This is a genomic window from Streptomyces sp. NBC_00667, from assembly GCF_036226825.1.
GTDB lineage: Bacteria > Actinomycetota > Actinomycetes > Streptomycetales > Streptomycetaceae > Streptomyces.
In genome coordinates this window covers 399,650-442,038 of sequence record NZ_CP109023.1, presented here as the reverse complement: position 1 = coordinate 442,038, position 42,389 = coordinate 399,650, and the positions used below count along the sequence as shown (strand labels likewise).

The 42,389-nt window shown below is 69.5% G+C and carries 41 protein-coding genes and 5 pseudogenes (1 of these 46 cut by a window edge); 21 read left to right on the top strand and 25 right to left on the bottom strand.

Annotated elements, in window-relative coordinates; translation table 11 throughout:
• Positions 1-417: 417 nt before the first annotated feature.
• Together OHA81_RS34490 and OHA81_RS34485 are read right to left on the bottom strand one after the other, a co-directional pair.
• Positions 418-621 carry a hypothetical protein gene (locus OHA81_RS34490; RefSeq protein WP_329203365.1) on the bottom strand — a complete coding sequence of 68 codons (204 nt, stop codon included), beginning with the start codon at positions 619-621 and terminating at the stop codon, positions 418-420.
• 225 nt (positions 622-846) lie between these two features.
• A pseudogene (locus tag OHA81_RS34485) lies at positions 847-994 on the bottom strand (DUF3117 domain-containing protein); the annotation flags it as partial.
• A 244-nt stretch (positions 995-1,238) separates the two neighbouring features.
• On the opposite strand from OHA81_RS34485, the gene OHA81_RS34480 reads away from it, so the two are divergent.
• Complete coding sequence (locus OHA81_RS34480) at positions 1,239-2,033, top strand: hypothetical protein (protein WP_329203363.1); 795 nt, start codon at positions 1,239-1,241, stop codon at positions 2,031-2,033.
• 353 nt (positions 2,034-2,386) lie between these two features.
• On the opposite strand, the gene OHA81_RS34475 is transcribed toward OHA81_RS34480, so the two are convergent.
• The gene (locus OHA81_RS34475) at positions 2,387-2,743 is read right to left on the bottom strand and encodes a hypothetical protein (RefSeq protein WP_329203361.1); all 357 of its coding nucleotides are present in this window, start codon (positions 2,741-2,743) and stop codon (positions 2,387-2,389) included.
• A 75-nt stretch (positions 2,744-2,818) separates the two neighbouring features.
• Between OHA81_RS34475 and OHA81_RS34470 the strand changes: the two genes are divergently transcribed.
• The gene (locus OHA81_RS34470; protein WP_329203359.1) at positions 2,819-3,100 is read left to right on the top strand and encodes a hypothetical protein; all 282 of its coding nucleotides are present in this window, start codon (positions 2,819-2,821) and stop codon (positions 3,098-3,100) included.
• Positions 3,101-3,510: 410 nt separating this feature from the next.
• Here OHA81_RS34470 and OHA81_RS34465 read toward each other — a convergent pair whose 3' ends face one another.
• The 5 genes from OHA81_RS34465 to OHA81_RS34445 all read right to left on the bottom strand — a co-directional run bounded on the left by OHA81_RS34465 (position 3,511) and on the right by OHA81_RS34445 (position 7,124).
• Positions 3,511-4,902, bottom strand: a complete 1,392-nt coding sequence (locus OHA81_RS34465; protein ID WP_329203357.1) for an amidase — start codon at positions 4,900-4,902, stop codon at positions 3,511-3,513.
• Complete coding sequence (locus tag OHA81_RS34460; RefSeq protein WP_329203355.1) at positions 4,889-5,107, bottom strand: hypothetical protein; 219 nt, start codon at positions 5,105-5,107, stop codon at positions 4,889-4,891. Before OHA81_RS34460 ends, OHA81_RS34465 begins: the two co-directional genes overlap by 14 nt.
• 177 nt (positions 5,108-5,284) lie before the next feature.
• Positions 5,285-6,217: an MBL fold metallo-hydrolase gene (locus tag OHA81_RS34455; protein ID WP_329203353.1), complete on the bottom strand. Its 933-nt coding sequence runs from the start codon at positions 6,215-6,217 to the stop codon at positions 5,285-5,287.
• A gap of 129 nt (positions 6,218-6,346) precedes the next feature.
• On the bottom strand, positions 6,347-6,922 hold the full coding sequence (locus tag OHA81_RS34450; protein WP_329203351.1) for a TetR/AcrR family transcriptional regulator: 576 nt from the start codon (positions 6,920-6,922) through the stop codon (positions 6,347-6,349).
• Between the two features lie 34 nt (positions 6,923-6,956).
• Entirely contained in the window at positions 6,957-7,124 is a 168-nt protein-coding gene (locus OHA81_RS34445) for a hypothetical protein (protein ID WP_329203348.1), read from the bottom strand.
• 504 nt (positions 7,125-7,628) lie between these two features.
• Between OHA81_RS34445 and OHA81_RS34440 the strand changes: the two genes are divergently transcribed.
• Positions 7,629-8,000 (top strand): hypothetical protein, encoded by a 372-nt coding sequence (locus OHA81_RS34440; RefSeq protein WP_329203346.1) that lies wholly within the window; start codon positions 7,629-7,631, stop codon positions 7,998-8,000.
• Positions 8,001-8,394: 394 nt separating this feature from the next.
• On the top strand, positions 8,395-8,823 hold the full coding sequence (locus OHA81_RS34430; protein WP_329203345.1) for an SRPBCC family protein: 429 nt from the start codon (positions 8,395-8,397) through the stop codon (positions 8,821-8,823).
• A 1,548-nt stretch (positions 8,824-10,371) separates the two neighbouring features.
• Here the strand turns inward: OHA81_RS34430 and OHA81_RS34770 are convergent.
• Both OHA81_RS34770 and OHA81_RS34415 read right to left on the bottom strand, forming a co-directional pair.
• Positions 10,372-12,036 (bottom strand): SMI1/KNR4 family protein, encoded by a 1,665-nt coding sequence (locus OHA81_RS34770; protein WP_443056824.1) that lies wholly within the window; start codon positions 12,034-12,036, stop codon positions 10,372-10,374.
• A gap of 11 nt (positions 12,037-12,047) precedes the next feature.
• On the bottom strand, positions 12,048-12,197 hold the full coding sequence (locus tag OHA81_RS34415; RefSeq protein WP_329203343.1) for a hypothetical protein: 150 nt from the start codon (positions 12,195-12,197) through the stop codon (positions 12,048-12,050).
• Positions 12,198-12,681: 484 nt separating this feature from the next.
• Here OHA81_RS34415 and OHA81_RS34410 point away from each other — a divergent pair, with 484 nt between their 5' ends.
• Complete coding sequence (locus OHA81_RS34410; protein ID WP_329203341.1) at positions 12,682-13,362, top strand: DUF4232 domain-containing protein; 681 nt, start codon at positions 12,682-12,684, stop codon at positions 13,360-13,362.
• Positions 13,363-13,403: 41 nt separating this feature from the next.
• Here OHA81_RS34410 and OHA81_RS34405 read toward each other — a convergent pair whose 3' ends face one another.
• Positions 13,404-13,919: a pyridoxamine 5'-phosphate oxidase family protein gene (locus OHA81_RS34405; RefSeq protein ID WP_329203339.1), complete on the bottom strand. Its 516-nt coding sequence runs from the start codon at positions 13,917-13,919 to the stop codon at positions 13,404-13,406.
• A gap of 881 nt (positions 13,920-14,800) precedes the next feature.
• Between OHA81_RS34405 and OHA81_RS34400 the strand changes: the two genes are divergently transcribed.
• The 3 genes from OHA81_RS34400 (at position 14,801) to OHA81_RS34390 (ending at position 16,816) form a co-directional block, all read left to right on the top strand.
• Positions 14,801-14,962 carry a hypothetical protein gene (locus OHA81_RS34400; protein ID WP_037792689.1) on the top strand — a complete coding sequence of 54 codons (162 nt, stop codon included), beginning with the start codon at positions 14,801-14,803 and terminating at the stop codon, positions 14,960-14,962.
• A gap of 930 nt (positions 14,963-15,892) precedes the next feature.
• Positions 15,893-16,234, top strand: coding sequence for a VOC family protein (locus OHA81_RS34395; protein WP_329203337.1), 342 nt, complete (start codon positions 15,893-15,895; stop codon positions 16,232-16,234).
• A gap of 444 nt (positions 16,235-16,678) precedes the next feature.
• Complete coding sequence (locus OHA81_RS34390; protein ID WP_329203335.1) at positions 16,679-16,816, top strand: hypothetical protein; 138 nt, start codon at positions 16,679-16,681, stop codon at positions 16,814-16,816.
• A gap of 673 nt (positions 16,817-17,489) precedes the next feature.
• Here OHA81_RS34390 and OHA81_RS34385 read toward each other — a convergent pair.
• Positions 17,490-17,846 carry a hypothetical protein gene (locus OHA81_RS34385; protein ID WP_159047101.1) on the bottom strand — a complete coding sequence of 119 codons (357 nt, stop codon included), beginning with the start codon at positions 17,844-17,846 and terminating at the stop codon, positions 17,490-17,492.
• Between the two features lie 163 nt (positions 17,847-18,009).
• On the opposite strand from OHA81_RS34385, the gene OHA81_RS34380 reads away from it, so the two are divergent.
• Entirely contained in the window at positions 18,010-18,183 is a 174-nt protein-coding gene (locus OHA81_RS34380) for a CsbD family protein (RefSeq protein ID WP_329203331.1), read from the top strand.
• Positions 18,184-18,295: 112 nt separating this feature from the next.
• Here the strand turns inward: OHA81_RS34380 and OHA81_RS34375 are convergent, their stop codons facing one another.
• From OHA81_RS34375 to OHA81_RS34355, 5 genes are all read right to left on the bottom strand, one after another.
• Positions 18,296-18,823: a PP2C family protein-serine/threonine phosphatase gene (locus tag OHA81_RS34375; RefSeq protein WP_443056823.1), complete on the bottom strand. Its 528-nt coding sequence runs from the start codon at positions 18,821-18,823 to the stop codon at positions 18,296-18,298.
• Between the two features lie 111 nt (positions 18,824-18,934).
• Positions 18,935-19,825 carry a ribosome-inactivating family protein gene (locus OHA81_RS34370; protein WP_329203329.1) on the bottom strand — a complete coding sequence of 297 codons (891 nt, stop codon included), beginning with the start codon at positions 19,823-19,825 and terminating at the stop codon, positions 18,935-18,937.
• A gap of 56 nt (positions 19,826-19,881) precedes the next feature.
• Positions 19,882-20,751 carry a Crystal protein ET79 gene (locus OHA81_RS34365; RefSeq protein WP_329203327.1) on the bottom strand — a complete coding sequence of 290 codons (870 nt, stop codon included), beginning with the start codon at positions 20,749-20,751 and terminating at the stop codon, positions 19,882-19,884.
• Positions 20,752-20,831: 80 nt separating this feature from the next.
• On the bottom strand, positions 20,832-21,083 hold the full coding sequence (locus tag OHA81_RS34360) for a hypothetical protein (protein ID WP_136215290.1): 252 nt from the start codon (positions 21,081-21,083) through the stop codon (positions 20,832-20,834).
• Positions 21,084-21,250: 167 nt separating this feature from the next.
• A complete protein-coding gene (locus OHA81_RS34355; protein WP_329203323.1) occupies positions 21,251-21,448 on the bottom strand; it encodes a hypothetical protein in 198 nt (65 codons plus the stop codon).
• Positions 21,449-21,610: 162 nt separating this feature from the next.
• On the opposite strand from OHA81_RS34355, the gene OHA81_RS34350 reads away from it, so the two are divergent.
• Both OHA81_RS34350 and OHA81_RS34345 read left to right on the top strand, forming a co-directional pair.
• The gene (locus OHA81_RS34350; protein WP_329203320.1) at positions 21,611-23,011 is read left to right on the top strand and encodes a LuxR C-terminal-related transcriptional regulator; all 1,401 of its coding nucleotides are present in this window, start codon (positions 21,611-21,613) and stop codon (positions 23,009-23,011) included.
• 661 nt (positions 23,012-23,672) lie between these two features.
• Positions 23,673-23,861 (top strand): annotated as a pseudogene (locus tag OHA81_RS34345) (ATP-binding protein); the annotation flags it as partial.
• Positions 23,862-24,215: 354 nt separating this feature from the next.
• Here OHA81_RS34345 and OHA81_RS34340 read toward each other — a convergent pair.
• Positions 24,216-24,698, bottom strand: coding sequence for a hypothetical protein (locus tag OHA81_RS34340; protein ID WP_329203318.1), 483 nt, complete (start codon positions 24,696-24,698; stop codon positions 24,216-24,218).
• Complete coding sequence (locus tag OHA81_RS34335; protein WP_329203316.1) at positions 24,698-24,853, bottom strand: hypothetical protein; 156 nt, start codon at positions 24,851-24,853, stop codon at positions 24,698-24,700. The genes OHA81_RS34340 and OHA81_RS34335 overlap by 1 nt, the downstream gene beginning before the upstream one ends.
• A 992-nt stretch (positions 24,854-25,845) precedes the next feature.
• On the opposite strand from OHA81_RS34335, the gene OHA81_RS34330 reads away from it, so the two are divergent.
• Positions 25,846-28,866: an RHS repeat-associated core domain-containing protein gene (locus OHA81_RS34330; protein ID WP_329203314.1), complete on the top strand. Its 3,021-nt coding sequence runs from the start codon at positions 25,846-25,848 to the stop codon at positions 28,864-28,866.
• Positions 28,867-28,947: 81 nt separating this feature from the next.
• Positions 28,948-29,163, top strand: coding sequence for a hypothetical protein (locus OHA81_RS34325; protein WP_329203312.1), 216 nt, complete (start codon positions 28,948-28,950; stop codon positions 29,161-29,163).
• A 568-nt stretch (positions 29,164-29,731) separates the two neighbouring features.
• Here the strand turns inward: OHA81_RS34325 and OHA81_RS34320 are convergent.
• On the bottom strand, positions 29,732-32,125 hold the full coding sequence (locus OHA81_RS34320) for a UvrD-helicase domain-containing protein (protein WP_329203310.1): 2,394 nt from the start codon (positions 32,123-32,125) through the stop codon (positions 29,732-29,734).
• Between the two features lie 263 nt (positions 32,126-32,388).
• Entirely contained in the window at positions 32,389-32,763 is a 375-nt protein-coding gene (locus OHA81_RS34315) for a hypothetical protein (RefSeq protein WP_329203308.1), read from the bottom strand.
• Between the two features lie 212 nt (positions 32,764-32,975).
• Between OHA81_RS34315 and OHA81_RS34310 the strand changes: the two genes are divergently transcribed.
• From OHA81_RS34310 to OHA81_RS34300, 3 genes are all read left to right on the top strand, one after another.
• Positions 32,976-33,638: a hypothetical protein gene (locus OHA81_RS34310; protein ID WP_329203306.1), complete on the top strand. Its 663-nt coding sequence runs from the start codon at positions 32,976-32,978 to the stop codon at positions 33,636-33,638.
• Positions 33,639-33,889: 251 nt separating this feature from the next.
• On the top strand, positions 33,890-35,461 hold the full coding sequence (locus tag OHA81_RS34305; RefSeq protein WP_329203304.1) for an alpha/beta hydrolase: 1,572 nt from the start codon (positions 33,890-33,892) through the stop codon (positions 35,459-35,461).
• Positions 35,462-35,873: 412 nt separating this feature from the next.
• Complete coding sequence (locus OHA81_RS34300; protein WP_329203302.1) at positions 35,874-36,068, top strand: hypothetical protein; 195 nt, start codon at positions 35,874-35,876, stop codon at positions 36,066-36,068.
• Between the two features lie 385 nt (positions 36,069-36,453).
• On the opposite strand, the pseudogene OHA81_RS34295 reads toward OHA81_RS34300, so the two are convergent.
• Positions 36,454-37,113, bottom strand: a pseudogene (locus OHA81_RS34295) (NADPH-dependent F420 reductase); the annotation flags it as partial.
• Between the two features lie 142 nt (positions 37,114-37,255).
• Here OHA81_RS34295 and OHA81_RS34290 point away from each other — a divergent pair.
• Complete coding sequence (locus OHA81_RS34290; RefSeq protein ID WP_329203398.1) at positions 37,256-37,645, top strand: winged helix-turn-helix transcriptional regulator; 390 nt, start codon at positions 37,256-37,258, stop codon at positions 37,643-37,645.
• Positions 37,646-38,053: 408 nt separating this feature from the next.
• Positions 38,054-38,887 (top strand): hypothetical protein, encoded by an 834-nt coding sequence (locus OHA81_RS34285; protein WP_329203298.1) that lies wholly within the window; start codon positions 38,054-38,056, stop codon positions 38,885-38,887.
• 25 nt (positions 38,888-38,912) lie between these two features.
• Here the strand turns inward: OHA81_RS34285 and OHA81_RS34765 are convergent.
• Positions 38,913-39,219, bottom strand: a pseudogene (locus OHA81_RS34765) (IS110 family transposase); the annotation flags it as partial.
• An 18-nt stretch (positions 39,220-39,237) separates the two neighbouring features.
• Positions 39,238-39,894, bottom strand: coding sequence for a TetR/AcrR family transcriptional regulator (locus tag OHA81_RS34280; protein ID WP_329203296.1), 657 nt, complete (start codon positions 39,892-39,894; stop codon positions 39,238-39,240).
• A 92-nt stretch (positions 39,895-39,986) separates the two neighbouring features.
• On the opposite strand from OHA81_RS34280, the gene OHA81_RS34275 reads away from it, so the two are divergent.
• Together OHA81_RS34275 and OHA81_RS34270 are read left to right on the top strand one after the other, a co-directional pair.
• Positions 39,987-41,039 (top strand): aldo/keto reductase, encoded by a 1,053-nt coding sequence (locus OHA81_RS34275; RefSeq protein ID WP_329203294.1) that lies wholly within the window; start codon positions 39,987-39,989, stop codon positions 41,037-41,039.
• Positions 41,040-41,058: 19 nt separating this feature from the next.
• Positions 41,059-41,871 (top strand): annotated as a pseudogene (locus OHA81_RS34270) (hypothetical protein); the annotation flags it as partial.
• On the opposite strand, the gene OHA81_RS34265 reads toward OHA81_RS34270, so the two are convergent.
• Positions 41,868-42,242, bottom strand: coding sequence for a cupin domain-containing protein (locus OHA81_RS34265; RefSeq protein ID WP_329203292.1), 375 nt, complete (start codon positions 42,240-42,242; stop codon positions 41,868-41,870). The pseudogene OHA81_RS34270 and the gene OHA81_RS34265 sit on opposite strands and share 4 nt — an antisense overlap.
• 70 nt (positions 42,243-42,312) lie before the next feature.
• Here OHA81_RS34265 and OHA81_RS34260 point away from each other — a divergent pair, with 70 nt between their 5' ends.
• On the top strand, positions 42,313-42,389 hold the 5' end (the start) of the coding sequence (locus tag OHA81_RS34260; protein WP_329203290.1) for a MarR family winged helix-turn-helix transcriptional regulator. 364 nt of this gene lie beyond the right edge of the window; 77 of the gene's 441 nt are visible here — the first part of the coding sequence; it begins with the start codon at positions 42,313-42,315; its stop codon lies beyond the right edge, outside the window.

Genomic DNA, 42,389 nt, shown 5'->3' with positions numbered 1-42,389 from the left:
GTACCTGAGCGCTGCGCGCTCAGGAGAGACCGGCCTCGCTGCGCTCGGCCGAGGCCGCCTTTCGGCGCCTAGCCCCTCCACTTCGCTCCGGGGCAGTGAAACGCCTCGCTGCGCTCGGCGGGGCTCGGCGAAGCCGAGCCAGAGCCGGCCCTTCGGGCCGGAGTCCTGCGCTTCGCTCCGGACCGGTTCGGGGTTCCGCTGCGCTCCACCCCAAACAGCCTGCTCCGCAGGCCTGCGTGACCCCGTTTCACGGGGTCCGGACCTACGGCCCGTTAGGCGGGTCCGCTCCGCTCCCCCACCCCGATCCTTCCAGCTCCGCCTCCAGAACCAGCCCGCTCCGCAGGCGGCTGGCAGCAGCAGGTCGGGGAACGGGTTACTACACACGGCCGGCTGCCGGTCCTGGGGCGCCTCGGAGCCCTAGTCGTTGTGGGTGAGGAGTGCCATGACTGTTTCGAGGTCGACTGCCGGGTCTCCTGTCGCTTCGACGGCAGCTATGAGCTTGTCGAGTTGAGTCGGGGACATCCGAGGAGCCAGACCCTCCCGAAGTTGGATGATGTCGAAGTGAGCGTCCTCGTCGAATCCGTAAAGACCGGCAAGAAGTTCTTGAGGGGTGGGTTCCATCGTCCCGTCCTTCCTAGAATCCAACCTGACATGAACGAGCGACCCGCCCGCGTGCGCCTGCAGAACCGCCCGCTTCCGCGGGCGGCTGCTTCGCATATCAGGCTTCGTCTTCAGGACCAGCCCTGGGCGGGCCGGTCTCACCCGGTCAGTGGGGGATCGTGGTCGAGTATGGCGGTTCCTATTGTTTCCGACCACCACATGCACTGGAGCGGTGGGTGGTCGTTGTTACGGCTCCGCGGGTTGCTCGGGTACCGACGAATTATTGAGTGCGTCGGCGAGGGCTTCAGCCTCGTCCGGGGTCAGTTCGACCACGAGCCGACCGCCACCTTCGAGCCGTGGCCTCAAGCGGACCGTCGCCCGTCCGCGGCCTTACCCTGCCGCGCGGCGCGAGGAATGCAGCATCGCTGAAGGACGGTGCGCGCACCGCGTTACCCGCGTCCAGGAATCACCAGAGCGGCTGATCTCCACCATGGACCGGCCCAGGAACCATAGGTGCCGTACGGGCGTCTCTGCCGCCGCAAGTGGAGAGCACCGTCCGGCACCAACGACCTGGGGGGGCACCCGCGATGGCCCGAAAGACCCGAGGAACCTGGAAGACCTGGAGATCCTGGAGAACGGTGACCACCGCGCTCGCCATCCTGATCTGCCTGACCGCCGCCGGGGCGTCACCCGCCACCGCCGACCCGGGCAGACCGTTCGCACCCAACGTGGACCAGCACTGCGCCATGCAGAACAGCGGCAGCGGTCCCATGACAACCGCGATACCCGTCGACCGGATCACCCTCAACCTCGAGACCGTCGGCTACCCCCCGACCGACTCCACCATCACCGCCTCCTACACCATCAGCGGCAGCACCAGGACCGGCACCGCCAACGGCACGTTCGACACCGCCAGGAAGAACGCCACGTTCAACTTCTCGGTTTCCAACCCGCCGCCGGGCGCGACACTGACCGTCACCTACCAGGTGTGGGGGCACGGCGTCTACTACAGCAACTTCGTGACCGCTCCGCTGGCGCCCTGTACCCAGGACAACCTCACCTACGTAGATGCCTCGACATGGAACGACTACGTGACCGTGACCGGCGTCTCCCAGCGCTGCGAGACCGTCGACATCGGCGTCGGCGGCAGGCACGCCCACATCCGCGAGGACATCGTGACCGTGAACGTCACGCACGGTCCGTCCTACGGGCCCTCGCCGTACGCGGGCCGGTCGGTCTGGGCCGACTACTGGATCGTCGGCCAAAAGGCCTACACCTCCGGAGCGTCCGGCGTCTTCGACTCCGACGGCAAGGCCACACTGTCGTTCGTGATCCTCACTCCGACCACCGGCGCCGAACTCGACGTGCTGGCAAGCGGCCAAGCAGGCTCACGCACCTTCCCCGCCCACTCCTGGACCGCCATCGCCTGCTGACCAGGCTCCGACACCGACAGCAGCATCGTGCTTCACTTTTGAATGCGGATTGACTCTGGACCCAGACTCCCGGTGCGCTGGCTGCCGGCACCGCGCAGGTGTCGGCGATCAGTGAAACTGCGCAGTACTCCACCGACCTGCGCAGCTAGACCCAGTCCTAGGAACTACGCAGGTCAAACAGCTGCACGCCCCAGACTCTGCGCAGATTCAGTGAGCCAGCCAGTCGGCAACCCACTCAGCCGCACTGCACAACCCCAGGTCATAAGCCTGACGACTTCGCAGCTCTACTGACAGCCGACACTACGACGAGGGGAACGGCACATCGCCCGACCATCCTGCGCAATACACGAGTGTCACCGGTCCCACTGCCCCTTGATCGGACCCGTGGGGGGAATCGGCGGGGTGGGACGGGTCGGTGGGGTGGGCCGCTCCACGACCGTCGTCACCGCCGGCGCGGCGCCCGCTTTGGTGCAGGTCAGGATCGTGGTCACCTTCCTGCCGCCGGCGTTGGCATGCGTCTCGTCGGAGCCGCCCTGGGTGCACTTGCCGGTGTCCACCAGCGCCGGCTTCGGCTTGGACTTGTCCGATATGGCGGAGGAGACGGTGTGGGGAGCCGCGCTGGCCGATGAGGTGGTGACAGGCAGGACGAAGACGGTGGTGGCAGCCGCGAGTACGGGCAGCGTCCGGAGGAGTCGAGCGGTCGTGTTCATGGGTGGCACTCCTTGGAAGAGGGGATGAGGAGGTCGCGGACGGAGCCCGGTCACTTCAGGCTGGCCGGGTCGGCCGTGCACACCGTCTTGGTGGAGATCACCGGCGTCTGGCCCTTCACGCACGAGATCGTGGTGGTGGTCGAGCACTCACCGACCGACACCACCGACGAGGAGCTCTCGGTACTCGTACAGACCTGCGGCTTGGGCTTCGGCTTACCCTTCTCCTGCACGGCAGAGGTCGTAGTCGCCGCCGAGGCCGACGAGGTCATGGCGGGCAGAACGAAGGCTGCGGCAGCCGCAGCGAGCACGGGCAGCGTCCGGAGCAGTCGACAGGTCGGATTCACAGTTACTCCTTAGTAGAGGGGGGATGCGTTGTCCCGGCCCTGCGGGTCCCGCAGCACCGGAACCGGTACTGACTTGCAGGTGGTGACGGGGTGGCGCCTAAGAAAAGGGTGTCGCGGGGCCCGCCGGCACGACAGCCACGACGATTCGAGTCTTGACACGCCGGCCATCAAGTGCTCGCCACCCGGCGAGGAGGAAACCCCGCGGGATCATCGCACCGGGCCGCGTACCCCGAGCCGCACGTCCTCCACCACGAAAAAAGCCCGCCGACTCGAGGCCGACGCACGAACACGGGACCGGGCACCGCGGCACCGAAGCCGCCTCCCGCTGCTGGGAACACATAGGCGACCTGGAGGTGCCTACCAGCACAGACCGGGAAACACGCCGCCGAGCCCCCGGGTGCGGTGGCCGGGTAGCCGGGAAGGTCAGCCGGAGGTGGCGAGTGCCCGGGCGGGCTGTGTCTGCTCGTATGCGTGGCCGACCCGCAGGAGCGTGGGTTCTCCGAGGGGCCGGCCGAGCAGCTGCATGCCGATGGGCAGGCCCGCCTCGTCGTGGCCGACCGGAACGGTCAGGGCGGGCACTCCGGTGATGTTGGCGGGGGCGCAGAGGCGTACGTAGGCGTCGGAGACGCTCTCGGTGGTGCCGTCGGGCCAGGTGACGGTCTCCTCGTCAACCCGGACCGCGGGCAGGGGGACACTCGGGGCGGCGATCACGTCGACCTCCTCCAGCATCCGTGCCCACCGCGCGCGCATGAGCGTGCGGGAGCGCTGGGCGCGCAGGTAGTCACCGGCGCTCATCAGCTCGCTCGCCTCCAGGAGGATGCGGACGTCCTCCTGGTACCGCTCGGGGACCGCGCGCAGACTGCGCTCGTGGTAGGCGCCGGCTTCGGGCACCATCAGGCCCCACTGGGTGGCCTGGATGTAGCGGGTCATCGGGATGTCGACTTCGACGAGCCGCGCGCCCAGGGCTTCCAGTTGTGCGACGGCGTCCCGGACGGCGGTCTCCACCCGCGGGTGGACGTGGTCGAAGTAGTAGGTGCGCGGCAGGCCGATGCGTAGCCCGGTCAGGTCCGTCCCGGCACCGGGCCGGTAGTCCGCGGCGGACACGGACAGCGAGGCGGGGTCGCGCGGGTCGTGTCCGGCCAGCGCGGTCAGGACCAGGGCGGCGTCCTCGACGGTGCGGGTGATCGGGCCGACGTGGTCCAGCGACCAGGACAGGGAGGTGACGCCGTGACGGGGGACGAGCCCGTAGGTCGGCTTGAGGCCGACGACCCCGTTGAGCGCGGCGGGCACCCGGATGGACCCGCCGGTGTCGGTGCCCAGGGCGAAGGTGGCGGTGCCCGAGGCCACGGCGACCGCGGAACCGCCGCTGGAGCCGTCGGCGACCCGGCCGCGGTGGCGGGCGTTTCGGGTCTGCGGGGTGGTCAGGCCGAACGCGAATTCGTGGGTGTGGGTCTTGCCGAGCAGGATCGCACCGGCCGCGCCCAGCCGGGCGGCGACCGTGCTGTCCGCTGTTGCGCGGTGGCCGGCGCGGACCCGGGAGCTGGCGGTGGTGGCCATCCCCTCGACGTCGATCAGGTCTTTGAGCCCCATCGGGATGCCGTGCAGGGGTCCCCGGTGGCGGCCCTGCGCCACTTCGTGTGCGGCTTCGCCGGCCGCCCGGCGCGCCTGCTCCGCCGTGACCGTGACGTAGGCGCCGAGGTGGGGGTCCGCCTCCTCGATGCGGTCGAGGACGGAATCGACCAGTTCGACGGGGGACAGCCGCCGGGCGCGTATCGCGTCCGCGGCGGCGGCGAGGGGCAGTTCATACGGTTGCATCGCGCTTTTCTTCCTCGTGCTGTGCGGCGCGGTAGGCGGCGGCGGGCGGGACGTCCGCGAAGTCCAGCTCGTGCAGGACCTTGACGACGCTGTGGATGTGGTTGGCGACCGCGGCGACGGCTGCGTGGCGCTCGGCGGGGAGGACCAGGCCGGTTCGGGCGGCCCAGCGGGCGGCCTCGGGCGGGGTGAGTTCGTCAGCGGCCATGGGGTTCTGCCTTTCGGTGGAGGGGGGAGCGGTGGCGTGGCCGACGCCCGGAAGGCCGATGGGGCGGCGGCCGGCGGCTCGCGCCGGGTCGGGCGCGCACGGTTCGTCCGGCGCGCACGGTTCGTCCGGCGGACGGACCGTGCGGCGGACGGACCGTGCGGCGGACGGGCCGCGCGGTCAGGCCGCGCCGGCGGGGAGCTCGGCGCCGTGCTCGGCGAGGAGCCGGTAGCGGCCGTTCTCCCGGCGGACGGTGCCACCGGTGGGCTGCGGGAAGTGGGTACCCAGGAGCAGCGCGTCGGTGTCCGCCAGAGCGTCCAGGAGCCGGGCGCGGGTGCGGACGGCCTGGGCGGGGTCGATGTCGACGCAGCTGTTCACGTGGGGGTGGGACAGCTGGACGGGGTGGTGGATGCTGTCGCCGGTGATCAGCGCGCGGCGGTCGCTGCCGCGCAGTTCCACGGCGACTTGTCCCGGGGTGTGGCCCGGGGCGGGGAGGAGGAGGACGCCGGGGGCCACCTCGTGCCCTCGCGCGGGGACGTCCACGAGGTCGTACTGTGCGGCGTCGCGGACGGGGGTGACGGAGTCGCGGAACATCTGGCGTCGGGGCTCGTCCAGGTCGGCGGTGGCCCAGTGGTCCCACTCGGTGCGGCTCGCGAGGTAGCGGGCGTTGGGGAAGGTGGGTACCCAGTCCCCGCCGGTGAGGCGGGTGTTCCAGCCGACGTGATCGGTGTGCAGGTGGGTGGTGATCACCAGGTCCACGGACTCGGGCGGGAAGCCGGCTGCTGCAAGGCGCTGGGGGAAGTCGGTGCGAAGGCCGTTCCAGGCGGGGTTGGCCCGCGGCTTGTCGTTGCCGATGCCGGTGTCGACGACGATCCGCAGCCCGCCGGCCTCCACGGCGAAGCTGTGGCTCGCCAGCCGCGGCACGTCGGCGTCGGCGAAGTCGGGGCGCAGCCACGGTGCCTCGTCCAGAACCTCCCGGGTCGCGTCCGGCAGCAGCCAGGGCCCGGTCTGGCGGGGCAGTTCGACCTCGTCGACGCGTCGCACGACGAGATCGCCGAGGTTCCAACCCGTGCTGGCGCGGGAGTCGGCCGGACGGGGCGTGGCGGTGTCCACCGGCGGGTCCTTTCTGTGGGGCGGGCAGGGACACGTCTCACCTACGACCAACAAACGCAAATTTTTTTGCGTTTGTTGGTCGTAGGTGAGAGTAGGCCTCACGCCCCTCGAAAAGCAAACGTTTAGCTTTTAGCCGCCCGAGGCCGGCCTTGGGCCGAGCACCGCCGCCACGAGACGGTCGGTGTAGGCCGACGACAGGTCCGAGGGGCGGAACAGGATGCGGTACAGGAGGGGGGCGACGACGGCGTCCAGCAGGGTCTCCACCTCGGGCACGGCCTCCCCGCGCCCGGCCGCGCGCACCCCAATGGCCTTCAGCTGCTCGGCGGCGTAGTCGGAGCAGCGCAGCGCATTGCCCTGCTCGGGATCCCCCAGCAGGGCGTCGCGGACGTACGTGCGGCCCGCCATGGAAGACATCTCCTCCGCGAACTGCACCGCCCACGCCGCCAGGTCCGCCCGCAGGTCACCGTGGTCGGCCGGCGGGGCATCGGGGCGCAACCGTTCGACGGCCACGTCCGACAGCAGCTCCCGCAGGTCCCCCCAGCGCCGGTAGATGGTGGACGGCGTCACTCCCGCGCGGGCTGCGATCAGCGGCACGGTGAGCGCGTCCCGGCCCACCTCTGCCTCCAGATCACGGACGGCCTGGTGCACGGACTGCTGGACGCGGGCGCTGCGCCCGCCGGGGCGCGAGGTGGGTCGGGCACTCATACGCCCAGCTTAACGCGAAAGAATTGCGTCTGCGTCAACCACCCGCCCCCGTCGACCACGGGGCGACTCGGTCGACGAGTACGCCTACCGGCAGCGCGGCCAGGCAGCGGCAAGCGGTCTTCGCCCGGGCCGCGAGGGCCGCGAGGACGCTCACGGCGTAAACGATGCCGCACATCAACGGCACCAGGTCGTCAGCGGTCACATCCACGCGCACGACGGGGGCCTCGCGCGCCCGCCGAAAGATCCGCTTCCCCACGGTCGACAGGGCCTGCTTCAATCGCCACCATCACCGGAATCTCTCTGAAAGCCCAGCGGCGCAACACGTCCACAGCTTCCGGGCCCAGGTGCGCGCGCCCAACCCCGGCAAGCGCCCACTCCTCTACGACCGCGCGCAGACCCTCGTCTACCCCAGGCGGCCGCACCCCTGCCGCCGCTGCCCCAACCCGGCGACCTCCTGACCGACGCCGAGGCCCCCGGCCTGGACCGCGCTGAACCGCGCGGCCCGGCGGCGGACGCCGTACGGCCAGTGGTGTGACTGAGCGGCTCAGGTAGCGGGTTTCGCCAATTGAAGCGGTCAGCTGTCGCGCATCCCCAGTAGTACGGGGCACATCGGGAAGCGATGGTGCAACGGCGGCATCCCAAACCCCTGGCAGTCAGCCGCGCGCCGTGACATCGTCCGCAGGTGACCGACGCTGCTGGTGAGGCAATGACCTCAAGACGCCCGGACGACCGTGCTGCGTCCGCCCTGCGCTTCGCGATGGAACTCATCGCGTGGGTGGCCACACCCTGGGCCCTGGCCAGCCACTCATGGCTGCTTGCCGCCCTGTCCGTGGTGGCCCTGATCGGCCTTCCGACGTTGTTCTCCACCCCGGGGGACAAAGCCAACGTGATCATCGCTGTGCCGGGCTGGGCCACGATCCTGCTGGTGCTGCTCCAACTCGCCGCGGCCGTGGTCTCCTCGTGGCTGGCCTGGCCCACCTGGGCGGCGGTCCCCGTGACCCTGCTGGCCGCCGCCACCCTCGCGACGGAGCGTCGACGCTGGCGATGGCTGGTTTCCACGAACCGACTCGCCAACTGAAGCGCTCACCCGCTGCGTCCGTCGGCCAGTTGAGCCGCGGGGCGGCTATGAGCCGCCTGGCGGCACCGGGAGCGCGAGGGGCAGCCGGACCCGAAGCTAGGAGCGCCAGACGACTTGCAGCGTGGCTTCCTGGCGCAGATTCAGTGAGTCAGCCAGTCAACAACCCACTCAGCCAAACTGCGCACCCTCAGGCCAGGAGCGTGACACCGCCGCCATCGCTCGGATCAAAACCCCCATCGGAATCACGGAGATCACGGGCAAGGAACCCGCCACGATCGTGGTGAGCGTCGCGGCCGACCTGCTCCGGACCTTCGAACAGGAAGAACGTGCTGAGTGAACGTCACCACGCGACTGGCCGTACCGTGGGGGATCGGCTCCGAAGAAGGGAACGCGCGTGCGGTACAGGGTGACGGTGGATGTCGCGGCATCACCGGAGCGGGTGTGGGAGGTGCTGGCCGACATCGAGGGCTGGCCTCGCTGGACGGTGTCGAAGACGAGCGTACGGCTGTTGTCCGGCGGCCCGGTGGCGGTCGGGAGCGAGGCGGAGGTCCGGCAGCTCAAGCTGGCGACCGAGGTGTGGCAGGTCACCGAGATGGAGGCCGGGCGCAGCTTCGAGTGGCGCTCCCAGAATCCGGTGTTCACCACGATCAGTACGCACCAGATCGAGCCGCTCGGCGCGGGCCGGTCCCGCGTCGTGCTCGGCCTGCAGCAGAAGGGTTTCATGGCGCCGCTGCTCGCGCTGGCGTACGGCAAGCTGACTCGCCGGTACGTCGACATGGAGGCGGCCGGGCTGAAGCGGTACTGCGAGGCGATGGGCGGCTGAGCGCACGGGGCCGGAGCCCCGCACCGCCCGTCTCAGGCGCGCCACTTACGGAAGACGCGCCGTACTGAGGTGCCGCGCCTGAGCATGCCGCGGCACCGGAGCACGGTCCTGAACTGGATCGTGGCCGTCCCGGCCAGGCCCGCGGCGGAACCGGGCGGCGACATGACGACCAGCACGGAACAGATCACCGGCGAAACGGGCGCCCTGGATCTGATGCGCTGGTACCTCGCCGCTGACCCGGAAGCCGTCGTTGCCGCCGCGGCGGCGGGCGCCGTGAGCCCGACTGCGGGCCGCCTGCATGCACCAGCGGGCCTCGGGGCTGCTGACCGAAATGCTGGCCGCCATAGCCCTGCCCGCCGGCCTACGTCCAGTCACTGGCCGAGGATCTGGCCGCGACCGGCTGCAAGGTGGAGAACACGGTGCCCGGATGCGGCATCCAAGTCCGCGGCTTCCTCTCCCGCAGCCTGTACGTCAACAAGATGTTCAACTACATCGGGCTCGGAACGGGGGTACTGCCCCTGCTCCTGGGCGCGTTCGTCGCGGGCCCGCTGATCGGGCGCGAGCTGGGATCGGGGACCTACCGACTCCAGTGGACCCAATCGGTCAGTCCGGCCCGCTGGCTCGGCGCCAAGCTGGCGGTGCCGGTCGCCGGCGTACTCCTCGTCCTCCCCGCGTTCGTGCTCCTCGCCGCCTGGATCCGGCGGGAATCGGTGAGCACCTGGTATCCGCTTCAGTGGAACGACCTCGCCGTCTACCAGGTGATCGGGCCGGTGGCGGTGAGTTACGCCCTCCTCGGCATCGCGGTCGGCGCCATGGCCGGCCTGATGATCGGACGCACGGTACCCGCCATGGCAGCGGCCGTCACCGCGGTCGGGCTCATCTCGGCTGCCCTCGTCCTCGAACTCCTGCGGACCCCGCGCGGCGGCGAGAGCGGCCCGGCCCCGGTTCCCGCCGGCGACCGGAACCCCGACGGCCTGTCGTGGCTCGTCCGGCCCGGCGGGCTGCGGCCCTGGCAGACATCGGTCAGCGACTACCGGATGATCCTCGTCGAAGGCGTAGCCCCGGACGAGCTGCCCGCGCTGCTCGGCTCATCGCCCGGCACGGTGCTCTCCCCGCCCCTGCGGCAGTGGGATGTCACCCGGCACCACCGATCCGGCCAGCAGGTCTTCTCCAGCTACGACGACAAGGCGCTTCTCAGCGTCGGACGGGCCGGGTCGGGCTGGAGTTTCGCCTTCGAACAGGACCCTTCCGCAGGATTCGACACCGCGCGCTTCGTCTCTCCCGCGCCGGCCGCCTCGGCCGGCGGAGGGTGGGCGATCGTGATCTGGCACGAGTGGCGCCAGGGCATCGCGCTCTTCCACATGTCGGCCGCCAAGGGTGGCACCCTGCGCTACGCGTTCACCGTGCGCGCCGGGACGCTCGAAGCCACCGTCGGCGACGTACCTGCCGAACTGACCTCGGCCACCCTCGGGTTCGATGCCCCCGACGGGGACGGCCAGGCCGCGGCGGCAGCCCGCGTCCTGGACGCCATCGCCCGCCTCCACGGTGTCACCCTGCCTCGCCCTCACCGAGGGCCGGCTGCACACCTTCGAGTCGCTCTCCTGGAGCCGCCCTCCCGGCCCCGGAGAGGCGTACATGATGATCAGCAGCAGCTAACCCCGCTGGCCCCGGCCTCGGGACTGGTTGGACCAACAGAACAGTGGGTGGCGGCAGTGATGATTCCGTTTGTGGGTCTCGTAGATACAACCAGTTGCGAGAACTGCTCTGTACCGCTTGTGTGTACCGCCGGTACACACAAGCGGTACACGTCAAGCGCTGTCGGTCACGACGTCTCCATGTTGCAGCGGTCAGCGGTGCCGGCGGCGCAGGAGCGCGAAGGCCGAGACGATCGCGGCGGCGGCGAGGGTCAGCACGAGCGCGCTCTCGACCAGTTGCAGCGGCCAGAAGTGGGACTCGGGGTGATAGCGGGTCCCGATGAATTCGACCGGACCGGAAATGTCCCCCTCGCCCCCGCGCGCGGGCCCGTCGAGGGTGGGCCAGAACCAGGGGCGGATCAAGGCGCCGTTCCGCGGTCAGTACAGGGGCGAGCAGCGGGTCAGCGAGCAGGCCCACCGGCGCGATGTGGCCCGGGCCGAGCGGCTCCCACAACGGGATCGCGGCACGCAGAATGTGCCAGGCGGCATCGGTGTCGCCCCACCGGGCCTGCTCGCGGGCCTCGTGGACGGCCGCGCCGAACGCTCCGCCGGGCCGGTAGCGGTACGCCCCCTCGCGTACGGCGCGCTGGATGTCAGCTGCGGCCCGGGTGGTGTCGGGGAAGATGGCAGGGTCGGAGTAGTGCCAGTCCTCCGCGGGCCGGCCCCTGTTCAGCAGATCGGCGGCCGTCAAGGGGAGCTGTTCGCTGAGGAAGCGTGGGTTGTCGGGGTGCGGGGGCTGGACCCCGCACCCACGCGATCCCTCCAGCTGCGCTATCTGATTCAGGAGTTCGAGCGCGTACGGCCGGCCGTACTTCTGCGCTTCCTCCAGCAGGGCGGCCGCCTCTTCGTGCCGGCCGCGCAGTGCTGCGGTCCGGGCCCGGGATACGGCGGCGTCCTGGGCCCGGGTCGTCCCGTTGACGAATGCGGGGCCGTCCTCGCCGTCCCGGCCGGGCGCGTGCGCGTGGAACTCCTGGTGCATGGCGACCATGAACGCCGCGAACGACGGATACCGCTCAGGGTCCCCCTCGGCCCGCCAGGAAGCCCACACCCGCACCGCCCACTCGCCATCCGGTCCCACGTCCTGCGGGTCGAGTAGCACGAAGGTGATATCCGACTCGACGTCCAGTTGCAGCGCCCGGGACCACAGGCCCACCTGCGCCCGCACCTCCTCGGGGTTGTCCTCCTCGCCCCAAAATTCGTCGAAATCCTCGCCGAGGCCCATCGCGTCGTCGTGCCAGTGCGCCTCGCGGGTGCCGGCCAGTTTCCACACGAAGGCGCCGGCGTGCCGCCAGCCGTCGCTGACCCGCAGGAACTCGCGGTAGGAGGGCGGCATCGCGCGGCCGAGCCGGTTCTCCATCGCAGCGACGTCTGCCTCGGTGGCCGGATCGACGCCGAGCCATCTGCCCTGCCATGCTGCGACGTCGTCGGGGCTCAGCTCTTCAACGTCACCGTGCGCGTCCGCCCACTCCTCGCTCCACCGGGCCAGAAAGTTCCGCCAGTCGACATGTTTGATCTCCATGCCGGTGATCCTCACAGCGGGCACCGACAACGGGGTGTCGCGATGTCATCCGGCACCGCAGGACTCCACATAGCCGAGACCTTCACCAGGACGGCTTCGTCGAACTTGACGAGGATGCGGCGCTCGCCGCTGCGGTTGTTGAGGTACACGCGTTCCATCATGATTCCTCCTCGGTGGCTGGCTGTGGTGCGGTGGGGATCAGCAGCTGCTCGTGACGAGCGTGAGGGCGGCGGCGACCGTGTCGGCCAGGGGGCATCGTCGGTGGCAGCCCGGCCGTACTCATCCGCACCCGCCACAACGACGACATCGCCCGTCTGTCGACCTCGCCTGGTGGTGGGACTGGCCCGCAGAGCACCTCACCGCACGCTCCGGGCCGTCATGTCCGGCACCGTCGACGACCTCGAAGAGATCGCTCCCCGGACCTGAGCACCGGCCCTCACGAACAGCACACGAGGAGGGGGCGAACGTTGCCTGAGGCGGCACTGGCTCACGCCGCGGGCGCGGCGCGCCGAGGTGATCGTGGTGGACTCGGCAACACACCGTCATCAACCTGTGAAGGTTCTGCGGGACGCTGGTGCTCAGCTCGCATCCTCAGGCCCAGTCCAGCCGGCGCACTTCGCGCTTCTCATCGGGGGGAACCACACCATGAGCACCGTACGCAGAGCCGCTGCCGTCCTCGCCGCCGTATCCGCACTGGCCGCCCTGACTGCCTGTGGACCCTCCGAGGACACCGCGGGGGGCGGGGCCGGCGGGTCGTCCGCGAGCCCGGCGAAGTCCGCCACGCCGGCCGCACCGCCGACGCCGGCCAAGCCGACCGCGTCGGCCAAGCCGTCGACGACGTCGAAGCCGGCGAAGCCGGCGAAGCTGCCGAAGCTGCCGAAGCCGACGAAGCCCTCCACCGATCCCGGCTTCGACGTCTTCCCGTGCAGCACGTTCGACGTGAAGTTCACCGCGACCCTGGCGGAGCCCACGACGAGCAGCTACCTGCTGAAGATCACCAACAAGGGCACCAAGGCGTGCAGGGCACTGGGGCATCCGATCGTGGCCTTCGGGGACCTGGCCGGCCAGGCCACCGAGCGCGGCACGGCTCCCGGCGTCGAGGACGCGATCAGGCTCGACCCGGGGGAGTCGGCGTACGCTGGGCTGATGGGCGGCGCCAACGACGGCAAGGGCAAGACCGTCAACTCGATCGGGCTGACCATGAACACGGAGTCGGACCTGGAGCAGACCCCGCTGAAGGCGTCGACTCCCGGTCTGTACGTCTCGCCCGACAAGAACTCCGTGACGGCCTGGATGGACAACGCCGAGGACGCTCTCAGCCTCTAGCGCTGTGTCGCGCGTGCCCTGGACCCGCCCGGCGCCGAAGCTCAGGCGAAGCGCCAGCGGGTCTGGCTGTACGGGGCCTTGCCGAAGCCGAAGACCGTGCGCGGGGCGACCGCGAAGACCACCGCCTCCCCGGCACCGGGGTTGACGAAGACGCCGTCGCCGACGTCGAAGTGCCATTCCGCGCCGTACTTCGCCTCCCACGCCGCGGCGAGCGCACGCAACCGTCCGGCGTCGGTCACCCTCACCGCCTCGCCCTCGACGACCAGGTCGAGGCCCCCGTGGAGGGAGTTGCTTCCGGTGGTGAGCGCGACGTTCGGATTGCCGCGGAGGTTCTCGGCCTTGCGCTCGGACGGACCCGTGCAGAAGTGAAGCGCGCCGTCCGCCCAGACACCGATGAGCGGCGTGACGTGCGGGCGCGCGTCGGGACGTACCGTCGTGAGCCAGTACAGCTCGGCCGCGGTCAGCTCCGCCACGGCCGTCGGCCACGGGACGGCGGCCGCCTCCTCGTCGCTGTAGCGCTCGTCCAACCGGGTGTCGGGCACGGGTGAGGTGTTCATGGGCCTCCAGCCTCGCCCGCAGGTGCGGAGAGTGCACGGCCGACATGCCCGTGCCTTCGGACGTCACCCGATCGGTTTCGGGCGCCGGCCGGCGGCGGCCAGGCCGTGGCGGCGGGCCACATAGATCAGGTACCGGTTGCGCTCGGGGTTGGGACAGTCGAGGGGCAGCCCAGGACCGCCCTGCCCGTCGACACGTCAAGACCGAACTCGACGTTGGTGGTCATGCCCGGCATGGTGCGTCCATATGAGAGTGCGCCGCCTGCCCAAGGGGCCCACTCCTGGCGGGCCCCTTTCGCAGACCGGCCCGCCAAGCCGGGTGAGGCGCAGGCCTCCCGACCCGAAACGGGACCGCTCCGCCACCCGCACCTCCCCCGGCACCGCCAACGGCCCCGTGCCGGGGGAGGTCAGCCGGCGCAGCGACGCCCCGAACTCCCCCGCCGCAAATCCGCCAGTGCGTTGGCGTCCTCGTCGGTGGACCAGCCGGACAACCCGTCAGGCCGTCGGCCAGGGCCGGCCACCGGTCATCGAGGCGGAACCGGCGCATCACGCCCCCGGGGGTGGCCAGCACCTGTGAAGCGACCGTCGCCCCCGCGGGGACTCGATCTCGGCGTGGGCTGGCAGCCGGGCAACAACTCGACCGCCGGCATCGAGGCGTCCACCCCGTACGCCACAGGCGAAGGACGCGTCGTCGTTCCCGGGGCACACACCGAGCCCCCCGAGTGATACCACCCCGGTCACGGCCCGGCCGGTCCGGCACGGCACAGTGCGGTGCGATGCGATGCGGCGGTCTCTCGTGCCCGGATGTCGGGATAAGAAACGCATAAGATCGAACGCATGGGCGGGCAGGAGCAGGGCAAGCGAGGGCTCGGAGGTTGATAACTATGGTTCCCCTGCTTCTCGTTCTTCTGCTGGCTCTGATCCTCTTCGGCGCGGGATTCGCGGTGAAGATCCTCTGGTGGGTCGCCATCGCCGTCCTGGTGCTGTGGCTCATCGGCTTCGTCGCCCGACCCAAGGGCGGCAGCGGACGCTGGTACCGCTGGTAGCAGCACCAGCCGACGTCACTTTCACACCAGCGCAGCGGTACAACGGCGGCGGCCCGTCCCCAGAGCGGGGGCAGGCCGCCGCCGTTTTACCGTCGGGTCCGCAGGCACCCAGTGCGCGGTAAAAATCCCAGGTACGGGGTATGCGCGCGGCAACCGGGAGAGCCGCCGGGACGCAGCAGGGGGAACCTGCTCACCTCCAACCACCAGCGGCCCTCCCGGCCCCGCCCCCCGGCAAGACACGCCCGGCACCGGGCAAGGAGACCGCTGCGCGCCGCCCGCGCTCGCACCGCCCTAAGCGGTGCGCCGGTCGAGGCGCTGCCTGCGCGATCGGGAGGGGTGGCCGGCAGGACACCCGGCCCGTCTCCGGAACGAGGAAGGTCTCGTCTCCTTCCTCTGGAAGGAGACGAGACCTTGTGGAGCGCTGGGCAGGCCTTGCACCTGCATCCCCCCACGGGAAGTGGGGTGTCTTTCCTTGGACCACCAACGCCAGGCCCGGCAACTGGTGAAGCTGCGGACTCAAGATCAATCATACGGCATACCCGACGAGGTCACTCGGCTCGGGTGGGCCGTTGCCGGGCGGGGGGAGCCTGGAAACCAGCGGGACCGGCCAGCGTCACCCAGGTGAGGTGACCGGTGACCGGCTCGGTCGGGGCAGAGCAGGGCAGAGGAGGCGGCGAGGTCACACAGATGGCGGTGACGGCTTTGACGGACCGTCAATCCCTGTGGGGGCCGGGCTGGGGAAAGGCCCCCGAACGGGGCTGCCTGGAGAGGGGTGCGCAAGGGATGGCCCTGCGGTAGCCGGCCACGCCTGGCGTGGAAGCGCCGGTCGCAGCCACGTGAGCGCGTCGAAAGCTTCGAAGGTCGTCGGCCGCAGCTCTGCGAAACGGTTGGTACCGGCGGGTGTCGGTGGTCGTGGTTAGGGTGACGATCATGACTATGGCAGCAGTGATGATTACGGTGGACTGTGCGGAACCGCAGGAGTTGGCCCAGTGGTGGGCCACTGCGTTGGGAGGCGAGATCGCCCAGGACCACGGCGACTTCGTCATCGTCAAAGCGCAGCCTCTGGCGCTGGGTTTCCAGCGTGTGGCCGAAGAGCGGCGCGGCAAGAACCGTGTACACGTCGACTTCGCCGCCGCGTCCGGCACGGGCATGGCGCGGGAGGTGGAGCGGCTGGTCGCTCTGGGGGCGAGCGTCGTCGGCGAACACAGCATTCCCGGCCTGACCTGGACTGTGTTGCAGGACCCGGCCGGCAACGAATTCTGCGTCCACTGACAAGCATCGCCACCGTTCCGGTCACGGCCACTCGTTGATCAGCGGTAGAGGCTCCGACCGCCGTATCTGGCCGTGAGCTTGCGGGTCTCATCCGTGTTCAGGCCCAACGCGGCCGCCACGGCCGCGGACTCGTGAGGGCGGGCATGCCGCGCCGGCCATGACCGCATCAGTACGTGAGTCTGAGCTGGCGGCTTGCTTGTCAGCTTGATGCTGATCGGCACCGGCCCGCGGCCGGGGTGGCCCGGTGGTCCGCGGCCCCGGGTGCCCGGGAGGTGGCAGCGGTCTTCGCTCGGGGGTGGCGGCCGAGCATCGGGAGCAGCAGGGGGGCCGGCACGGGATCACGTAGCGGGCAGCGGTGGTTGGGATGTGCGGCACTGGAGCGTCTAGGGCACCCTCGCGGTCAACGCCAAGCCCAACGGGACCACCGTCCTGGTTCTGACGGGCATGGTGAGCTCCGGCCTGTTCACCGGAGCGACGGTCGTCCAGACCAAGGTCCTGGCCAACACCGACCTGACCGCCTGCGCCACCGCGCAGGGACTGGCCTCCGTCGGCGGCCCGGTCACCCTGACCGTCACCGGGTGACGAAGCCCCGATACTCCTGGCGTCCCACTGCCTGAGGCGCGTCCGCCGAACCGGGCCGGGCCGGGCCGCTTCCGCCCGGTCCTCGGACACAGTTGCCCCCGCCCGCTCGGCAACCCACATGACGCGATCGAGGACGTCTTCAAGCACTGACCTACGCGCCGTGAGGGCTCGGAACGCGGAGCGGTCCAGGCCTTCACACATCCCGGCGGTCAGTCGGGGCGGTCAAAAGGTGGCGGGCTAGGGCCGGGTGGGCTGGGGCAGTTCGGCCAGGCCAAAGAGAAGGGGAGACCGCCGACTACCAGGTTTGGAATGCGTCGGGTCAGGGTCAGCCGTTGCGCATCATGGTGTTGATCCAGGTGGTGAAGGTGCTTGATGCGGTTGAATGCGGGACTGCTGGAATTGGGGGCGGCTAGACCGTTGGGACCCCGCTGCCCACCCCCTCCCGGCACGAGGCGACGGCACCCGCGCCGCCAGCGTGGGCCTGCCCGCACACACCAGCCACTCTTTCCGCTCCTCGCCGCCGGCGACTTCTGGTTCGACGACCCCACCGCCGACCACCACGACGGCACCAACAGCCGCCTCCACGCCTGACGCGGACAGGGCACAGCAACGGGTCTCAATGCCCCCGGCTGCGCCCGCACAGGCCCATCGGCATGCCCCGCGGCGTCCGGGCTCAGCTCGACAGCACGGCGACGGCGATGACTACCGCGAGCATCAGCACCACGCAGCCGCAGGTGGCCAGAGTGTCACGCCGGGCACCCCTTATCCCCTCCTTGGTGTCGACCCGCCAGGAAGGGTCTAGGACCACCTCACCGGATTCAAGCTCCGCCACCACCCGCTGAACCTCGGCGTAGGAGTACACGGTGAAGGTGCTCTCACCCAAGGTTCCGTAACTCTTCTGCTCCTTGGTCCCCACCCCGTGGGTGGAGGCCACCTGAGGCACGAACCTACGTCTGACCATCCAGAGAGCGGCGGCCCTGTCGGCCGTCACCCAGTTGAGGCCCGGGGGCAACGCTTCTGGTGTGGTCATGCCCGCCATGGTGCCGCTGAGGGCGACATGGGACATCCGCAGATTTACGTAAACGACTACGCACCTACCGCATAAAAGCCCGCATGGCGCCATGACGTTTGAGGGCGGTGATCGCGAGCACGGGAGTGTCACGACCAATCCGGTACTACACGAGGAGGTCCCCATGTCGGGCACCGAGAAGACCAAGGCCCACGCCGAGCAGGCCAAGGGCAAGGCCAAGGAAGCCATGGGCCGCATGACCGGCAACCAGCGGATGACCGCCGACGGCCACGCCGACCAGGCCAAGGGCAACGCCCGCCAGGCCAAGGAAGACGTCAAGGACACCCTCCGCCACTGAACCGCACCCCGCGCGCAGCCTCCTGGCTGTGACGCCCGCTGGGCCCCGACCACCTCCCCCGGGTCGGGGCCCAGCCCTGTGCCCGAACCTGCCCGGCCGGGCATGGCCCGGCTCAGGCGGGGGTGCCGCTGGCGGTGTAGGCGCCGTGCGAGTCCAGGCACAGGACGGTGGCATCGTCCACGGGCGGCCGGCCCTCGTAGGCGTCGGTGACAGCGCCGACCAAGGCGCGTACCACTTCGCGGGGGTCCTCCTCGGCGGTCTTGCGCAGGAGGCCGGGAAGGTCGACGCCTTCGGCGTCGCGTTCCTGCATTCCGTCCGTGTAGAGCGGGAGCCGGTCACCGGGTCGCAGGTCAAGGTCCTGGACCCGGTAGAGACCCTGGTGGGCGACACCGAAGGGCAGGTCCACGGCCAGGCTCAGTTCGCTCACTGTGCCCTCGCGCAGCCGCAGCGGCCAGGGGTGGCTGGCGTTGACGAGCTGGGCGCGGGTGCCGTCCAGGGCGATGCGCAGCAGCTGGCCGGTGGCGAGGCTGTGCCGGCCGTGGTCGAGGAGGGCCTGGTGCCGGCGCCGGAGCGGGAGAGCGATCCGTGCGGTCAGACGCTCGGACGGCCCAGTGGTCGAGGCGGACGAGGTCTGAACCACGGCGTCCGCGAGGCTAAAGGCCTGATGCCCCCGCGCGTAGGGGCATGGCGAAGCGCTACCGCACGACACCGCCCCGTACGAGGCCCATACGGGGCGGTGCGCTGTCCGCCGCTACCTCTGGTCGCTGCGCAGCATGGCGATGTAGTGCGTCGCCTGGGCGTAGGTGGTCACGGTGGCGCCGCCGATGTCGGTCGGCGTCGGGCGGGAGCCGTTGCGCTCCTGGTAGATCCACCGGGAGCCCCGCCCCCAGTCGTTCTCCTCGGCGGCTTCCTGGGCGGTCAGGGAGGTACCGCCGCCGAGGGCTTGGCGCACTGTGCCCTCGATGTTGCGGAAGCGGGCCGACTCGGAGGTCAGGGCGATCGCGGCGACCAGGTGGTTGCGGATCGCGTTCGCGTCGCCTCCGTCGCGGGCGAACTCCCACAGGGCGTTCATGTTGCCCCACACCCCGTTCGGAGTGATCCACAGCTGCCTGCTCTGGGTGTCGCCGTGCTCCAGGCTGTGGTTGCCCCCGTAGCGCCCGCTGTAGGGGAGAACGATGGCGTTGCGGCCGAGCGCATGGCCGAGGTCGAAGGGTTCCTGCTCCCCGACCTGGCTGAACTGGACGACGTTTCCGGCGTTGCCGGTGGAGAAGCCCCGCAGGTAGAGGTTGTTGGCGGTGAGGTAGAGCGTGACCGTCCGCCTGACGTCCTGACCGTTCTCCTGCCAGGTGTAGGTGGCGTTGACGGCGATGACCTCATTGCCGCGGCTGGTCTCCCACACGGCGTCCGAACCGGAACCGCCCACCATGGTGCCGGTGTTGCGCAGCGACCTGATGAAGTCCGAGTAGCGGGCGCGCAGGGTGTTGGAATTGGTCGAGGTCAGGTCCCAGGCGACCGTGCGGACGGGGACCTGGAGGGCAGAGACGGGGGCTGTCTCGGGCCGTGAGTCGGCGGCCTGGGCGGCGGGAGCGGCCACGGCCAGCAGGGGCAGGCACAGGAGTGCCGCGACGAGGGGCTTGCGCATCGGGGTGTTCCTCATTCGGGTGGGTGCCGGTGACGTGCGGGGCGGGGAGGCGGCGGTCAGTTGACCGTGAAGACGACGTCGGCGTTCTTGCCTCCGCCGCCGGCCCGGGCGCAGGAGTGGCCCGCGGGAACCTGGCAGTCGTAGGAGTTGCCGCCGGAGAAGGGGTTGTCCCAGCGGAAGACGACCTTGCCGCCGCCGGACATCTGGTATTCGGCCGAGCCCTCCGTCCCGGTGGCGAAGCCGTCGGACTCGCTCTGCCAGCGGGCCACCGCGCCGTTGTTCATGACCGACGGGGGCAGGTTGTCACCGCTCCATATGCCGTGGTCCAGGCCCGCACCGGTCCGGGCAAGCAGGGCGCCGGATTGGTTCACCACCGTGACGCGGACACTGCGCACGGGGGTGACCGCGAGGGCTCCGGCCTGTGAGAGGGCCGAGAGCCGGGCGGTGGACTTGGCCGTCAGGGCGAAGTTGACGGTGGCGTTGTTCCCGCCACCGCCCGAGCGGCTGCACTCGTAGCCCTCGGGGGCCTCGCAGCTGTAGGAGTTGCTGCCCGCATAGGGGTTGTTCCAGCGGATGGTCACGTCCTTGGCCGTACCGGCGATGTTGTAGGTGACGTGACCCTGGGTGCCGGTGGCGAACCCGCAGGACTCGCTGCTCCAGGAGGCGGAGACGGTCTTGGCGATGGCATCCGGGGGCAGGCCGTCCCGGGACCAGCACCCGTGGTCCAGGCCGGAGCCGGTGCGCAGCAGCTGGCGGCCCGTGCTGTTGGCGAAGACGACGCTGGTGCTGCGCTCGGCGGACTGGACGGAGGCGCCGCCGGGGGCCGGGGCGGCCTGGGCGGCGGGGGCGAGTGCGGCGGCGCCGCCGGCCAGAGCGGCCAGGAGGGCGGCCGAGGCGGACCAGCGGGCACGGGTCCTTTTGGACATGTGCATGACAAACCCTTCGTGTGCGGGGTACGAGGTATGTGAGGGGTGGAAAGGGGTGAGGGGGCCGGGCGGGCCGTCCGTCAGTCGACGTACCAGAGGAGGTAGCGGCTGGAACTGTCGTTGGGGTTGCACTCGTAGCGGCTGTACAGGCCCAGGCCGACGGTGAGCGAACCGGCCTGGTTGCACTGTGCGTAACTCGCGTACGAGCCGCCGTAGATCCGGTACTCCTCGGCGGCGCTCGCGGCGCCGGAGGAGACGGCCACGAGGGCGGCGGCGGCACAGAGGCCGGCGGCCAGTCTGCGGGGGGCGGTTCGGGGCATGGCGAAGCGCACGGGGAAAACCTTCCGTTGATTGATCGGAGCCGTGCGCCGCGTACGGCGACGCACGAGAGACCGGACGCGTCCGTCGACGCGCCCTGCCGGCGACCGGGTCGGGCCCACAACCACCCAACCGACAGCGGATGGAGTCCGCTGCCCCCGCACCCGGTCTCCCAGGCGGCTCAGTCGAGCGGCTTGCGGGGGCACCAGGAGTCGCCCCAAGCCGTCGTCACGAGGCAGTGCTTGTTGTCGTGGCCGCCGCCCTGCGGGGGTGTGATGGTCGTCCCGTGCACATCGGCGGTGGCCGCGGCGGCGCCGCCCCACACGATCCCCGTGCTCAGTACGACCGCGAACAGTGTCCGCACCACGATTGCGCGCATGGCGTCGATTCCCCTCGTCTCGGCGACAGTTCGGCCACGGCGGGCGGTGCTCCTGGTCGGGGAGCCGTCCCTGCCGTGGTCACCACACTGCCAGTGGATGGATGGCACATGCATCCCCGAGGAGGGATCATGATCCTGCCAGGCACGTTTAGGAGGCATGCGATGGAGACGGACAGCGGACCCGGCACGGCGGCCCAAGTACCCGGCCTCGACAGCGCGGCCGTCCTGCTCTACCGGTGGACGGTCATCCACGAACGCCTGACCCCGGCGACCCTCGCGCAGGCCGCGGCCGAGACCGGAGTGAACCCGCGGGCCTGCCTGGCGGCCCTGCGGACACTCACCGACTCCTGCCTCCTCACGGAACTGCCCGCCGACGACGGGGCGGGAGAGCCGGCCGGCTGGCAGCCCGTGAGCCCCCAGGCCGCCACCGCGCAGTTGCTGTCGGACCGCGACACGGCCCTGCGCGCGCAGGAAGAGGCGCTGCGGGAACAGCGCCGGCGCATCCAGCTGCAACGCGACGGGCTGGCCGCGCTGACGCCGGTCTACGTCCAGGCCCGCCAACACGTCTTCCCGCAGGGGACCATCGACCACTTGCCGGACAAGCTGGCGGTCCGCTCGCTGCTGTCGGACGTGATCGACTCCTGCCACAGCGAGGTGCTGGTCTCCAAGCACGGCGGCTCGTTCCCGCCCGCGGCGTTGCGGGAGGCGTTGCCGCGCGACGTGGCACTGCTCGGGCGGGGCATCCGGATGCGGAGCCTGTACCAGCACGCGACGCGCTTCGACCAGGCAACACGGCTGCACGCGGAGGAACTCATCGGAGCGGGCGCCGAGATCCGGACGCTGCCGGAGGTACTGCCGCAGATGATCATCGTGGACGGGACGCTGGCCCTGCTGCCGGCCAGGTCGGGCGGGGCGCTGCTGATCCGGGAGCCGGACCTGCTGGCCTACCTGCTGGACGTCTTCGAGCGGGACTGGGAGAACGCCGCGCCGTTCGCGACGGGGCCGCAGGCCGCGCACGACGTGTCCAAGACGATGAAGCAGAGCATCCTCGTGCTGCTCGCCAAAGGGCTCAAGGACGAGTCCGTCGCGCGCCGCCTGGGCATCTCCCTGCGCACCTGCCGCCGTCACGTCTCCGAGCTGGTGGAAGGGCTCGGCGCGCACAGCCGCTTCCAGGCGGGGGTCATCGCCGAACGCCAGGGCCTGACCGCCCACCCGGACCGCCCCACCCCGCCCGCCCCGCCTGCGCCTGCCCCGTCCGCCACGGCCGTGCCCACGTCCGCCCCGCCGCCGGTGCCCCGGCCCGCGTCGGCCGGGCCCGGGGCCTGTGGGCCCGGGGCCGGTGGGCCCGCGGTCGGCACGGGGTGTCCCGGGTGTGGCGGGGCGGTGGCCGTGCCCGCCGCGGTCCCGGACCGGGCCGGTGGGCGTCCGCCCCGCTACTGCTCACCCCGCTGCCGCTCGCGCGCCTACCGGGCGCGGCTGAGGGAGCAGGGGACCGGACCGGGTGACGGCGCCGCCGCGCCGGACCGTACGGGCGTCACGAAACCCGCCGACCCCGTGACGTAACCCCTGGTGCCGTTGCGAATACTGCGACAGCCTTCCCCCGCAGATCAGGGATCTGGTCATCGACGCGGTCGTCGAGCTGCTCTCCTCCCAGCACCCCTACCGCGACTACGGCCTGGACACCGACAAGGTCTGCATCGAGCCGGCGCGCTCCACCTAGCCCCGCCGGGCGCACATCCTCAACTTCGATCACAACCGCGGCTGGCTGCGCTCCGTCTTCATCCGCGCAGCGCCGAACCTCACATCGTCATCGAGACCGTCTTCTGGCCGTAGCCCCGCGCCCGGGAAAAAGTCCGCGCGGCCACAGGCCGGACGCCGCCACCCGCAACGGTGCGTCACCGCTTCCGAGGCCGTTACTTCTTCGCTGGTGAATCGTTTTTCCCGGTGTTGCGACGAAATACAGGCCGCTCCCCCCGCCGTTCCGCGACACCGGCCCGGGCGCCACGCGTCCCCCCACGGCCCTGAACCGCACCCCCTTCGCCCGCGACAGCCGGCCAAGCCGCGCCAGAGGCCCCCGCCAGCGCGGCCGGGAGCGGACCAGAATCACGTCCAGAACGTCGCGCGACCCCCACGGGCACCCTCCCACGGACGCCCCGCGCCGGTCGGGCCAGATGCCCGACGACCAAGCGGGCCTGTTCCGGGCCGACTGTGTGCCCGACCGGCCGCCCGCCCGGACAGCATCGAGGTGGCCGTCCACGACCCCAGCCCGCAGCCACCGCGCATGCGCACCCCCGACCTGAACGGCGGCACCGGAGGCTTCGGCTGGCCCATGGTCAAACGCCTCGCGCGCATCACCCGTGTCACCGACGCCCCCGGCGGCGGCAAAATCGTACGCGCCTTCCTGCCCCGGTAAAACACACCGCAGCACGTCGCCCACCCGGCGGCGTTGCCGAGATGAGCATTCCTGGACGTCCATGTGGATGCATACGGCGGTGCCCTGTTCGGGGGTGGTACGAATTTCGACCAGATCGCAGACGCCGCGTCGCTGCCGCCAGCGGCGGCTTGCCCAGGGTCGCCTAGTGTCTCTTCGATGGGTTGATCAGTTGATCGGATGTGCCTGTCCCACCTGGGAGATGATCCTCGCCGCCGTCCTGGCAGCGGCGGATGCGGTGTGGAGCAGCTGAACGTCGAGCTGGTTGGCCCCCTGACGAAGCCCGGATCGTTCTCGAAGCCGCCCGAGCGGCCAACCGGGCTCTGATCAGAGCTCTCAGTCAGTGCGGCTGAGACGCGCTGCCGGCATCGCTTCTTGCATACGACCCGTCCGAAGAAGAAGGCCACGAACGCCGACGGTCAGCGCCCAGAGCAGAAGTGGAAGAACGGCGGCTCGTTCCATACCTCCCATGCCGAGACCGAGGTAGTGGTCGGAGAGAAACAGCCCGAAGGCCGTGATCGCCATGGCTCCGAGCACGATGGTGCCCCACCGCAGGGGAATCGGTACGTGTTCTGCCATGCCGAACCCCGTCACGATGAGACCTATGTTGCCCACCGCCATGATGAAGAGGGCACCCAAGACATGCTGGTTCTCGTTGATGTCCGCAGGGGCCAGCCCGGCCAAAACGAATCCCACACCGGCACCGGCCAGCAGCAGTCGGGCCACAGGAGCTACCCGTCCCCTGCGCAAAAGGGCGCCGCCGGTCAGGGCGACACCGACAGCCAACAGCATCCCCAGAGCAACGAACGAAACATTCATCAGACCGTGGTCGGGGGAACAGATGTACCTCGGCGCAGGATCTGGTTGCACAGCGCAGTGACGTTGCCCAAGTCGCTGATGTTGTTCCGCGCCCAGCTGTACGGCCTGGCCCAAGCCGACTCGGTGATCCGATGGATGATGAAGAACTGCACCACGCCCACGATCCATGCCGAGTACCCGATCCGGACTCGCACCCGTCCACCTTCCGCCACCCGAATATCGTGCGGTCAGCCGATCACGCGACGCTGGACTCAGGCACTCCGACAAGCCCCCGGAACAGGGTGGGGCAGACCCTACTGCGACCGGAGCCAGGGGTTCACACAACGAGCCGCATCAAGTAGCGCCACAGGTGATGCACAAACTGACGTACCGGGGTGGGACCCGGTCGGGCCTGCTTGGCGCGCCTTGCGTACTCCCCCACCGCTGGTCCTGCTCTGCCGCGGGCTTACCGCCCCAACGGCCGCGCCTGGTGAGTGCGCCGAGCCGGGCCGCAGGGGCCGATGCAGGGCCGCATGGTCACAAGATCGGCGGTAGTGCATGAGAAAGTTCCGGCCAACTAACTTGGCCGCCGACCGTGTGACAGCGCCTTTCCAACGCCCGGCAGCCGGGCACGGCCGGAGGGACCACCGGTGTGGAACTTGGCTGATTTCAGCGCGGATATCGAACACATTCGCGGGCAAGGCGTGCGGCGTCTGGAAGCGTGTGGGGCTCCGGCGGCCGTTGGTGCCGCTGTCGATTAACTTCCTGTGGGGGGAAGCTGATGGTTCCGCGTCTTTCCGGCACGTCTCCTCGACGTGCCCGTTTCCGAGCACACCACCCGCTGACAGCCGGCCTGGTCGTACTGGCCCTGGGCTCCTCAGCCCTGCCGGCCTTCGCGCTCCCTGCCGCCGGTCCGCTCCCTGGGCCCTCCGTGTGGGGTAAGAAGGCGGAGTCACTTGAGGTCCCTCCCGTACGGGTGGGAGAGAACAAGCCGGTCGCCAACAAGCCGGAAGCACAACCGTCCAAGGACCGCGCGGACTGGCGCGAGATGCAGCGGCGGCGCTCGCGCACCACCGACACAGCCAGCCGCCTCGGCGATGCGGCGTCGGCGAGGGATGCCACGGGCACGGCGACACCTCTCGTCTTCGTGCCAGAAGGACAAGGGGCGGTGCCTTGGCACCAGGTCTCCGACTTCCGGATCACGGACGCTCTGGTAGCCCGGATCGACTACTCGACCGGCAACCTCATGCTGGCCGCCACTGACTTCGAGATGGCGGGCGTCGGCCAGAAGCTCAGGCTCGCACGGACCTACAACTCCTTCGACGCGCCATGGGGGAAAGTCTCACAGCGCTGGTGGCAGGAGTACGAGCGCTACGCGCACGTGTTCACCAACGAGGTGGTCGTCTATGACACGACCGGGGACGCGGTGCGGTTCACGAAGAACAACGACGGCTCGTTCACGACTCCCTCGGGCTATTCAAAAGACCTGAAGAAGAACACGGACGGGACCTACACGCTGACCAACCGCAAGAGCGGGGTCAAGGACACCTACGACGCGAACGGCACCCTCACCCAGGTCACCGATCGCAACAACGGCTCCATCACTGTCACGCAGCACGACGAAGGCGGTGAGCAGAAGGGCTTCAAGCTCACCGAAACCCGCTCCGGCCGGTGGATCGACCTGCTCAAGACGGATGCCTCACAGTGGCAGGCCAAGGACCACACGGGCCGTACCGCCGTCTTCGACCTCAACGCGGCCGGGGACCTCGCGAAAACCACGGACACCGAGGGCAAGTCCACGGCCTTCGGTTACGACTCATCCAACCGCCTGGTGAAGATCACCACCCCTGAGGGGCGGGTCACGGTCTTCACCTACGACGACCAGAACCGTGTCACCTCCATGCTGCGCGCCACGGAGACCAACGCCTCCGGCCACACGGGCCCCACCTACACCTACGCCTACAGCGCGGCCAGCCCCTCGGACGCCGGTGCCACCACCGTCACCGACCCCGAGCGGCACTCCACGGCCTACGAGCACAACGCCAGAGGCGATGTCACCAAGACCACCGACGCCCTCAAGCACGAACGGTCCAAGTCGTTCGACGCGAACCACAACGTGGACACCGCCAGTGACGCGATGGGCGTCGGAGGCACGGGCGCCAACGTCACCGACTACGGCTGGGACACCCGCAACAACCTGACGTCGGCCAAACTACCGACCGGCGCGACGTCTTCGGCGGGCTACCAGACGATCGCGGGCACCGACGTTCCCAGGACGTCGACCAGCGCGGATAACGAGAAGACCGACTACACGTACGACACGGCGGGCAACACCAAGTCCGTCGCCGTCACGGGCACCGGCGGAGGCAATCAGAGCTTCGACTACAACCCCGCCTCTGCGGCCTGTGGCGGGTTCGAAGGCCAGCGCTGCAAAGTCACGACGAAGACGAGCGACACCGCATCGGTGTCGACATCCTTCCACTACGACGCGAAGGGCAACCTCGACCGCGTCACCCCGCCCGCGCCGCTGGGTGTCACCACCTACCGCTACGACGAGCTCGGCCGGCCCGTGTCAGCGCAGGACGGCCGCGGCGTCACCACCACGTACACCTACGACCACCGCGACCGCATCAAGAAGGTCGACAGCTCCAATTACTCCACCGTCACATACGAGTACGACGGAGACGGCAACCTCAAACAGCGTTCCGACGGCACCGGGGTCACCAAGTACGACTTCGACCCCCTCTCCCGCGAGACCGTCCGCACCCTGCAGAACGGCTCGCAGACCAAGCTCGCCTACACCCCCGCCGGCAACGTCGACTACTACCAGGACCCCTCGGGGATCACCGACTACACCTGGAACGAGGTCAACAAGCTCAAGGATCTGAAGGACCCGACCGGCAAGGTCACTACGTACGAGTACAACGAGAACGACTTCCGCAAGAAGACTCTTTACCCCGGCGGAACGGTACAAGAGGTCACCCCGGACAAATCCAGCCGTCCCGAGAAGATCAAGGCCACTTCCTCCAAGGGAACACTCGTCGATCTGTCGTACACGTACCTCAACGGGACGAAGGACGGCGGGAAGATCCGCACGAGCACCGATGCCGTCACCGGCATGAAGACGACCTACACCTACGACGCGGCCGGCCGCTTCTCCTACGCCAAGGAGGAGAAGGGCACGACCTTGAACTCCTCCTGGCAGTACTGCTACGACCTCGCCGGCAACCTCACCTCGCAGGGCGTGGACCCCGGCTGCCCGCGCGGCACGACGTACACCATCAACGACGCCCAGCAGATCACCGCCAAGAACGGTTCCTCCGCCAACTGGTCCTACGACAAGATCGGCAACGAAACAGCGGGCGCCTCCACACCGGAAGGCACCCGCACCGCCGAAAAGTGGACCGACCACTCCCAGCTCACCTCCCTCACGGTCGGCGGCAAGGTCTACGACGGCCAGTACGGCTCCACCGACCAGAGCGAACGCATAAAGCTCGGTGACACCTTCTTCCACAACGGACCGCTCGGCCTGTCGGCCAAGACCACAGCCGGCGTGGACATGGGATTCAACCGGGAGCCCGGGGGCACCTTGAACTCCATGACGACCGGGGGCAAGTCCTACTACTACCTGACCGACGCACTCGGCTCCGTCATCGCGCTCACCGACGAGACCGGCACCAAGGTCAACACCTACTCCTTCAGTCCCCGCGGCGTCCAGCGCGCGGCTACCTCCGAGAAGGTGTCCCAGCCCTACCGGTTCGCCGGCGGTTACCAGGACCCCACCGGCCTCTACCACTTCAAGGCCCGCTACTACGACCCCAACATCGGCCGCTTCACCCAGCCCGACCCTTCCGGCCAGGAGAAGAACCCCTACCTCTACTCGGAAGGTGACCCGGTCAACCGCATCGACCCCAACGGCCTCTACAGCCTGACGGACGCCGTGGACGACGCCAAGGAAGTCTCCGACGCAGTGTCCAGTGGACTGGAAGGCGACACAGACGCCCTCTGGGGCCAGGTCGCAGGCCTCGCCACCGGCATCGTCATCGAATCCGCGTGCCAGTTCGTCGCCGGTTTCGCGGGAGCACCAACGGCCGGCGCCGGAGCCGTCGCCGTCGAAGCGGGCTGCGCCTACGGAAGCGCAGCAGCCGGGGACTGGGTAGCCAATTCCGTGGAAAGCAGTCTCAAGTAGCACCGTGGAAGGAGGGGCGGCCGGCCCAGTGCCGGCCGCCCCGGTCCACAGGCATGACGTCAGTACGGAGGGATGAAGGACATGCAACGCATCATCGGCGGATACGGGTCACAGTCCGCCATCCGTAGAAACGCCTGGATCGTTGTCGCCGGCTCGGTCGTCCTCTACGCGCTGGCGGCCCTTCTCGCGACGAAGGGAGGCTGGCAAGCAGCCTTCCCGGTTCTTCTGGTCGCCGTGGTGGTCGATGCCGTATGCCTCGTGGTCTGGCTAGCGTTCCGCTCCCGACGAGCCTCATGACCGCATCTGCCCCGATGTGCCAAAACCGACGAAAGGACCGGACAGCATGTATTTGGCCGCACACCGTTGGACTCCCGGTGGCACGCTCGGCATCATCCTCTTCATCGCGGCGATCGCCTGCGTCGTCATCCCCATCGTCATCAACCGGAGGAAGCGACGATAGTCGTCCATGCAGAAGCCCGCGCAGTCGCTTCCTCAGTGGGGACACGAGGGGGCGGGGTTGATGGTCCACCTCGTTTACACCAACCAGCCCGACCGAAGGCCGGGCCCACCGGCGCTGGCCCTCGGATGCTCAGCGGATCACCTGGGAGATGCCGCCAACACCGGCAGCAGCCTCGAAGGCAGCCGCTCACCATGTGAAGACGCCGTTTTCGTCGACGAGCGCATCTGACTCCACGGACGCGCGCACTCGTGCCGCGCCCGATCCAGGAATCCAGGCCGATGTCCCTGTCTCAGCGGGTGCTGCTCCTGCTACTCGTCGTTGTGGTGCCTCGCTGTCGTCGGCAGTGCCGCCGTCGCGGTGCCTTTGGGGATCCTGATCAGCTCCACAGGGCTCTAGCCGCCGGTTTCACCGGGCGTGGGTTGCCTTGTGCAGGTGTTGGCGAAGTTGTGCACGCAGTTGCGGTTGCGGGGCGCTCGCGCCGAGCCGTCGCAGGAAGTCGGCGGCCTCCCAGGTGATCAGGCCGCCTTGGCGGGAGAGGTACAGGCCCACCTGGTCGATGCCGAACTGGTCGTCGTAATCCAGCAGGAGGTATCCGGCGAGCTGGTAGATCTCCTCGCGGCCCAGGCGGCGGGGGTCCTTGGTGGCTTTGCAGTCCAGCAGGAGGCCGTCGAGGATGTAGTCGGCGTCGGCGCCGCCGATGTCGCCGCTGCCGGTGAAGACCGGACCACACACCCGGGCGCTTTGCGGTAGGGCCCGGAAGACAGCGAACGGGCCGTCGGCGAGCTGCATCTGCTGATCGATGTCGGTCACGACGTACTCGGGGACAGCCGCGGTGAGGTCGTCCAGGGTCGTGGCGGGGGTGGCAGAGCCGAGCATGCTGAAGCGGCGGATCTCACCAGTGCGGGCGATGTCCTCGAAGAAGCCGGCAACGAAGCACAGCCGGATGAGCGTGTCCTCCTCCAGGCGGCCGGGATCGGCGAGGTGGGCGTCGACGGTGGCCAGCAGCTCACGACCCGCGGTGTGAAGGGCTTTGCGGGAGGTGCGCGCCGGTGCTCCGCGCAGCCGCCCGGTCTCGTCGAGGAGCATGACGCCGGCGACGACGGCCAGTCCGAGCCGGCCGCCGAGGCTGAGGCGGAGGCGGTAGTCGATGGCGTGCCCTAGGGCTGACCAGTTCGGGTACTGCACGTCGATCGGCTGGACCGGGTGCGGGAGGCCGGCGATGCGGGTCTGGTAGTCGCGGACCAGGTTCTGGCTGTAGGGCAGGTGGGCTGCCATGAACTGCGAGATCGGTGAGGAGTCGTATCTCAGCTGGCCGGTCAGACTCAGTTCGATCATTGGCCGCCCGGCTACCGTGCCGTCCCGGCCGGCGTCGGACGTGGTCTTTTCGTACTCGTCGATCCAGGCGATGCCCTCGGGGTCCAGCAGTTGACGGGCGCGGCTGACGGCGACGTAGATCAGTCGCGCCTCGCTCGCGTTCAGTGGGCGCTGCAGGCCGTGGTCGTCCACCGGCGGGGCCATGAATCCCTTGCCGATGCGTACTGAGGGCCACTCCCGTCCCTTCGCCTTGTGCGCGGTGGAAACGGTGACCTGCGCCTTGTCTTCCGGGGAGAGGCGGTCCACCGCTTCGATGATCTGGTCTGGCCCGTAGGTGTCGACCAGCTGCACGATCGCTTTGAGGTCCTGGCCTGCCTTGTCCTGCTCGGCGTACTCCTGCACCTCGCCCCAGGAGGAGAACAAGAACAGCTCCGGGTGGCTGGTGCGCTGCCCGACCTTGAGTTCCAGTGCGGCCTTGGCGATGCGCTGCAGCGCGCTGCCTCCGCCGGTCAGCGCCACCGGGATGCCGAGTCCCAGGTAGGACAGGACTTCGCTCATCGCGTCCACGTTGCCCCGGCACAGCACCGCCTCGGGCTGCGCCACCTTGCCAACTCGGGAGGCGGGGCCGTGGCCGGTCAGCTGCATCTCCGACTCGGCGTGTCCCAGCCACCGGTTGGCCACTTCGGCGATGGCCGGGCCGAAGCGGAAGGACTGGGTAAGGCGCAGCTGTTCGGCCGGGAAGCCGGTCATCACATCGCGGGCGTTGCGCCAGCCGTAGATCTGCTGGGCCGGGTCCCCGACACAGATTCTCTGGGCGTGCTGGGCGAGGAAGACTTCCTCCAGGACGGGGTTGGTGTCCTGCGCCTCGTCCAGAAGGACGAAGTCCGCGCCGAGCTGCGGGGAGGTCATCGCCCACAGCTTCATGTAGTGATCGTGCTCGAACCGCAGTCGGCCCGCGGGCGAGCAGATGTCCTCCCACGCACGGTGTGCGTAGGGCAGCAGGATACGGGCGAGGTAGTCCTGGCCGGGGCCGTCGAGGCCGTTGACCGGCTCCATGTGGCGTGCCATGACCTGCCGGTCAGTGGTGTAGCAGAACTTGCGGACCATGCCCATCACCAGGCGCGCGGCGTGGGTTGTCTTGATTTGGCGGGAGTTGACGTCGAGGTCGTGGGTGATGCCGAGCAGGCGGGCGGTGTGCTTGGCGGGGATCCGGGCCGAGGCGTCCAGGCGCTCGCGGTAGTGGTGGCCGACGGCGCGGAAGGCCAGGGAGTGCGCGGTGCGGCATTCCACATTGGACCCGAATCGCCCGCGGGCGTCATCGGCGATCGCCCGGTTGAAGGCCACGTACAGCCCGCGCTCGCGGGTCGCGGCGCCCATCAGGATGAGCGTGGACGTCTTGCCTGTGCCGGCACCCGCGACCAATGCCAAGTCCCGGCCGGAGGCAAATACCTCACGGGCAGCCTGCTGTTCCTTCGTCGGCTCCATGTCCTGGGGTTCCTCCCTGGGAAGCGCGGTTTCACGAACCGCAGCCCCAGAGATTCCCCACGCTGACGACCGTGAGTCAATGCAATCACACGTTCGGTGATCATTTTCGGACAGAGGTGGGTGTGTGCGTATGTGCTGTGAACCCGAGTTCGACCGCGCGTGTCGGGGCCAGTGCGGTGGCGAGGTCAGGTGCGGGGTTATCTCGGCCAGTCCGCGCCTGCTGGAACCGGGTAGTACGCGTTCTCCTCACCTACGACCGTGGCCTACCGGAGGGGAACGAGCAGGCCGAAGGCGACCGCCGCCCGGCGACACCCAGCCAACGCCGCGGCGAGTTCGACGCGCACATCCCTCCCCGGCTCGTAAGCGGCGGCCGCCGCGCGGACGGCCGCCTCGCGCAGTTCACAGCGGGCAAGGTCCGCTCCCCCCGGCAGGCCCGTGCAGGAGGCTGCGCCCTCAACCGCGTCCAGAAGCAGCGCGATCGTCTCCGGAGCGTACGGGTGGCGGCGTACGTACACGTCCAGCGTCCCCGGCACCCACGCGGCGAGCTGGGCGTGGATGGCCTCACACACGGCGCCGACCGCGTCGGCGGACGCCGACCGGACGGTGATGTCCTCCATGACGTCCGTGGTGGCCCCCACTACCGACAACGCCTCGGCACTCCCCTCAGCATCCGCCTCCGCACAGCTGATGACGCTTTTTGCGAAATCCCCATCCCGTGCGTGGGGAATGGACAGACCTGATCGCCGCGATTCCTCACCCACCCGTAGCCGTCGCGCACCGCGCCACGTGGTCCTGCCCGGTGCGGCACAATCGCGTTCGACTGGGCGGACACGATGGTGGGGGTGGGAAAGTGGGACTTTTTGGCTCGCGAAGCCGGCGTACGGGCATACCGAACGAGCCGGCACTACTGGCTGCGGCTGCTGAGAATCCCGGCGGAAGCGTCGCCGAGATCGACCCGTCGTACATCGACGACCCCAACGGCTACGTACCTCCCGAGGCGATCCGCGGCGCGTGGGTGGTGGACAGCAACGGGCAACTGACAGGCAAGTACCAGGAGAACCCCCGTCACGGGGTGCCACAGGACGACTTCAGCAAGCTCACCGATCCTGATCACTGGCTGGGCTGGCTCGGCGATGATCCGGCGGCCGCCGTCCGGAAGGGCATCGAAGGGTCATTGTGCGCCCAGGTGGCAGACGCAGTGGTCGAGTGGGTCAAGGTCCTTGAAGCGCCCCGGTTTCTGACGGCCGGGCGTCGACATGCTGAGGACGAGCAGGTCATGTTGGTCACCCGCGCGGCACTCGCCGCGCGGTTTGCGTTGTCCGTGCACTCAGCGCAGCACGGGCGTTCCGTCCTCCTTGGGGTGTTCTCCTGGGCGGCGGTGAACCTTTCACCGCCCGGATCACGAAAGGATCGGCACTGGCTTGACCTGGGCGTCGGGTTGGACTGGGCCGGCGAACGGCTTCAAGGGCGGCTCTACGGGATTGACGACGCAGACGGCACCGCCGAGCAGTAGATCGGTACGCCACTGCGGTACCTGCGGGGAGATGTGAGGCTGGGGGCTCATGACTGTAAGGGCAACCTCTCATAGCGCACTCTCGCCGACGGTCTCCTCCCGGAGGAGGAGACCGGTCCGGGACGCAGGTCCCGGACCAGGCGTGGACAGGACGGGGGTCCTCGTGCCCTCGAGTGATGTGCCGTACCAGGGCGGGTTCCTAGCCTCGGGGCATGCGATCACACGAAGCGGACGATACTCAAGGAGACCCCGTGGCCACTGTCAGCCCCGCCACACGCCGCGCCTTGGCCGTGAGCTTCACCCTCGCCGCCTGCCTCACGTCCTCCCCAGTCCTGGCCACGGCCGCCGAGACCCCCGCCCAGGACAGCTCCGGGGCCGGACTGGACAGGTATTACCGCCAGCACCTCGGCTGGGGCAGCTGCATCAAGGGCGCCGACGACACCACGGGCCGCGATCTGGACCAGGCGGGCGTGCAGTGCGCCGACGTGACCGTGCCCCTGGACTACGCCGACCCCCGGGGGCGCACGATCACCGTGGCGATCTCCCGGCTCAAGGCCACCGACACCCGCCATCGCATCGGCGCGATACTCCTCAACAACGGCGGTCCGGGCGGTCCCGCGCTCCAGTCTCCGCCGCAGGCCCGTGCGTCGATGAAGGAGGTCGGCGCGCGCTACGACATCGTCGGCTTCGACCCGCGCTTCATCGGGCGCAGCACCGCGCTGGACTGCGGCTTGCCCGTCGGCATGACCTGGCTGTCCGCCGGCACCGGCCGGGCGGGCTTCGACCGCCAGGTCGCCCTGCAGAAGAGCCTCGCCGACAAGTGCCGGGCCAAGGACGCCGAGGTGCTCCCGCACATCACCACCCGCAACACGGCCCGCGACATGGACGTCATCCGCGGCACGCTCGGCGAGCGGAAGATCTCCTTCCTGGGCTACTCGTACGGTACGTACTTGGGCACGGTCTACACGCAGATGTTCCCCGGCCGCCACGACCGGATGGTGCTGGACGGGGCGATCAACCCTAGCGACTACCGCCCCCGGCTGCTGAGGGGCACCGAGCGCGAGAACGAGAAGGCTCTGTCCGACTGGGCCGCCTGGGCCGCGGAGCACCACGACACCTACGGCCTCGGCCGCAGCCGCGCCGAGGTGCTCGTCGCCGTCGACCGCATCGTCGCGGCGGCCGCACGCGGTGCGCTGACCATCGGCGTCGGCGCCGATGCCTTCCGGATCGACGACAGCCAGGTGCCGCTCCTCCTCTTTTCGGGCATCGCGGACGACACCGCCCCGGCGCGGGCGTCGTTCGGCGAGCTGGTTTCCGCTCTGGCCAAAGCCGCGGAGGGCCGGCCGGCGACGGTGCCGCCGATGCTCGTCCCGGAGCTCCGGTACGTGCTGCGCGGTGAGGGCGAGCCCACCGGCGCGCAGTCCGCCGTCATCTGCGGGGACGTCGCCGCCGCGCGCGATCCCGAGCTCTACTGGCGGGACATCGAGCGAAACCGCATCGCGCACCCGCTTTTCGGCGCTCTGACCAACAACATCAACCCGTGCGCCTTCTGGGACTCGCCGCGCGAAGAGCCCACCCGGGTGCGGCGCGATGTCTCTGCACTGATCGTCGCCGCCACCGGGGACCCGCGTACGACGTACAAGGGAAGCGTCGAGCTGCACAAGCAGCTGCCGAGCTCCAGGCTGGTCACCCTCGAAGGTGCCAACCGGCACGCCCTCTTCGGGCGTTACGGCAACGTGTGCGTGGACGACCAGGTCAACCGGTACCTGGCCACCGGCAAGCTGCCGGCGAGGGACCGGACCTGCGTCAAGCAGGCGGGGTAGCGGCCCACGGTTCACGTTCCGAACGAGGAGTCCGGTCCGGGAACACGGGCTCGATGCGGGCCCACTGGGCGTCAGTCAGCGACACACATGAACCAACGATCAGATGATCCACAGGCAGGATGCCCGCGTGGCGTTCTTCGACTCCTATAGCCGCACCGAGGAGACCGAGGCCGGCGCGTGGCGGCGGCACGTGTACGAGGTGCGACACCTCGGCGCGCTGCCCCGAAACAAGCACCGAACAGGACCAACGCACCACGGCCCGCTGTCTGCCAACCACCTCCCCCTTCACGCTCCATGACAGTGAAATGTAGGTGGTCTGACCAGGCAAAATGCAGACCCGCCGGAAATACGCCTTCCCCCCAGGTTTCCCCCCGGTTGACCGGGGCGGACCAGGCACCGGGAAAGCGGCCGCATGATCGAACGCCGCCTACTGGGCACCGGACCCTGTCCCACCACACACGCCACCGAACCCCACGGCGGACGCCGAGCCCGACTCGCCGCAGAAGGCACCGACGCCAACGCGCCCGCCCAGGCCGCCACCGACAACCACCCGGCCGTCCCCGGCCGACGAACCCTCGACCCCAGCACCACCCCCGACCGCAACTGACCCCAGCACCACCCCCGACCGCAACTGACCCCAGCGCACACTGCGCGCCCGCACGCCCCGCTCCTCCCTCAGGCCAGAACCGGGTGGGCGGCCGCGCGCACCGCCGCGCACCGTCACCGGCAGCAGCCGGCACTCACCGAAAAACTCACCACCGGCCCGCCACTCACCAGAAAAGTCACCAGTGGCTTTGTAGCCGGGTGTCGAGGACGTCTGTTGTCCTGCCGTGGCAACACTCGCCTCATCCGGAATAGTGATGTCGTTGAATTCGGGGAACGCCTCGGTGCTTGCTTCGGGACCGTGGTTGTGCTCACCTGCGCAACGCAACGGACCTGGCGAGACCCACTCGATCCACAGCCCCACGCGGGATGGGCCGGAAAGGTCCTGGCTAGTCGTCGACGGCCCCCGGGGCCAGGGCCGGGGCCGGGAACGCGAAGCGGGCCTCGGCGCCTGACCACCAGACGCCGACGGCGAAGACGGCAGTGGCCTCCAGCAGGGCAGCGCGATCGAGCCCGCCGCAGGGCAGAGGCGTGCAGTCCATGGAGGTGATGATCTCCGCCACCCGCGTGGCGGCGCCTGGCTGGTCGGTGCAGAACGGGACCGCCAGCGGGGACCCTTCGAAGAGCGGCCGGTCCAGGGTCCAGATGCTCTCGTGGCACACCCCGAACGCCTTCACCACATGGGCGCCGGGGGCGGCTTCCGCGATGAGCCGGGCGACGGAGATGGCGCCGCCCGTGGTCAGGGCCGGGCCGTCCTCGCCCGGCGCCATGGGAACGGTGCAGTCGATCACCGTCCGCCCGGCGAGCAGGTGGGCCAGTTCCTTGGCCAGCTGCGGCGCGGCGCCCGCGGGCACGGCGAGGAGTACCACGTCGCCGTGGGCCACGGCCTCGGCGAGGCTGCCGTGCGCGGAGGCGCCGGTGAGCAGGGCGGTGCGGGAGGCGGCTTCGGTGTCCCGCCCGCCCACCCGAACGTCATGGCCAGCGCGTACCCAGGCCGCGCCGAGGGCCGTGGACATCGCCCCTGTACCAAGAATGCCGATGCGCATGTGCTGCTCCTGTCGTCCGTGTCGCGAGACGTGCGAGGTGTGACGGAAAGGACGCTAGGCGCGCCGATGCACACCACGTGGTGTGCATCGGGCCGGGCAGGATGATCGCGTGAGCGACACGGCGGCACAGGCAGACGAACGAGGCATGGGCGAGGACCTGGGCGGCGGCGAGTACGCCGCGGACTGCCAGGCGAGGGTGGCCTTCGAAGTCCTGTCGAACCGCTGGGACAGCGTGATCGTGTACATCCTCGGCGAGAGCGGGCCCATGAGGCCACGCGCGTTGATCACACGCATCGGCGGGATCAGCCCCAAGGTCCTCAACGAAGCCCTGCGCCGCCTTGAGTACAACGGTCTGGTCGCACGCCAGGCGTACGCCGAGGCCCCGCCACGCGTCGACTACTCCCTCACCGAGGCGGGCGTCGCACTGCTGGGCCCGATCCGTGCGATGGGCGCGTGGGCGGGACGCTACACAGAAGCCGTCCTGGCGGCCCAAGCCCGCTTCGCACCCCGAGAAGACCGCCCGTACGGGAGCTAACCAGGACGTCTTACTACCCCTGACTTGGCCGACGAGCCGGCACTGGAGGCCGCCGTCGCGCGACACCCGCAGGACTCTGTTCCCGTTTCTCGCCACCATTTCCCCAAGAGCTCGTAACAGGATCATGAGTCGCGCTTGTTGACGCGTCGTCAGCATATGAGGCTGCAGGCGAGGGAGACGAACGCGTCGTAGTGCTCGGTGCGGCGTTCCCATTGGACGGCGAGTCGTGCGGCGCGTGGCCGGTTTCGTTACTGCCTTCTTCCTGTACGGCATCGGGATGACCGATTCTGGCCGGATAGCAGACCTGGGCTGTGTGAGGAGAATTGCATGAGTGGAGCGCGGAACCGGGGACATGCAAACGTCGCTGCCAATGGCCGGCAGCCATCGGAAATGCCCGCCCCAGAGGGTATGACTGCGTTCGACGACATCTACGATCAGCCGGATCCCCGGGCCTATTTCCAGGCATTGGGCCCGCTGGAATACCAGACCCCGCATCACGGGCAGAGCGTCTTTCGGCGGGTGCTCGCGGCCCGCGGGCGGACGGCCCGCGCGGCAGAACCGGTCACCGTGATGGACATCTGCTGCTCGTACGGCATCAACGCCGCCCTCCTCAACCACGACGTGACGCTGGACGACCTCTATGCCCACTACACGTCGCCGCACGCCACCGCCCTCACCACAGCCGAACTGATCGAATGGGACCGCAGCTACTACGCGGCGCGTCGGCGCCCAAACCCGGCTCGCGTGATCGGACTCGACATGGCGGCGAACGCCATCTCCTACGCACGCGAAGTCGGACTGATCGAGGCAGGCTTCGCCGAGAACCTCGAAACCGCGCCTCCCTCTCCACCTCTGCGCCGCGCCGCGCGGCAGACCCGTCTGATCACGATCACCGGAGGGTCGTCCTTCCTGTCACCCCGCACCTTCCAACCGGTCCTGGCCTGTGCCCAGGACCCCGTGTGGGTCGCGGCCTTCGTGCTGCGCACCGCCTCATACACGTCCATCGCCGCATGCCTGGAGTCATTCGGCCTGGTCACCGAGAAGGCCACCGCGCACCCGTTCCGACAACGACGTTTCACGGGCACGGATGAGCAGCAATACGCCGTCCACGCGGTCACCGCGGCCGGCGAAGACCCGTACGGGAAGGAGACCGACGGCTACTTCCACACCGTGCTGCACTTGTCGCGCCCTGCTGAAGACGTAACGGCATTTCCACTCGCTGACCTGATGCCAAGCCCGTGATTCCAGCCCTTCCACGCACTGACCCGGACCGAAGCTGATTGGTGACCTGCTGCCGGTTCCAGACCGCGTCCTGCTGGGCGCGGATCGGGACGGCGACCGCTTGGGCCAGGTCGGTGTCGGCGGGCAGAGGGTGATGCACTGGCGCATCGATGCGGATGTGTTCGCCACGGCCGAGGCGTCGCCCGGTCCGGCTTCTTGCGGCTGAGGGTCGATGGCCACTGGGACCGGTGTCTCGGCGGTGTCGCCGGCTCAGCCGGAAGGTCCAGCAGCAGGTGGTAGCCGTCCAGATCGTCGCTGGTCCGGCACTGGGCCAGGAGCTTGCCGGTGTCGTCGAAGCGTGGGGCCGATGTCTACGGCGTCCCGGCGAAGGCTCCCGCGCGGGCGGCTGCCGTTGCCGCTCCGGCCGCCTGCCGGGCCGCGGCTTCGTCCAGGGGAGCGTCCGTGGTCAGCAGCCGGTAGTACAGCGGGGCTGACACGGCCCGCACCACCTCGGCAGCGTCGGTGCCCTCCGGCACCTCCCCCCGCGCGATGGCGTCCTGGACGCAGTGCGCCCATTCCGCGACCCGGATCTCGTAGAAGCGGTGCAGGGCCTCGGCCGTCCGGGCGTCGCCTGTGGCGGCGGCGATGACGGCCTTGAACAGGGGGCCTTGGCGCGGGTCGGACAGGGTGCGTCGGACGAGCTCGGCGTTGGCCAGCAGGTCCTGCTCGAGCGAGCCGGTGTCGGCGCGCGGGAGCGACTGTTCGGCCATGTCGGTCAGCAGGTCGGCGACCAGGCCGGTCACGGTGCCCCAGCGCCGGTACACGGTGGTCTTGCCGACCTCGGCCCGCCGGGCGACCTCGGCGAGGTCCAGCGCGTGGAAACCCTGCTCGGCCAGCATGTCGCCGGCTGCCTGCAGGACGGCGGCCCGTACTCGGGCCGTCCGGCCCCCGGGGCGGACGGTCCCCGGCTCGACGGACCCGTCCCCCGAGCCGTCTGCGGGTGTCGGGGCATCACTTGGAAGCATCATAACGGGTCCCTGGTTCCATTAGCGACGATCAACTGTTACGTTGAGACCATCTTAACGGGTCTACGGTTCCATTACTGCAGAAGGAGTCCGTCATGGAGTACAAGCAGCTCGGTTCGTCCGGCCTCAGGGTTTCCGTCCTCGGCTTCGGCGCCGGCACCTTCGGTGGCCGCGGCCCCGTCTTCGGCGCCTGGGGCAGCACGGATGCGCAGGAGGCGCGCCGGCTCGTCGACATCTGCCTCGACGCCGGCATCACGCTCTTCGACACCGCGGACGTCTACTCGGCGGGGGCCTCGGAGGAGGTCCTGGGCCGGGCCGTGAAGGGCCGGCGCGACCAGGTAATCCTCTCCACCAAGGCGGGGCTGCCCACCGGCGACGGCCCCGGCGAGTACGGCACCTCCCGCTCCCGCCTGATCGGCGCGGTCGAGGACGCCCTGCGCCGGCTCGACACCGACCGCATCGACCTCTTCCAGCTCCACGGCTTCGACGCCGCCACCCCCGTCGAGGAGGTGCTGTCCACCCTCGACCAGCTCGTCCGCTCCGGCAAGGTCCGCTACGTCGGGGTCTCCAACTTCGCGGGCTGGCAGCTGATGAAGTCCCTGTCCGTCGCCGACCGCAACGGCTACCCCCGCTACGCGGCCCACCAGGTCTACTACTCCCTCATCGGACGCGACTACGAGTGGGAGCTGATGCCCCTTGCCCGTGACCAGGGCGTCGGCGCGGTGGTCTGGAGCCCGCTGGGCTGGGGCCGCCTCACCGGAAAGCTGCGCCGCGGCCGCCCTCTGCCCGCCAGAAGCCGACTGCACCAGAGCGCCGACTACGGCCCGCCGGTGGAGGACGGCCACCTGTACGACGTGGTCGACGCCCTCGAGGACGTCGCGCAGGACACCGGCCGGACCATCCCCCAGGTGGCCATCAACTGGCTGCTGCGCCGCCCGACCGTCTCCACCGTCCTCGTCGGCGCCCGCGACGAGCAGCAACTGCGGCAGAACATCGGTGCCGTCGGATGGGAGCTGACCACCGAACAGATGGCCCGCCTCGACGCCGCCAGCCACCGCCCGGCGCCCTACCCGTACTTCCCCTACGAACGCCAGGAAGGCTTCGCCCGCCTCAACCCTCCCATGACGAGCCTCAGCCCTCAGGCCTGACGCTCGCCCACACCCGCCCGAGCACTTCGCGGCGTTCGGCCGCCCAGATCCTTTGCGCAAAGTACACGGCCGGATGATCCTCATCGGCCGCGAGGCGTTGCGCTGCCTGCTCGCTCGCCGCGGCGTCACCTTCCAGCGCACCAAGACCTGGAAGGAATCCTTGGACCCCGACCGCGAGGCAAAGAGGAAGCCCTTGACCGCTTCCCGGACCGAGTCTTCGCCTTCGACGAGTTCGGCCCGCTCGGCATCCGCCCCACCGCAGGCTCGGGCCGGGCCGCGCGCAGACGCCCCGGCCGGCTGCCCGCCACCTACCACCGCACCCACCGCACCCACCGCGTGCGGTACTTCCACGGCTGCTACTCGGTCGGCGACGACCGGCTATGGGGCGTCAGCAGGCGCAAGAAGGGCGTCGCCAACACACTGGCCGCGCTGAAGTCCATCCGCGCCGCCCGTCCCGACGGCACCCCGATCTGCGTGATCCGGGGCACTGCACGCCTAAGGGCACCGGCATCCACCGCTGGGCGAAGAAGAACAAGGTCGAGCTGTGCTTCACCCCGACCTACGCCTCGTGGGCGAACCCCATCGAGGCCACTTCGGACCGCTGCGACAGTTCACTACCGCCCGCTCCCACCGTCCCAGCACACTGTGCAGACCGGGCACTGCACGCCTATCTGCCGTGGCGCGGTGCCAACGCCCGTCACCGCGACGTCCTGGCCGCCGAACGCGAGGAACGCGCCCGCATCCGAAGCGAAAGGGCATCCGCTGGGGCGGGCGCCTCTCGCCACCGCATCATGGAGAACCCGGCGAATTTACGCGGTCATCAGCACACTAGTGAGCCCAGGGCGGGGTGATGATGTTGCCGTCAGCCAGTTTGGCGGTGAGCCCGACACGTGTGGTGACCCACATGTGGGCGGGCTGGTCGGTGGTATTGGCGACTGCCAGTTCGGAGCCTGCAGGTGCCACTGCCGCATCGCCTGCGCGGAGTTCGGCGCTCTCACCGTCGATGGTGAGCCTGAGGCGACCGGAGAGGACGTAGAAGGTCTCCTCGTCGCTGATCGTATGGGTTGGCGCCACCATTGCGGCCGGGACCTCGACGCGCCAGGCGGCGAGGTCCCGGCTGCCGGTGTCGGGACGGACGTAGGAAACGAAGCGTCCACCGTGAATCTCGTGTACGACGGCCTCGTCACTGCGGATGAACGGCATGGTTCTGCCCTCCTCTAGACAAGCTACTTGTCTACATAGACAAGCGGCTTGACCAGTTATAGTCAAGTCCATGGACGACGCCCTGGCCTTCTCCGCACTCGTGCTGGCACTCTCCGGACAGCTGGTGCAGGAAATCCACACCAGCGT

Bases quoted from the DNA above. Each gene is read 5' to 3' on its own strand.
- OHA81_RS34490 (WP_329203365.1), bottom strand. From the start codon at position 621: ATGGAACCCACCCCTCAAGAACTTCTTGCCGGTCTTTACGGATTCGAC.
- OHA81_RS34475 (WP_329203361.1), bottom strand. From the start codon at position 2,743: ATGAACACGACCGCTCGACTCCTCCGGACGCTGCCCGTACTCGCGGCT.
- OHA81_RS34465 (WP_329203357.1), bottom strand. From the start codon at position 4,902: ATGCAACCGTATGAACTGCCCCTCGCCGCCGCCGCGGACGCGATACGC.
- OHA81_RS34460 (WP_329203355.1), bottom strand. From the start codon at position 5,107: ATGGCCGCTGACGAACTCACCCCGCCCGAGGCCGCCCGCTGGGCCGCC.
- OHA81_RS34450 (WP_329203351.1), bottom strand. From the start codon at position 6,922: ATGAGTGCCCGACCCACCTCGCGCCCCGGCGGGCGCAGCGCCCGCGTC.
- OHA81_RS34440 (WP_329203346.1), top strand. From the start codon at position 7,629: ATGACCTCAAGACGCCCGGACGACCGTGCTGCGTCCGCCCTGCGCTTC.
- OHA81_RS34770 (WP_443056824.1), bottom strand. From the start codon at position 12,036: ATGGAGATCAAACATGTCGACTGGCGGAACTTTCTGGCCCGGTGGAGC.
- OHA81_RS34415 (WP_329203343.1), bottom strand. From the start codon at position 12,197: ATGATGGAACGCGTGTACCTCAACAACCGCAGCGGCGAGCGCCGCATC.
- OHA81_RS34410 (WP_329203341.1), top strand. From the start codon at position 12,682: ATGAGCACCGTACGCAGAGCCGCTGCCGTCCTCGCCGCCGTATCCGCA.
- OHA81_RS34405 (WP_329203339.1), bottom strand. From the start codon at position 13,919: ATGAACACCTCACCCGTGCCCGACACCCGGTTGGACGAGCGCTACAGC.
- OHA81_RS34400 (WP_037792689.1), top strand. From the start codon at position 14,801: ATGGTTCCCCTGCTTCTCGTTCTTCTGCTGGCTCTGATCCTCTTCGGC.
- OHA81_RS34395 (WP_329203337.1), top strand. From the start codon at position 15,893: ATGACTATGGCAGCAGTGATGATTACGGTGGACTGTGCGGAACCGCAG.
- OHA81_RS34390 (WP_329203335.1), top strand. From the start codon at position 16,679: ATGGTGAGCTCCGGCCTGTTCACCGGAGCGACGGTCGTCCAGACCAAG.
- OHA81_RS34385 (WP_159047101.1), bottom strand. From the start codon at position 17,846: ATGACCACACCAGAAGCGTTGCCCCCGGGCCTCAACTGGGTGACGGCC.
- OHA81_RS34380 (WP_329203331.1), top strand. From the start codon at position 18,010: ATGTCGGGCACCGAGAAGACCAAGGCCCACGCCGAGCAGGCCAAGGGC.
- OHA81_RS34370 (WP_329203329.1), bottom strand. From the start codon at position 19,825: ATGCGCAAGCCCCTCGTCGCGGCACTCCTGTGCCTGCCCCTGCTGGCC.
- OHA81_RS34365 (WP_329203327.1), bottom strand. From the start codon at position 20,751: ATGTCCAAAAGGACCCGTGCCCGCTGGTCCGCCTCGGCCGCCCTCCTG.
- OHA81_RS34355 (WP_329203323.1), bottom strand. From the start codon at position 21,448: ATGCGCGCAATCGTGGTGCGGACACTGTTCGCGGTCGTACTGAGCACG.
- OHA81_RS34350 (WP_329203320.1), top strand. From the start codon at position 21,611: ATGGAGACGGACAGCGGACCCGGCACGGCGGCCCAAGTACCCGGCCTC.
- OHA81_RS34340 (WP_329203318.1), bottom strand. From the start codon at position 24,698: ATGAATGTTTCGTTCGTTGCTCTGGGGATGCTGTTGGCTGTCGGTGTC.
- OHA81_RS34325 (WP_329203312.1), top strand. From the start codon at position 28,948: ATGCAACGCATCATCGGCGGATACGGGTCACAGTCCGCCATCCGTAGA.
- OHA81_RS34320 (WP_329203310.1), bottom strand. From the start codon at position 32,125: ATGGAGCCGACGAAGGAACAGCAGGCTGCCCGTGAGGTATTTGCCTCC.
- OHA81_RS34300 (WP_329203302.1), top strand. From the start codon at position 35,874: ATGATCGAACGCCGCCTACTGGGCACCGGACCCTGTCCCACCACACAC.
- OHA81_RS34290 (WP_329203398.1), top strand. From the start codon at position 37,256: ATGGGCGAGGACCTGGGCGGCGGCGAGTACGCCGCGGACTGCCAGGCG.
- OHA81_RS34285 (WP_329203298.1), top strand. From the start codon at position 38,054: ATGACTGCGTTCGACGACATCTACGATCAGCCGGATCCCCGGGCCTAT.
- OHA81_RS34280 (WP_329203296.1), bottom strand. From the start codon at position 39,894: ATGATGCTTCCAAGTGATGCCCCGACACCCGCAGACGGCTCGGGGGAC.
- OHA81_RS34275 (WP_329203294.1), top strand. From the start codon at position 39,987: ATGGAGTACAAGCAGCTCGGTTCGTCCGGCCTCAGGGTTTCCGTCCTC.
- OHA81_RS34265 (WP_329203292.1), bottom strand. From the start codon at position 42,242: ATGCCGTTCATCCGCAGTGACGAGGCCGTCGTACACGAGATTCACGGT.